The 57210-nt window shown below is 68.9% G+C and carries 51 protein-coding genes and 1 pseudogene (1 of these 52 cut by a window edge); 20 read left to right on the forward strand and 32 right to left on the reverse strand.

Going from position 1 to position 57210, the window contains the following annotated elements; all coding sequences use genetic code 11:
• The 4 genes in view from ABZX61_RS31190 to ABZX61_RS31205 are tightly spaced (at most 11 nt apart) and all read right to left on the reverse strand, a layout consistent with a single transcriptional unit that may run on beyond the window.
• Window positions 1-1101 carry the 5' portion of a glycosyltransferase 87 family protein gene (locus ABZX61_RS31190; protein ID WP_355199714.1) on the reverse strand. Its footprint begins 351 nt before the window's first position, so the window shows 1101 of its 1452 coding nt (coding positions 1-1101); the start codon lies at window positions 1099-1101; its stop codon lies beyond the left edge, outside the window.
• Window positions 1102-1112: 11 nt separating this feature from the next.
• Window positions 1113-2126: an NAD-dependent epimerase/dehydratase family protein gene (locus ABZX61_RS31195; RefSeq protein ID WP_355199715.1), complete on the reverse strand. Its 1014-nt coding sequence runs from the start codon at window positions 2124-2126 to the stop codon at window positions 1113-1115.
• Window positions 2126-2776: a TIGR04282 family arsenosugar biosynthesis glycosyltransferase gene (locus ABZX61_RS31200; protein WP_355199716.1), complete on the reverse strand. Its 651-nt coding sequence runs from the start codon at window positions 2774-2776 to the stop codon at window positions 2126-2128. The genes ABZX61_RS31195 and ABZX61_RS31200 overlap by 1 nt, the downstream gene beginning before the upstream one ends.
• Window position 2777: 1 nt before the next feature.
• Complete coding sequence (locus ABZX61_RS31205) at window positions 2778-3437, reverse strand: glycosyltransferase family 2 protein (protein ID WP_355199717.1); 660 nt, start codon at window positions 3435-3437, stop codon at window positions 2778-2780.
• Window positions 3438-3861: 424 nt separating this feature from the next.
• On the opposite strand from ABZX61_RS31205, the gene ABZX61_RS31210 reads away from it, so the two are divergent.
• Together ABZX61_RS31210 and ABZX61_RS31215 are read left to right on the forward strand one after the other, a co-directional pair.
• A complete protein-coding gene (locus ABZX61_RS31210) occupies window positions 3862-4404 on the forward strand; it encodes a methyltransferase domain-containing protein (RefSeq protein ID WP_355199718.1) in 543 nt (180 codons plus the stop codon).
• Between the two features lie 700 nt (window positions 4405-5104).
• On the forward strand, window positions 5105-5575 hold the full coding sequence (locus ABZX61_RS31215; protein WP_355199719.1) for a signal peptidase II: 471 nt from the start codon (window positions 5105-5107) through the stop codon (window positions 5573-5575).
• Window positions 5576-5670: 95 nt separating this feature from the next.
• Here the strand turns inward: ABZX61_RS31215 and ABZX61_RS31220 are convergent, their stop codons facing one another.
• Both ABZX61_RS31220 and ABZX61_RS31225 read right to left on the reverse strand, forming a co-directional pair.
• The gene (locus ABZX61_RS31220; RefSeq protein ID WP_355199720.1) at window positions 5671-6243 is read right to left on the reverse strand and encodes a hypothetical protein; all 573 of its coding nucleotides are present in this window, start codon (window positions 6241-6243) and stop codon (window positions 5671-5673) included.
• Window positions 6244-6449: 206 nt separating this feature from the next.
• Window positions 6450-7580: a mandelate racemase/muconate lactonizing enzyme family protein gene (locus ABZX61_RS31225; RefSeq protein WP_355199721.1), complete on the reverse strand. Its 1131-nt coding sequence runs from the start codon at window positions 7578-7580 to the stop codon at window positions 6450-6452.
• A 122-nt stretch (window positions 7581-7702) separates the two neighbouring features.
• Here ABZX61_RS31225 and ABZX61_RS31230 point away from each other — a divergent pair, with 122 nt between their 5' ends.
• The 7 genes from ABZX61_RS31230 (at window position 7703) to ABZX61_RS31260 (ending at window position 15966) form a co-directional block, all read left to right on the forward strand.
• Entirely contained in the window at window positions 7703-8719 is a 1017-nt protein-coding gene (locus tag ABZX61_RS31230; RefSeq protein WP_355199722.1) for a LacI family DNA-binding transcriptional regulator, read from the forward strand.
• Window positions 8720-8818: 99 nt separating this feature from the next.
• Window positions 8819-10486, forward strand: a complete 1668-nt coding sequence (locus ABZX61_RS31235; protein ID WP_355199723.1) for a hypothetical protein — start codon at window positions 8819-8821, stop codon at window positions 10484-10486.
• Window positions 10483-11766, forward strand: a complete 1284-nt coding sequence (locus ABZX61_RS31240) for an ABC transporter substrate-binding protein (protein ID WP_355199724.1) — start codon at window positions 10483-10485, stop codon at window positions 11764-11766. The genes ABZX61_RS31235 and ABZX61_RS31240 overlap by 4 nt, the downstream gene beginning before the upstream one ends.
• 240 nt (window positions 11767-12006) lie before the next feature.
• Window positions 12007-12975 carry a sugar ABC transporter permease gene (locus ABZX61_RS31245; protein WP_355199725.1) on the forward strand — a complete coding sequence of 323 codons (969 nt, stop codon included), beginning with the start codon at window positions 12007-12009 and terminating at the stop codon, window positions 12973-12975.
• 31 nt (window positions 12976-13006) lie between these two features.
• Window positions 13007-13828, forward strand: coding sequence for a carbohydrate ABC transporter permease (locus ABZX61_RS31250; RefSeq protein ID WP_355199726.1), 822 nt, complete (start codon window positions 13007-13009; stop codon window positions 13826-13828).
• Window positions 13825-14502 carry a PIG-L deacetylase family protein gene (locus ABZX61_RS31255; RefSeq protein ID WP_355199727.1) on the forward strand — a complete coding sequence of 226 codons (678 nt, stop codon included), beginning with the start codon at window positions 13825-13827 and terminating at the stop codon, window positions 14500-14502. Before ABZX61_RS31250 ends, ABZX61_RS31255 begins: the two co-directional genes overlap by 4 nt.
• 150 nt (window positions 14503-14652) lie before the next feature.
• Window positions 14653-15966 (forward strand): serine/threonine-protein kinase, encoded by a 1314-nt coding sequence (locus ABZX61_RS31260; RefSeq protein ID WP_355199728.1) that lies wholly within the window; start codon window positions 14653-14655, stop codon window positions 15964-15966.
• Between the two features lie 27 nt (window positions 15967-15993).
• Here the strand turns inward: ABZX61_RS31260 and ABZX61_RS31265 are convergent, their stop codons facing one another.
• Window positions 15994-17211 carry a glycoside hydrolase family 16 protein gene (locus tag ABZX61_RS31265; RefSeq protein WP_355199729.1) on the reverse strand — a complete coding sequence of 406 codons (1218 nt, stop codon included), beginning with the start codon at window positions 17209-17211 and terminating at the stop codon, window positions 15994-15996.
• 175 nt (window positions 17212-17386) lie between these two features.
• On the opposite strand from ABZX61_RS31265, the gene ABZX61_RS31270 reads away from it, so the two are divergent.
• Genes ABZX61_RS31270 through ABZX61_RS31280 form a run of 3 tightly spaced genes read left to right on the forward strand, consistent with a single transcriptional unit; the run spans window position 17387 to window position 20636 of the window.
• Window positions 17387-18085: an NAD(P)-dependent oxidoreductase gene (locus ABZX61_RS31270; protein WP_355199730.1), complete on the forward strand. Its 699-nt coding sequence runs from the start codon at window positions 17387-17389 to the stop codon at window positions 18083-18085.
• Window positions 18082-18597, forward strand: coding sequence for a GNAT family N-acetyltransferase (locus ABZX61_RS31275; protein ID WP_355199731.1), 516 nt, complete (start codon window positions 18082-18084; stop codon window positions 18595-18597). The genes ABZX61_RS31270 and ABZX61_RS31275 overlap by 4 nt, the downstream gene beginning before the upstream one ends.
• A complete protein-coding gene (locus ABZX61_RS31280; protein ID WP_355199732.1) occupies window positions 18594-20636 on the forward strand; it encodes an alpha-N-acetylglucosaminidase in 2043 nt (680 codons plus the stop codon). Before ABZX61_RS31275 ends, ABZX61_RS31280 begins: the two co-directional genes overlap by 4 nt.
• Before the next feature lie 138 nt (window positions 20637-20774).
• On the opposite strand, the gene ABZX61_RS31285 is transcribed toward ABZX61_RS31280, so the two are convergent.
• Window positions 20775-21788, reverse strand: coding sequence for a MerR family transcriptional regulator (locus tag ABZX61_RS31285; RefSeq protein WP_355199733.1), 1014 nt, complete (start codon window positions 21786-21788; stop codon window positions 20775-20777).
• Between the two features lie 373 nt (window positions 21789-22161).
• On the opposite strand from ABZX61_RS31285, the gene ABZX61_RS31290 reads away from it, so the two are divergent.
• On the forward strand, window positions 22162-23292 hold the full coding sequence (locus ABZX61_RS31290) for an alpha/beta fold hydrolase (RefSeq protein ID WP_355199734.1): 1131 nt from the start codon (window positions 22162-22164) through the stop codon (window positions 23290-23292).
• 5 nt (window positions 23293-23297) lie between these two features.
• Entirely contained in the window at window positions 23298-23666 is a 369-nt protein-coding gene (locus ABZX61_RS31295; protein WP_355199937.1) for an alpha/beta hydrolase, read from the forward strand.
• Between the two features lie 10 nt (window positions 23667-23676).
• Here ABZX61_RS31295 and ABZX61_RS31300 read toward each other — a convergent pair whose 3' ends face one another.
• The gene (locus tag ABZX61_RS31300; RefSeq protein ID WP_355199735.1) at window positions 23677-23874 is read right to left on the reverse strand and encodes a hypothetical protein; all 198 of its coding nucleotides are present in this window, start codon (window positions 23872-23874) and stop codon (window positions 23677-23679) included.
• A 53-nt stretch (window positions 23875-23927) separates the two neighbouring features.
• Here ABZX61_RS31300 and ABZX61_RS31305 point away from each other — a divergent pair, with 53 nt between their 5' ends.
• Window positions 23928-24278 carry a hypothetical protein gene (locus ABZX61_RS31305; protein WP_355199736.1) on the forward strand — a complete coding sequence of 117 codons (351 nt, stop codon included), beginning with the start codon at window positions 23928-23930 and terminating at the stop codon, window positions 24276-24278.
• An 82-nt stretch (window positions 24279-24360) separates the two neighbouring features.
• Here the strand turns inward: ABZX61_RS31305 and ABZX61_RS31310 are convergent, their stop codons facing one another.
• The 12 genes and pseudogenes from ABZX61_RS31310 to ABZX61_RS31365 all read right to left on the reverse strand — a co-directional run bounded on the left by ABZX61_RS31310 (window position 24361) and on the right by ABZX61_RS31365 (window position 36655).
• Window positions 24361-25200, reverse strand: coding sequence for a PhzF family phenazine biosynthesis isomerase (locus tag ABZX61_RS31310; RefSeq protein ID WP_355199938.1), 840 nt, complete (start codon window positions 25198-25200; stop codon window positions 24361-24363).
• A 92-nt stretch (window positions 25201-25292) separates the two neighbouring features.
• Window positions 25293-25587 (reverse strand): annotated as a pseudogene (locus ABZX61_RS31315) (hypothetical protein); the annotation flags it as partial.
• A 154-nt stretch (window positions 25588-25741) separates the two neighbouring features.
• Window positions 25742-26917 (reverse strand): hypothetical protein, encoded by a 1176-nt coding sequence (locus tag ABZX61_RS31320; protein ID WP_355199737.1) that lies wholly within the window; start codon window positions 26915-26917, stop codon window positions 25742-25744.
• Window positions 26914-27759: an acetylxylan esterase gene (locus ABZX61_RS31325; RefSeq protein WP_355199738.1), complete on the reverse strand. Its 846-nt coding sequence runs from the start codon at window positions 27757-27759 to the stop codon at window positions 26914-26916. Before ABZX61_RS31325 ends, ABZX61_RS31320 begins: the two co-directional genes overlap by 4 nt.
• 4 nt (window positions 27760-27763) lie before the next feature.
• Window positions 27764-28690: an acetylxylan esterase gene (locus ABZX61_RS31330; RefSeq protein WP_355199739.1), complete on the reverse strand. Its 927-nt coding sequence runs from the start codon at window positions 28688-28690 to the stop codon at window positions 27764-27766.
• 27 nt (window positions 28691-28717) lie between these two features.
• Complete coding sequence (locus ABZX61_RS31335) at window positions 28718-29809, reverse strand: ABC transporter ATP-binding protein (protein ID WP_350736136.1); 1092 nt, start codon at window positions 29807-29809, stop codon at window positions 28718-28720.
• Between the two features lie 3 nt (window positions 29810-29812).
• Window positions 29813-30706 (reverse strand): carbohydrate ABC transporter permease, encoded by an 894-nt coding sequence (locus ABZX61_RS31340; protein WP_355199740.1) that lies wholly within the window; start codon window positions 30704-30706, stop codon window positions 29813-29815.
• Window positions 30703-31608 (reverse strand): sugar ABC transporter permease, encoded by a 906-nt coding sequence (locus tag ABZX61_RS31345; RefSeq protein ID WP_355199741.1) that lies wholly within the window; start codon window positions 31606-31608, stop codon window positions 30703-30705. The genes ABZX61_RS31340 and ABZX61_RS31345 overlap by 4 nt, the downstream gene beginning before the upstream one ends.
• A 2-nt stretch (window positions 31609-31610) precedes the next feature.
• Window positions 31611-32939, reverse strand: coding sequence for an extracellular solute-binding protein (locus tag ABZX61_RS31350; RefSeq protein WP_355199742.1), 1329 nt, complete (start codon window positions 32937-32939; stop codon window positions 31611-31613).
• Window positions 32940-32949: 10 nt separating this feature from the next.
• Window positions 32950-34233, reverse strand: coding sequence for a helix-turn-helix domain-containing protein (locus ABZX61_RS31355; RefSeq protein WP_355199743.1), 1284 nt, complete (start codon window positions 34231-34233; stop codon window positions 32950-32952).
• An 872-nt stretch (window positions 34234-35105) separates the two neighbouring features.
• Window positions 35106-35795 carry an alpha/beta hydrolase gene (locus tag ABZX61_RS31360; protein WP_355199744.1) on the reverse strand — a complete coding sequence of 230 codons (690 nt, stop codon included), beginning with the start codon at window positions 35793-35795 and terminating at the stop codon, window positions 35106-35108.
• 236 nt (window positions 35796-36031) lie between these two features.
• Entirely contained in the window at window positions 36032-36655 is a 624-nt protein-coding gene (locus ABZX61_RS31365; protein ID WP_355199745.1) for a LysE family translocator, read from the reverse strand.
• 110 nt (window positions 36656-36765) lie between these two features.
• Between ABZX61_RS31365 and ABZX61_RS31370 the strand changes: the two genes are divergently transcribed.
• Complete coding sequence (locus tag ABZX61_RS31370) at window positions 36766-37740, forward strand: LysR family transcriptional regulator (RefSeq protein ID WP_355199746.1); 975 nt, start codon at window positions 36766-36768, stop codon at window positions 37738-37740.
• 103 nt (window positions 37741-37843) lie between these two features.
• Here the strand turns inward: ABZX61_RS31370 and ABZX61_RS31375 are convergent, their stop codons facing one another.
• The 3 genes from ABZX61_RS31375 to ABZX61_RS31385 form a co-directional block, all read right to left on the reverse strand.
• Window positions 37844-38839 (reverse strand): RNA polymerase subunit sigma-70, encoded by a 996-nt coding sequence (locus tag ABZX61_RS31375; protein ID WP_355199747.1) that lies wholly within the window; start codon window positions 38837-38839, stop codon window positions 37844-37846.
• 125 nt (window positions 38840-38964) lie between these two features.
• On the reverse strand, window positions 38965-39306 hold the full coding sequence (locus tag ABZX61_RS31380; protein WP_355199748.1) for an EthD family reductase: 342 nt from the start codon (window positions 39304-39306) through the stop codon (window positions 38965-38967).
• 45 nt (window positions 39307-39351) lie between these two features.
• Entirely contained in the window at window positions 39352-40344 is a 993-nt protein-coding gene (locus tag ABZX61_RS31385) for an NADPH:quinone oxidoreductase family protein (RefSeq protein WP_355199749.1), read from the reverse strand.
• Window positions 40345-40509: 165 nt separating this feature from the next.
• Between ABZX61_RS31385 and ABZX61_RS31390 the strand changes: the two genes are divergently transcribed.
• Window positions 40510-42906 (forward strand): hypothetical protein, encoded by a 2397-nt coding sequence (locus ABZX61_RS31390; protein ID WP_355199750.1) that lies wholly within the window; start codon window positions 40510-40512, stop codon window positions 42904-42906.
• A gap of 84 nt (window positions 42907-42990) precedes the next feature.
• On the opposite strand, the gene ABZX61_RS31395 is transcribed toward ABZX61_RS31390, so the two are convergent.
• Together ABZX61_RS31395 and ABZX61_RS31400 are read right to left on the reverse strand one after the other, a co-directional pair.
• Window positions 42991-43494: a hypothetical protein gene (locus tag ABZX61_RS31395; protein ID WP_355199751.1), complete on the reverse strand. Its 504-nt coding sequence runs from the start codon at window positions 43492-43494 to the stop codon at window positions 42991-42993.
• A 367-nt stretch (window positions 43495-43861) separates the two neighbouring features.
• Window positions 43862-44839: a LysR family transcriptional regulator gene (locus ABZX61_RS31400; RefSeq protein ID WP_355199752.1), complete on the reverse strand. Its 978-nt coding sequence runs from the start codon at window positions 44837-44839 to the stop codon at window positions 43862-43864.
• Between the two features lie 84 nt (window positions 44840-44923).
• Between ABZX61_RS31400 and ABZX61_RS31405 the strand changes: the two genes are divergently transcribed.
• Entirely contained in the window at window positions 44924-48250 is a 3327-nt protein-coding gene (locus ABZX61_RS31405) for a S8 family serine peptidase (RefSeq protein WP_355199753.1), read from the forward strand.
• 39 nt (window positions 48251-48289) lie between these two features.
• A complete protein-coding gene (locus ABZX61_RS31410; protein ID WP_355199754.1) occupies window positions 48290-49174 on the forward strand; it encodes an MFS transporter in 885 nt (294 codons plus the stop codon).
• 581 nt (window positions 49175-49755) lie between these two features.
• Here ABZX61_RS31410 and ABZX61_RS31415 read toward each other — a convergent pair.
• The 6 genes from ABZX61_RS31415 to ABZX61_RS31440 form a co-directional block, all read right to left on the reverse strand.
• Window positions 49756-51405, reverse strand: a complete 1650-nt coding sequence (locus tag ABZX61_RS31415) for a CotH kinase family protein (RefSeq protein ID WP_355199755.1) — start codon at window positions 51403-51405, stop codon at window positions 49756-49758.
• Window positions 51406-51415: 10 nt separating this feature from the next.
• A complete protein-coding gene (locus ABZX61_RS31420) occupies window positions 51416-52093 on the reverse strand; it encodes a DUF4956 domain-containing protein (protein WP_355199756.1) in 678 nt (225 codons plus the stop codon).
• Window positions 52094-52099: 6 nt separating this feature from the next.
• Window positions 52100-53023, reverse strand: coding sequence for a polyphosphate polymerase domain-containing protein (locus tag ABZX61_RS31425; RefSeq protein WP_355199757.1), 924 nt, complete (start codon window positions 53021-53023; stop codon window positions 52100-52102).
• Between the two features lie 86 nt (window positions 53024-53109).
• Entirely contained in the window at window positions 53110-54567 is a 1458-nt protein-coding gene (locus ABZX61_RS31430; protein ID WP_355199758.1) for an ATP-binding protein, read from the reverse strand.
• On the reverse strand, window positions 54564-55265 hold the full coding sequence (locus ABZX61_RS31435) for a response regulator transcription factor (RefSeq protein ID WP_355199759.1): 702 nt from the start codon (window positions 55263-55265) through the stop codon (window positions 54564-54566). Before ABZX61_RS31435 ends, ABZX61_RS31430 begins: the two co-directional genes overlap by 4 nt.
• 54 nt (window positions 55266-55319) lie before the next feature.
• Window positions 55320-55565: a hypothetical protein gene (locus ABZX61_RS31440; RefSeq protein WP_355199760.1), complete on the reverse strand. Its 246-nt coding sequence runs from the start codon at window positions 55563-55565 to the stop codon at window positions 55320-55322.
• Between the two features lie 688 nt (window positions 55566-56253).
• Here ABZX61_RS31440 and ABZX61_RS31445 point away from each other — a divergent pair.
• Window positions 56254-57186, forward strand: a complete 933-nt coding sequence (locus ABZX61_RS31445) for a hypothetical protein (protein ID WP_355199761.1) — start codon at window positions 56254-56256, stop codon at window positions 57184-57186.
• Window positions 57187-57210: the final 24 nt, after the last annotated feature.

A 57210-nucleotide genomic window follows, 5' to 3' on the forward strand; every position in this document is an offset into this window, starting at 1 on the left:
GCGGAGCACGTGGAAGACCGCGATCCCGAGGATGACGAGGGCCGCGGGGAACGCCCACGAGTCGGGGAGGACCAGTCTCAGCAACGCGTACCGGTCCCTGCTGCCGGCGTCGTCGTAACCCTCCTCGGTCAAGTAACCGAAGAAGTATCCGAGGACCGAGCCGCGCGAGGCGAGCGCGTACGGCAGGTAGGCGAGCGCCACGACGAGAGCGGCGGGGCCGAGGACTGCCAGGGTGTCGAGCATCCGGCGCGCCGGAGTCTTTCCGCCTGTCGCGAGGACCCCGGAGAGCGCTCCGGGGACGGTGACGGCGGGCAGCAGCTTGGCGGCGGTCGCCGCGCCGAGCAGCGTGCCGCCGAGGACCCTGTGCCTGTTCACCGTGGTCAGGGCGGTGACGGCGAGCAGGACGCCGAGCGCGTCGACGTGGGCGTTGTTCACCAGTTCGAGCGGGACGGCGGGACACCATGCGAAGCAGGCGGTGTGCGCCGGAGCGTTGGCCCGGGTGCCGGCTCGGCGGCTGAGCGTGATCAGCAGCACTGCCGAGGTCGCGAACGCCAGGAGCGCACCGCCGATCTGCAGCGGCTTGTGCCGTGCCCCTTCGGGCGAGAGTCCGTGTACCAGGAGGAAGTACGCCTCCGCGAGGGGCGGATAGATCGTGTGCACGCCGGGGCGGTTGATCCGCGTGCACGACGTGACCGGGTCGCCGGAGTGGATCAGGTAACGATCGGGCCCTTCGCAGTCGGCGCCGCGAGGGAAGAGCCAGAGGTCGCGCAGCGGCGCCAGCGCCGCCTCTGCCGGGGCGTGATCGTAGGGCGAGACGCCCGCGGCCTGCACCCGTCCGTCCCAGGCGTAGCGGTAGGAGTCGGTGCTGGTGGCGGGCGGAGCGAGGAGGCCGGTGGCGGTCACGGCGATCCCTCCGACGATCACCAGGCACATCGCCTGGCGCGTCGGCAGCCCGCGCACAGCCCACGTCGCCGCGCAGAAGAACGCCCACGCGAGCGCGTACGGCCAGAACAGGTCGTGGCGATCGGCGGGAACGACGTCCCCGCCGATCGCCAGCGCGAGCGTGCCGACAAGGGCGGCCAGCAGGACGGCCGTTCCCACCGCGCGGCAGGTCACGCCGGGCAAGCCAGGGGTGCGGTGGCGAACTCTTTCATCCCCTCGTCGAACCCGATCCGGGAGTGGAAGCCGAGCTCCGCACCCGCCTTGTGCGGAGCGGCCACGATGTGGCGGACGTCGCCCAGCCGGTACTCCCCCGTCGTCACCGGCTCCGGCCCGCCATGGTGCGTGGCCAGTGCCACGGCCATGTCACCGACACTGTGCGGCTCCCCGCTGGCGATGTTGTACGCGGCCAGCAGGCCCGGTCGGCCGCCGGAGAGCGCGGCGACGTTCGCACGAGCGACGTCGCGAACGTGGACGAAATCCCGCAGCTGCCCGCCGTCCTCGAACACCCTGGGTGCTCGACCGGCCTCCAGCGCGGACCGGAAGATCGCCGCTACCCCGGAGTACGGCGTGTCCCGGGGCATCCTGGGCCCGTACACGTTGTGGTACCGCAACGCGACGGCCGTGCCGCCGGTCTCGCGCGCCCAGTTGGCGGCCAGGTGCTCCTGCGCCAGCTTGCTGGTGGCGTACGCGTTGCGGGGATCCGCCGGCGCGTCCTCATCGATGGTGGCGTAGACCACCTCCGAGTCGCACCGAGGGCAACGAGGTTCGAAGAGCCCGCGTGCCAAGGCGGCGGCGGAACGCGGCGCGGGCCGTACCCGGCCGTGCCTCGGACAGTCGTAGGCGCCCTCGCCGTAGACCACCATCGAGGAGGCCAGCACCAGCCGCCCGACCTCTTGCCGGGCCATCGCGGCGAGCAGCACGGCCGTGCCGTACACGTTGACCGAGGCGTAGTCCGGCAGGTCGGCCACATTCACGCCGAGCCCGACCTTGGCCGCCTGGTGCACGACGACGTCGACCCCTGCCATCAACCGGTCGAGCGTGGCGGCGTCGCGCACGTCGTCGCCGGTCCTGAGGTCGAGGCGAACCACCTCGTGTCCGGCCGCTTCCATCGCCTCCGTCACATGGCTCCCGATGAACCCGGCCGCGCCGGTGACCAGCACCTTCGCCTCGCGAGAAGGGGTCATCACAACACCGCCGTTCCGGCGAGCGCGGCGGCGAATCGGGAGTGGGGAGCCAGCGCCGCCACCTCCACCGCGTCCTCCATGGTGTCCACATCGGTCAGGCAAGGCAGGCAGGCGACGCTCATTCCGGCCTCAATCAGTCTGTTCAGCTGGATCTCTCCTGTGGTCGGCTCGGACATCGGCACGCCGAGCAGCAGATCGGGGTCGGGGGCGCGCAGCCCGAGAAGCCAGAACCCACCGTCCGTCGCGGGGCCGAACACCGCGTCGTGGGCGCCGAGCAACGACACGGCTTCAGCCAGCAGGCCGACGGACACCTGCGGGGTATCCATGCCGATGAGCACGATCGGGGCGGGCGACAGCCGGTGGGCGTCGTCGAAGGCGGCGGCGAGCCGTTCGTCCAGGCCGTCGCCGCGCTGCGGAACGACCGTGAACCCGGCGGGCAGCCACGCCCCGGGAGCCCCGTCGAGAGCGATCACGCGGCGGGCCACCGGAACCCGGGCGACCGTCCGCAACGTGTCCTCCAGCGCGGCGCCGGCCAGTGCCGCGGCCTCGCGCGGAGTGCAGGGCGGGGTCAGGCGGGTCTTCACCTTTCCCGGTACGGGCTCCTTGGCGATCACCAGAAGTTGCGCGCCGTCGATATGGTGCGAACTCACGTCATACCGCCCCCTCGGCCATGACCCGGCGCATGTCACCGATTGTCCGGAGCGTGCCGCGTACCGTACCGGTCACCTTCGACCTCCCCGTACGGGCCAGATAGTCCACCTCGACCTCGGCGATCCGCCAGCCGGCCGCACCGGCGCGCAGCACCATCTCCAGGGGGTAGCCGAACCGCCGGTCCGCCAGCTCCAAGGCCAGCAGGGCGGCACGTCCGCACGCCCGCATCGGCCCCAGGTCGTGCAGGTCGGCACCGGTACGGCGGCGCAGCTCGCGAGCCAGCACGGCGTTGCCGAGCCGGGCGTGCACCGGCCAGGAGGCGCCCGGTCCAAGGACGCGGCGACCGAGGACCAGATCGGCCTCACCCGCCCGGACCGGCCCCGCGACGCGCGGCAACTGCCCGGGATCGAGGGACGCGTCAGCGTCCATGAAGCACACCACGTCCGCCGTCGCGGCCGTCAGCCCCGCGTGGCACGCGGCCCCGAATCCGGGCCGGGGCTCAGCCACCACCATCGCGCCGAACTCCGCCGCGACCCTCGCGGACCCGTCGGTCGACCCGTTGTCGACCACGATCGGGCGGAAGCCGGGCGGCATCCGCCCGAGCACCCAGGGCAGAGCCGCCTCCTCATTCAGGCAGGGCAGAACCACGTCGATCTCCATGGGCCGACGCTAACGCGGCAACAGCGCCCCTTCTCTTACGAAAGGATGACGTCGTTCCGAGAAATGACCAGTTCGAGTCCGCGGAAATACGGCTTCATGGCCGAACCCGTGGTTTGGGCCACCGGCCCCCGCGCCCCCGGCAGAGCATGCGACTTGTCCTGATTTGCCGTATTTTGACAGTTCGCCGAGGGCGTGATGGACGCGGTTTTGCCAGTCGGTCGCGGCTCCCCGTCCTTAACAGCTTCGTAAGGATCGTCACCGACCTGCCGGGGTAATGTGCCTGCATGATCACAAGTAGTCGCGTGAACATTCCGGCAGTCCTCTTTCCCAGCTTCCGCCACAATGGAAGAGTCGCGTGATCGGCGCTTTCTACGAAGAAGGTCTCAAAGGCAGAAACGTATACGTTGAATATGCCGACGGCCGAATGCGGTCGCTCTCCGCCGAGCGCTGGCTCCGGTACAACGAGGGCGACGAACACATTCTGGCCCGATGCTGCGGGCCCACTCTCGATGTCGGTTCGGGACCCGGAAGACTGACCGTGGCGCTTACCCGGATGGGGGTTCCCGCCCTGGGCATCGACATCACCCCCCTGGCCGTGGAGCTGACCCGCCGCGCTGGCGGCCTGGCGCTGCGCAGGTGCGTCTTCGAACCCCTTCCAGGAACCGGGCGGTGGGCCGAGGCGCTCCTGGCCGACGGCAACATCGGCATCGGCGGCGACCCCGCAGCCCTCCTCCGGCGCCTGCGCGAACTGGTCAGGTCAGGAGGAACGGTGATCGCCGAACTCTCGCCGCCGGGCGTACAGAGCGAGGTCCACACCGTACGGCTGCGCCAGGACGGGCGCACGGGCGACTGGTTCGCCTGGGCGACCGTCTCGATCGACGATATCGCCCCCCTTGCCGGGCGATCCGGGTTCCCCACCGTCGAGCACTGGAACGCGGCGGGGCGATGGTTCGCATCCCTCTCATGACTCACCCGGCCGCGACCATAACCCGTAGGTTCGATCTGACGGGAAACCCGAGCCTCATCGCGCGCGGTACGGCGCAGCATCCACCATCACTTCCCGACACGACGGCGGGGAGAATAAGCAGCACCCCGCGGCACTGAGCGACACCAATCGAACCGACTCATAATCAGACGGGACGCCTGACATTCTCAACTACGGGAAAGGCTGCCGGTTCAGCACTCGATCACCACCACATATCGCGGACCGCGTTCGAGCACGTCTATTTCGGCCCCCCAAACAAAGGTGCCGCCGGGGGGCAGCTCGTGTCGCTCTCATGTGAACTGGGCACGTGCCGACTCCACCGCCCGCTAGGCACCGGGCCAGGCTGCGGCGGGACTCGCCGACGTTCAGCTGCGCGCCGATCACCCTGCGGTAGCACAGTCCCAGGCTGTTCAAGGCGCCCCAGCCGTTGGTGGCGAACATGCCGTAGACCAGGTCGCTGTTCATATGGACGCTGTCAAGGGCTGTCGCCTGCTCACGCCGACCGATCGCCATCACTTCGGTGCTGCTCGGTCTCATTCGACCCGAGGCATGCCTCACCGATCATGAAGCATTCGCATGGGTGCCTCATAGGGTGCCCTAGTAGTCTCAGGGAAATAGTGGTTGAACAGCACGGAGGCCATGAATGATGCGGTTAGAGCGGGGTTCGAGTCGGCTGTACGGCATGATGCTCATGCTGGCCGCGGTGGTCCTTGTCGTGGACCAGCTCACCAAGCTCTGGGCGGTCTCCACGCTGTCCGACAGTGAGCGCGTCGCCGTGATCCCCCCTCTGATTCACTTCCGGCTGCTTTACAACGCCGGCGCCGCGTTCTCCGTAGGCACCGGCGCGACATGGGTGTTCGCCCTGGCAGCGGCAGCCGCAATGGTCGGCATTCTCTACACCGCGCGTCGGCTGGCCTCCCCCGGCTGGGCGCTCGCGCTGGGCATGCTGCTCGGCGGGGCGGTGTCTCACCTGGGCGATCGGCTCTTCCGCGAGCCCGGCTTCGCCCGCGGGCACGTCGTGGACTTCATCGACTACGGCCCGTTCGTGGGTAACGTCGCCGACATCGCACTCACCTGCGGGTGCGTTGCGATGGTACTGATCAGCCTGCGCGGTGTGCCGCTCGCCAGGGTGCCGGGCGAAGAGTCCGCCTAGCTTCTGGCCCAGGGCCGTGTGCAGCTTGGCGCCGCGTTCGGCGAGCTGGGTGCCGACCGTGTGCCGAAATCCGGTTGAGCGACTGTCGAAGGACGTCAGGCCGGGCCCGCCATGAAGCCCTCGTCGCGGATGCCCAGGTAGATGGCCGGGCGGTACTGGCGCATGGCCTGCTCGATGACCGGGATGTACTTGGGGTTCGAGCCCAGCGGGAGCCGGTAGCCGTTAGAGACCGTGTGGAACTCCCAAAGGTGCTCCATGTCCGGGTGGCGCGCGCGGAACCGCGGGTCGGCGGGGAAGAGGTCGATGCGGACCTTCGTCCTGCGGATCAGGTAGTCGGTCGGCCTGACCCGGCGCGGCTGCGTACGCGAGATGCTCACCCCGGACAGTTCGTTCCATGGGGCCGCCCACGGCGTGCCCTGGGGGTCGTCCCAGCGCACGCCGAAGCCGTCGAAGACGAGCCGGCGCGGCCGGCTGATCTTGCGCCAGGCGAGGACCGGCAGCAGCCCGATGAACAGGAAGATCAGCCCGAAGATCAGCTCCATGACCGCGGTGCGCGAGCCCGGCGTGTGCCCGGTGAACGAGGCGAAGATCGAGACGAGCCCGATGAGCCCCGCGACGGAGCCGCCGATCAACGCCTTCACCTTGGCGTCACCGCCCACGTCGATCACCACGGAAGGCGGTGCGAAGGCGGAGGGCCGCTGCTGGCGGCGGCCCCGGCGCGAGCTTGCGCCGCGTCGAACTCCTCGGCCCTTCTCCCCAGTGGACGGCCGTCATGCCCGTGAGGGTGTCCGCGCCCGCTGGATCCAGCGGGTCACGCTGGTCGGGCAGGCCTTGACGGCCCGGACTCCGTTCTCCGCCGAACATGCGGCTGACCTCACCAGTTCGTGAAGGCTCCGTCGAGCCGGTTCACTCGGGGGGTACGTCCGGTGGCCGGCGCCTGCCCCGCCAGCAGCGTCGGATCGACGTCCAGGCCCAGTCCGGACCGCTCGTCGGCGACGAGCACGCCGTCCACGGGTACGGGGGCGAAGCCGAAACCGGCCGGAACCGGCCCCGGCGGCATCTCCTGCACGCCGAAGTTCGGGCAGGTCAGGTTGAAGTGCAGGGCAGCGGCCGAGGAGACGGGCCCCAGCGGGTTGTGCGTGGCGATCTTGATGTGGTGCGTCTCGGCCAGCCCGGCGATCTTGCGTGCTTCCGTGATGCCGCCGACGATGCCCAGGTCGAGGCGGGCGTAGTCGATGAGCTCGTCCTCGATCAGCGCGCGGAACTCCCACTTGGAGCTGAGCTGCTCGCCCGCCGCGAGCGGCACTCCGGTGCGCAGCCGCAGCATGCGATAGGCGTCCAGGTTCTCGCAGCGCAGCGGATCTTCCACGAAGTACGGCCGGGCCGGTTCGATCTCCCGGCACAGAGTGACCGCCTCGGGCAGATCGAGCCGGGTGTGGGCGTCGATGATGAGCTCGATGTCGTCGCCGACCGCCTCCCGTACGGCATGGAACTGGGCGATCGCCACCCGCATGGCCTCGCGCGGCTCCAGGACATCTCCCGAGGTCGGCACCACGAGCCGCAGGTAGCGCCAGCCCTCCTCGACCAGCCGGTGGCAGCTGTCGATCACCGCCTGGGTGTCGAAACCCTCCGGGTGCACATGGGTGTAACACGTCACGTGATCGCGCACCCGTCCGCCGATGAGCCGGTAGAGCGGAGCGTCGTGCGCCTTGCCCAGCAGGTCCCACAGCGCGATGTCGATCGCGGAGATCACGCACGTGGTCGACCGGTCAGCCGGGAAGAAGTCGCCGCGCGCCATCGTCTGCCACAGGTGCTCGATGCGGTCGGCGTCCTGGCCCACCAGCACCCCGCGCAGGCGATCGAGTACGGCCCCGCTGACCTCGGGCGAGACGCGCACCCCCACCTCGCCCACGCCGGAGATGCCCGCATCGGTGTCCACCACGACGAGGAGCATGTTCTGCCCGCGGTCGGGGACGGCGTACAGCGCAACGTCAACGATCTTCAAAAGGCCTCCTCCGTTTGAGGTGATTCTGTCGTGTTGCAGCAACTTTGCCAAGAGTTTCCGAGATGTATTGACTTGTCACCGTGGCGGGTGCAGTCTCTAGCGCAAACGTTGTGGGAGGCAGCATGGCGGTGACCCTCGCGGACGTGGCGGCAGAGGCCGGCGTGTCCAAGGCGACCGTGTCGCGTGTGTTCGGCACCCCGGACCGGGTCAACGCGGTGACGCGGGCCCGTGTCCTGGAGGTGGCCGAGCGCCTCGGCTATGCGCCGGATCCGACGCCGCGCTCCAGCAGGACCGGCTCGATCGGCCTGATCGTGCCCGACATCGTCAACCCCTTCTTCCCGCCCATGATCAAGGCGGTGCAGCGACGGGCGAGATCTCGCAATTACGGCGTCTACCTGGCCGACAGCGACGCGCACCCCGGCGAGGAAGCCGAGGCCGTGGCGATGATGTCCAAACAGGTAGACGGGCTCATCTTCTGGTCATCGCGGCTGCCGGCCGAGACGCTGGCCGACGTGGCCACCCGCGTGCCGACCGTGCTGGTCAACCGGGGCGCGCCCGGCGTGCCGACGGTCGTCGCCTCGAGCGAGGACGGCATGCGGCAGGCCGTCGAGCACCTGTACGCCCTCGGGCACACCAGGTGCGCCTACGTCAACGCGCCGCGTACGGTCTGGTCGAACCAGCACCGCCGCGCCGCGGTGCAGCGGGCCTGCAAGGCGCTCAGCATGGAGCTGGTCGAGCTGGGCCCGTTCGCGCAGTCCATCGAGGGCGGCGTGCAGGCCGCCGACATGGTCGTCGCGCACGGCGTCACCGCGGCCATCGCCAACAACGACATGACCGCGGTCGGGCTGCTGCTCCAGCTCGCCAACCGCGGGCTGTCCGTGCCCGGCGACATCAGCGTGGTCGGCGTGGACGACACCTACCTGGCCATGGTGGCCAGGCCGGCGCTGACCACCGTACGGATACCGGTCGAGGAGATCGGGTCGATCGCGGTCGACCTGCTCATCGGCATGCTCCACTCCGGCGACCAGGGCGAGGGCGGCCCTGTCGAGGTGGACACCCAGCTCATGGTCCGTGACTCGACGGGCCCCGCCACGGAAAGGATCACCTGGCCGACCAGGCCACTGCCCACCCTGGAGTAACCACCACCCAAATCTCCGGCATCCGCTCGTCTGCGACCTGCGGCCATGCCGGCGTGCAGAAAAACGCTCGGGGGCCTTGTAAGAGGAAGGAGCTGGCAGGTGCGAAAAAGAGCACTTCTGCCGATCGCGCTCACCGCAGCCGCCGTGCTTGGACAAGCCGTACCGGCCCAGGCAGTCGATTTGCCCTACCAGAACAGAACCGGGGTCGGCATGCCCGTGCCGGCCCGTGACCAGGCAGTTTCGCCGCAGCGGATGCGGGAGCTGGCCGTCGCTTTCGTCCAGCCCTCGGCGGACAACCTGGATGCCTCGCTCGACAAGATGGCCGAGGCCGGGGTGCGCCGGGCCCAGATCGTCGCGTCGTGGACCGGGATTTGCCAGAAGCGCGATGAATGCGACTGGTCGAAGCTGGACGCGTACTTCGCCAAGGCGGCCAAACGCGGCATCTCCACCGCTGTGCACATCAACTCCACGCCCGACTGGGTGCACCCGGACCTGGTGGACACGGTGGAGAACTACGGAGAGCGGATCTGGTACCCGCCGACCAGGACGCCGGAGGAGTTAGCCGAGTTCGAGAAGTTCGTGACCACGCTGGCGAGTCGCTATCGCGGCAAGGTCGAGAGCTACGAGATCTGGAACGAGGAGAACTGGCGCGACTTCTACAAGCCCGTCGAGGACCCGGCGGACTACGCCAAGCTGCTGCGCTCCGGCTATCTGTCGGTCAAGGCCGCCGACCCGCGAGCCAAGGTGATCTTCGGTGGGACCACGCGGACGGACCCCGGGTTCGTGCGCGAGGTGTACGCCGCAGTCCGGAAATATCCGGACGCGGTGCAGAGCCGCCACTTCTTCGACCTCATGGGCGCTCACCCGTACACCGACGACCGTCACCCCGACGACCACGACCCGGGCAAGGTGCGCGAGAACGCCGCCGGTGGCGAGTTCGACGACAACTTCCTCGGCATCGACCGGCTGTATTCGGAGATGGTGCGGCAGGGCGACGCCGACAAGCAGATCTACCTGGGCGAGTTCTCCTACTCCTCGGTGCGGACGTGGATGGGCCTGGTGCCGGACGATCGGCGCGCGTTCTACCTGCGGCGGGTGATGGAGCTGACGGCCCAGCGTCCCTACGTTTCGGGCCTGTCATGGTTCGTCTGGTCCGAGACGCGCCCGGAGGACGAATGGCGCGGCTGGACGCTCCTGGAATATCCCGACAAACCCACCCGCACCTACCTTGAGCTGGCCGAGCTCACCGGTGCCTCACCCACGGAGCGCGCACCGCGGCTGATGCTCGGCGACGGGACGGCTTCCGTGGACCGGCTTCCCTCGAATGTCGAGCGGGTCGAGCTCTACCTCGAAGGCGTCCGAGCCGCCTCCGGCACCTCTTTCCCGCTGACCTTCACCCCGCCCGCGCGGGGGACGACCCAGCTCGCACAGGCCGTCCTCTACACCGGCGACGGGCGCACGATCCAGACCACGACCGCCTGGCTCAGCGCCGGCAGGCCGGCCGTCCAGGTTTCCCACCCCAAGGTCAAGGCCACGCGCAACGTGGACGTGACCGCCGGGCTCAAGGTCACCGGCCCGGTCCTGCTCCGCGTGATCGACGCCTCGGGTGACGTGGTCATGACCATGCCGCTCGGCGTGGGCACCGGCAGGCAGACCCGTTTCGACGCCCTGGTCGCGCTCGACGACCCCGGCACCTACCAGCTCTCCGTTCACGATCCACGCGGCCGTCGGCTGGCCGATCCCGCCCTCCTGGAGGTAGTGCAGTGAAACTCCGTTGCGCGGCGGTCCTTGCTGCCGCAACGATCATCGTAAGCGCCTGTGGTTCCGCTGATCCTTCACAGGCGGCCAAGCCCGCCGCCGACGAAGGCCGCGGCCCGATCACCTTCGCCAACGGCAAGGACTCCAGCGGCGTGCTGCAGGGTCTGATCGACAGGTGGAACGCCTCGCACCCCACCGAGAAGGCCACGCTCGTCGAGCTGCCTCCGCAGGCCGACCAGCAGCGCCAGCAGCTCATCCAGAACGCCCAGACCAAGTCGGATGCCTTCACCGTCGTCTCCCTCGACGTCGTGTGGACCGCGGAGTTCGCCGCCAACGGCTGGGTCGACGAGCTGCCCCTTGGGGACTTCCCGACCGACAAGATCATCCCGTCGCTGGTGGAAGGCGCCAAGTACTTCGGCAAGCTGTACACAGCCCCGTGGGGCGGCGGCACCGGCCTGCTCTACTCGCGTACCGACCTGCTGAAGAAGGCGGGGCTCGAGCAGCCCAAGACCTGGGCCGAGCTCATGGCCGCCTGCGACAAGGTGCTGAAAATGCCCGAGGCCAAGGGCATGGACTGCTACGGCGGCCAGTTCAACAAGTACGAAGGGCTGACCGTCAACCTCTCCGAGGCCGTCAACTCGGCAGGCGGCTCGGTCGTCGGCGCCGACGGCAAGCCGACCCTGACCACCCCGCAGGCCAAGCAGGGCCTGGACTTCCTCGTCGAGGGCTTCAGGAAGGGCTACCTGCCCAAGGAGTCCATCACCTGGGACGAGGAGGCGGGCCGCCGCGCCTTCCAGGCGGGCAAGCTGCTGTTCCACCGCAACTGGTCCTACCAGTACACGCTGGCCAACAAAGAGGACGGCTCCAGCAAGGTCGCCGGCAAGTTCGACGTCTCCCCCATCCCCGGACTCAACGGGCTCGGCAAGGGCACGATCGGCGCCAACAACCTGGCCATCAGCAAGTTCGCCAAGAACAAGAAGTCCGCGCTGGACTTCATCAAGTTCATGACGAGCGAGGAGACCGCCAGACACCTGATGCTCGAGTCGTCGCAGTCGCCCGCCTACGCGGCGATGTACGACGACCCGGCGCTGGTGGAGAAGTTCGGGTTCCTGCCGATGCTCAAGGAGGGGCTGCTCAACGCGGCGCCACGACCGGCGGTCGTCCGGTACGGCGACGCCACGGCGGCCATCCAGGAGGAGATCACCGCCGCCCTCAGCGGCCAGAAGCCCTCCGACCAGGCACTGACCGCCCTCCAGGACAGACTCGCCAAGATCATCGCTAACCAGTAGCGGCTCCGGCGGGGCCGGGTTCACCTGCCCGGCTCCGCCTGCGGTTCGCTCCCCACTCCCACCAAGCCGGAACGCGGACGGCTCCCCCGCTCGCGTCGATCAAGGCTCTCCCGGGGTTGAACCCCCGCCGACACCTCGATCGACGCGCCCCGCCCTACCCGATTGAGCAGATACGCCGGGACCCATAACCGGAAAGTCTCCGGAGTTCCTCAGGCTTCGCCGTACGTGAAGGGACGAAACGTGACGATCAGCATTGCCGCCCCCGTCAAGCGGGCGGCGCGGCTCCGCCCCCGAGGCGGTGACCCATGGACGGCCGCGCTCATGCTCGGGCCCACGCTGCTCACGCTCGCCCTGGTCGCCGGGTATCCCGTGGTCGCGGCGCTGCGGCTGTCCTTCGTCGAGGTCGCCAACCGCGTCAACCAGCAGACCGGCATGATCGAGGCGACCGAGTCGTTCGGGCTTGGCAACTATGCCGGTCTGTTCACGGGGGCGTCCGGCGAGGCGTTCCGCAACGCGTTCTGGAACACCACGCTGTTCACCATCGTCGGGGTGGCCGCAGAGGTCGTGCTGGGTGTGGCCATGGCGCTGGTGATGCAGCGGGCGTTCCGCGGGCGGGCGCTGGTGCGGGCCAGCGTGCTGGTGCCGTGGGCGATTCCGACAGCTATTTCGGGACTTCTGTGGAAATGGATCTTTGAAACGGACGGCGTGGCCAACGCGGTGCTCAACACGGACATCGTGTGGACCGCCGACCACGCCACCGTCTGGGGCTTCATGTCGGCGCCGTTCACCGCGGTGCTCATCGCCGACATCTGGAAGACCGCGCCGTTCATCGGTCTGCTCGTGCTGGCCGGGCTGCAGATCATCCCCAAGGACGTCTACGAGGCCGCGCGCGTCGACGGCGCCTCGGCCATGCGGACGTTCTGGCAGATCACCCTGCCGCTGGTGCGGCCGGCGCTGGTGGTCGCCGTGCTGTTCCGCCTCCTGGACGCGCTCAAGATGTTCGACCTGCCGTTCGTGCTCGTCGGCGCGAACAAGCACTCGGTCGAAACCCTGTCCACGCTGGCGCAGTACGAGCTTTCGAACGTCAGGTACGGCCCGGCCGCCGCCTACTCCACCGTGCTCTTCATATACGTCGCGGTGATCGCCTTCATTTTCGTCAAGGTGCTCGGCGCCGACCTCATCGGGCGCGGCCTCAAGGGCCGCGGGTAATGGCCGTTCCAAGCTCGCTGAAGGGACCCGCATGATGTCCGGGCGCACGATCTACAACATCGGCATCGGGCTGATCGTCGTTTACTGCCTGGCACCGTTCTATTGGATGATCGCCACGGCGCTGCGCCGGCCGGCCGACTCCTTCGACCTGTCCCCGCTCCCTTTCCCTTTGTCGTTCGACAATTTCACGGCCGCGTTCTCCGTGCAGAACGGCTTCGGCCGGGCGCTGGTCAACAGCCTCGTGGTGGCGGGAACGACGACACTGCTCACGCTGATGATCGGCATCACCGCCGCCTACGCGATCGCGCGACTGGAATTCCCCTTCAAGAACGTCATCCTGGCCGTCATCATCGCCACCTCGATGTTCCCCGGCATCTCGCTGCTGATCCCGCTGCTGAAACTCTTCGTCGGACTGGAGTGGATCAACACCTACCAGGCGTTGATCGTCCCGAGCATCAGCTTCGCGCTGCCGCTGACCGTGTTCAACCTGACCGCGTTCTTCAAGCAGATGCCGCACGAGCTGGAAGGCGCCGCCCAGGTGGACGGCTGCAGCCGCTGGCAGGCATTCCGCAAGGTGATTCTGCCGCTCGCCATGCCAGGCGTGTTCACCAGTGCGATCATCACGTTCGTCGCGGCGTGGAACGAATTCATCATCGCGCTGTCGGTGACCAACGAGAAGGAGATGCGCACCGCCCCCGTCATCACCGCGCTGTTCACCGGCCAGTACAAGTTCGACCAGCCGTTCGGCACCCAGATGGCCGCCGGCGTCGCCGTCACCGTTCCCCTCGTCATCGGCGCCCTCGTTTTCCAGCGTCGCATCGTCGAGGGCCTGACCGCAGGAGCACTCAAATGACCCGCGCACTCGCCGTATTCGCCCACCCGGACGACGTCGACTTCAACGCCGCAGGCACCGTCGCCCAATGGGTGGACTCCGGAATGGAGGTTTCCTACCTGGTCGTCACCCGCGGGGAGGCGGGCGACGGCGAACCACGCGAACGCATCCAGGAATTGCGCATGGCGGAACAACGAGCGGCAGCCGAAGCGGTGGGCGCGCGGAAGGTGTACTTCCTTTCCGGGTACGCGGACGGCCGGGTCGAGGTCTCGCTCGACCTGCGGCGGGACATCGCCCGCGCCATCCGCCAGGTGCGGCCGCACCGCCTGCTGACCAGCTCTCCGACGCGGACCTGGGGCCTGCGCGACGCGGACCATCCCGACCACGCGGCCGTGGGCCAGGCGGCCTCTTGCGCGGTCTACCCCGATGCCATGAACCGCTACGTCCATCCCGACCTGTCGGACCTCGAGCCGTGGCAGGTGTCGGAGGTCTGGTTCAGCGAGAGCCCCACGCCGGACCTGTACGTCGACATCACCGACACCTTCGACCGCAAACTCGCGGCACTCGCCGCCCACAAGACCCAGCCGGGGACGGGTGAAGTCGAGAACCGCGAACGCTTCGCCGCCATCGCCGCCCGCGGCGGCCTCCCGCCGGGCCGTCTGGCGGAGGCCTTCACCGTCATCAAACGCCGCTAGTACGACCGCCTGCCGCACGCCGGCGCCGCAGGCCGGGCTGCGCCCGATCACGTTATGGGGTTACGGTGCTCCTGCCGGTGATCTACTCTGATCAACTGTCATACGGGGCAAGACGGGCGAGGTGGCATGACATCGGCGCAGCCTGGTTACATGGTCGGCGGACGTTACCGGTTGATCGAGGTACTGGGGGCCGGCGGCTTCGGACGCGTCTGGCGTGCCCATGACGAGGTCCTGGACGCCGAAGTGGCGATCAAAGAGCTGCAGCTGCTGCCGGGGATGTCCGAGGCGGAGCAGGACAAGCGGCTGGAGCGCAGCACGCGTGAGGCCCGCAACGCCGTCCGGCTGCGGGCGCACGAGAATGTCGTGGCCATCCACGACATCGTCTCGGACGGCCTGCCCTGGATCGTGATGGAGCTGATCGACGGCCAGTCGCTGCACGAGCACCTCGAGACGCGCGGACCGCTGCCGGTGGACACGGCCGCACAGCTGGCCATGGCGCTGCTGAAGGCGCTCGGCGCGGCCCACCAGACGGGCATCGTGCACCGCGACATCAAACCGGCCAACGTCATGCTCGCCGAGGACGGGAAGGTCCTGCTCACCGACTTCGGGATCGCCGTCCACACCACCGACACCACCCTGACGACCGCCGGGATGACCATCGGCTCGCCCGAGTACATGGCCCCCGAACGGTTGCGCGGGATCGACGGGCTCCCCGCCAGCGACCTGTTCTCCCTGGGCGTCACCCTCTACCAGGCCGTCGAGGGCGTCTCGCCGTTCCGCCGCAACACCCAACCGGCGGCACTGACCGCGGTCCTGCTGGAGGAGCCCCCGGCGCCGCGACGAGCGGGCCGGCTCGCGCCGCTCATCACGCGGCTGCTCGACAAGGACCCCGGCAACAGGCCGACCGTCGAGGGCGCGCTGGCCATGCTCGGTGAGCGGCAGCCGAGCCGGGACCACGGACGGGACGGCACCAGGATCCTCCCGCCCGGGCAGGTCCCCCAGCAGGGGTGGCAGCACAAAGGTGTCGCGGTGATGATGGCGATCATCTTCGCCCTCGCTCTCCTCGGCCTCACTCACCTCGGCATCACCTGGGACGAACTCGAGGATGAGTTCGACCGTGAAGACATGATCCCCCTGGTGGTCGCCGTCCTCGCCGACATCGGTCTGGCCGGCTTACTGTGCGCGCAGATCGCCCGCTTCGTGCCGCCGATCGCCGGGAAGACCGTTGCCGTCGTCGTGGGTGTCGTCGGGTTCCTCGCCGGCAGCGGCGCCGCGTTTCTCGCCTTCGACGGCATGGGCCTGATTCTCCTGCGCCTCATCCCGTCTTTGGGCGACGACGAGGTCATAGTGATCGCGCCGCTCGTGATCACCGTCGTCATGCTCATCGCGGCGGGCTGGACCTGGGAGTCGAGGAAGCTCTGGCGCTCCAGGCCCGGTGGCAACAGCCCATCGGCGACACACTGACCGGCGACTTGGCCCGTGGCCTCCGGGTCACCTCTGCCAGACGCGGACGTAGTCGACGGCCTTCTGGGCCGAGACCGTGGCAGCCACCGGCTGGTAGCCGGAGCGGGAGTAGACGTACAGGTCCTCGATGAGGTTGGTGTTCTCCGAGGCGGTGCCCGCCACGCTGCAGACCTGCCTGCCGTCGATGAAGAACTTCGTGCCCGACGCTGAGATGTCGGCGCCGTAGGTGTGGAAGTCGGCGCCCGGGTCGAAGTCGAGGTCGACCTGGCAGCCGCCGCCGGCGTTGGCGTGCGAGGTCAGGTAGAGCCTGCGCGGGTTGTCGCTGTACTGCTCGTAGACGTCGGTCTCCTGCCAGGTGTTCACGCCGTCGGCCTGCCAGGTCCAGAAGGCCGGCCAGAAGCCGCGCTTGTCGGCGACGGGGTTGTTGCCCGCGTCGACGACGTTGAAGGTCAGCTTGGCGCGGGACTCGATGAAGCCGTGCTTGAGGGCGAAGCCGCTGGTGCCGATGGAGGTGAGCAGGCACGAGGTCCAGTCGTAGACCTGGCCGGAGGGTGCGGTGTAGCGCTCGCGCTTGGCGGTCATGGTGATGACGCCGTTGGCCTCACTGCAGTTGCGGTCGAGGTTGTACTCGAGCTGCTGGTTGTTCTTGTTGCCGCGGCCGGCGTCGGCGAGGGCGCTGGAGTGGCCGCGCCACTTGGTGCCCCAGTCGACGGAGGTGCCGGAGAACTCGTCCCACCACCGGAGGTTCCAGCCGGATCCGCCGCCGTTGGGTTGCGCGCCGGAGGGCGGGTTCTCGTCGCCGGGGTTGGTGCTGCCGCCGGAGGAGCCGACCGCGAAGGTCTGGGCGGGGTTGGGGGTCAGGTTGGTCCAGGTCGCGCCGATCCTGTAGGCCACCCACACGCGGTAGGCGCCGGCGGGCAGCGTACGGGAGGCCGTCAAGGTCTGCTGGGAAGTGCCGAGCTGGTAGCCGTCTCGGTCGCCGACGTCGAAGTTGGCGTCGCCGGCGTCGCGGATGACGAAGACCAGCTCGTCTAAGTTCCTCGCCGAGTCGGCCACGAGCTTGGCGCCGAAGGTGATGGTCTGGTCGGCGGTCGGGGACCGGATGTCACGGCCTGACGCCTGAAGGGTCACCGCGTTCGTCACCGTGTAGTCGACCACGCCCGCGGGTGTCGCGGCCGCGGTCCCCTGGATGGCGAGCACCGCGACTGCCGCGGGCGCGATGGCTGCTCGCAAGATCTGGCGCATGTACGGCCCTCCTTGTGAGGCGGATGAGGTTGCCGCCCACATTGATCCGGACTGCACCAAGCGTCAAGATATTTCCGGAAACTTCATGAAACTAGATGGAAACTCTCCTGCAACCGTTGCCGTATGAATCGGGCTATGCCAGCATGTGGGACGACCTTTCAGGAGGTAGAGGACGATGCGGGTACTTGTCACAGGTGCCAGTGGTTTGGTGGCCGGCCAGGTCATCCCCGCCCTGGAAAAGCACCACGAGCTGCGTCTCACCGATCTCGCGGACGGCGATCTGGCCGACGCGGACTTCGCCCGCCAGGCGACCGACGGCGTCGACGCGATCCTGCATCTGGCCGCCAACCCCGACCCCGATGCCTCCTGGGACGACCTCGCCGGGCCCAACATGCGCGCCGTGACCAACGTCCTGGACGCGGCCGGTGCCAGGCGGGTGGTGCTGGCGAGCTCGGTCCACGTGATGGGGCAGTACCGGGCCGGCCCCGTCGAACCCGACTGGCCGCCCAGCCCGTGCTGCAGGTACGGCGCGGCCAAGGCCTTCGCCGAGGCCGCGGGGCGCATGCACAGTCATCGGTACGGCGGACCCGTCATCTGCCTGCGTCTCGGTGCGACCGTCCCCAAGCCGCCGGCCAAGCAAGCGCTGCCCGCCTGGCTCGCCCCCGACGACCTGCGCCGGCTCGTGCTCCTGGCGCTGGAGGCCCCCGTCCGCTTCGAGGTCTGCCACGGCGTCTCGGCCAACACCAGCAGCGTCTGGTCGACGCGCAACAACCTCGGCTACACGCCGGCCTGCGACTCCGAGCCCTACCGTGACCAGACCCCCGACGTGGACGGATGGGGTCCGTGCCCCAGCTACGAGGAGGCCACCCGTTGATCGCCACCTTCGTCACCGAGACCCACCTCACCGAGGAGCAGGACGCCGCGTTGCGGCCGCTGCTCGCCGCCGCGTTCCCCGACAGGGCCGGCCACTTCGCGCTCCAGTCCTGGTGGCTCGCCCGCCCGCAGTGGCGGCTGTGGTTGAGCGACGGCGATCGCCCGATTGCCCATCTTGGTGTGGAACGCCGCCGCATCGGCGTCGGTGACCAGGATGTCTACGTCGCCGGGATCGGCCACGTCTGCACCGACCCGGCGATGCGCGGCAAAGGTCTCGGCGTCGCGCTGATGGACGAGCTGCGCGAGGTTCTCACCGAACGCTTCGGCTTCCTCACCTGCCTCCCACACGTGCAGGGCTTCTACGAGGCCGCCGGATGGGTTCAGGTGCACGCGCCGGTCGTGATGAGCAACGTCTACACGGGAGAGCGCATGACCTCCTCGATCCCCGCCATGGTGCTGGGCGAAGGTTTCCCCGAGGGCGGCCCGATCGACCTGCGCGGGCTGCCCTGGTGAGCGCCGTCGTGAGCGCCGTGGCGGGAGCCGTACGCCGCCTGCTTCCCGATCATCACGATCAGCTGACGCTCGTCGAGCAGCGGGGGGAGGGCGACCGGTTCCGCGTCGAGGGTACGACCATCACCGGAACATCGGCGTCCGCCCTGCTCACAGGCGTGCACTGGTATCTGACACGGGTCGCGGGCGTCAGCGCCGGGTGGCCGGGAGACAGCCTGTCACGCCTTCCCGGCAAGCTGCCCCAAGCGCCATATATCGCGAAAGAGGCCGTCGTTCAGCACCGGTTCGCGTTGAACGACACCGACGACGGCTATTCGGGGCCGTATCGGGACTGGGCCACCTGGGAGCGGCAGATCGACCTGATGGCCCTGCACGGCATCAACGAGGTGCTCGTCACGGTCGGCATGGAAGAGGTCTATCACCGGACATTCGCCGAATTCGGGTACACCGATGAGCAGCTCCGCGCCTGGATCCCCTCGCCGGGCCACCAGCCCTGGTGGCTGCTGCAGAACATGGCCGCCTTCACCGGGCCGGTCTCGGAGCAGCTCTTCGACCAGCGGGTACGGCTGGCCCAGCAGATCGTCACCCGGTTGCGCGAGCTCGACCTCACCCCCGTCATGCCCGGATATTTCGGGACAGTGCCGCCCGGCTTCCCCGGGCGCGTGATCCCGCAGGGCGGCTGGGTCGGCTTCGAGCGTCCCGACTGGCTCGACCCGCGGGACCCGATGTTCGCCCAGGTCGCGGAGGCGTTCTATCGCCACCAGGCCGAGCTGTACGGCGAGACCTCCATGGTCAAGATGGACCTCCTGCACGAGGGCGGCACGCCCGGCGACGTCCCGGTCGCGGAAGCGGTCAAAGCGGTCCAGGAGGCGCTGCGCAAGGCCAGGCCGGGAGCCACCTGGGTGGTGGTCGGCTGGCTGGACAACCCCGTGCGCGAGCTGATCGAAGCCGCCGACGGCCTGCTCATCCTCGACGGCGTCGCCGACCGCCACCCCGATCTCGACCGCGAAACCGGGTGGCTCGGCACGCCGTACTGCTTCGGAACCATCCCCAACTTCGGCGGCCACACCACGATCGGGGCGAACACCGGCGTTTGGGTCAGCCGCTTCGCGGAGTGGCGTCGCGGGCCGTCGCTGCGCGGCATCGCGTACCTGCCCGAAGGCACCGGCACGAACCCCGCGTCCTTCACCCTGTTCGCCGAGCTCGCCTGGCACGACGAGCCCATCGATCACGCGGGGTGGTTCACGGACTTCTCTCACCGGCGGTACGGCGGAGCCGACCTGCACGCGGCGCGCGCCTGGGAGATCCTGCGCGCGACGGCCTATTCGCTGCCGGCCGACGGGTGGAGCGAACCGCAGGACAGCCCGTTCCTCGCGCGGCCGTCGCTGACCGCGGCCAACGCGGCCACCTGGTCACCGCGTGCGCCGCGCTACGACCTCGAGCGCTTCGCCGCGGCGCTCGAACAGCTCCTCCAAGTGGATCCGGCGTTGCGCGGCACCTCGGCATACCAGTTCGACCTGGTCGACGTCGCCCGCCAGGCGCTCACCAACCGGTCGTGGGTGCTGCTGCCCGCGTTGCGAGCCGCGTTCGAGTCCGGGGCCTTGGAGCGGTTCCGCCGGCTGACCGTGACCTGGCTGGAGGACATGGAGCTGCTGGACCGGGTGGTGTCCGCTTCGCCGTACTTCCTCCTCGGACCCTGGCTGGCGGCCGCCCGCGCCGCGGCGGCGGACGAGGAGGAGGCGGCGCGGCTGGAGTACGACGCCAGGTGCCTGCTCACGACCTGGGGTCCCCGTGGCGCGGACGTGCACCTGAAGGATTACGCCAACCGGGAGTGGGCCGGGCTGGTCCGCGACTTCCACGCCATGCGCTGGCGCCTGTTCTTCGACACGCTGCTCGGCGGCGGCGACCCCGAGGGGATCGACTGGTTCGCGGTGGAGGACGCCTGGTCACGTGACCGTACTCCGTACCCGGAATATCCAACAGCAGACCCCTACCGGGTGGCCCTCGACCTTTACGCCCGCTTGTGTCAAGCGATTGAGTAGCGCCTGCGGCACGGCAGGCTGTCCGGCATGCACGTGCAGCCCATCTCCTGGGCGGACAGCCCCGCGAACACCACACCCGTAAGATCGTCGATCTTCAGCACGGCCGTTGACCAACATGGCACCGGCCGCCATCGGTCGTTAGGGAGTCGGCGGGTCCACGGCGCGCATGGCGTCGGCGATCCAGGCATAGGGCATGGAGTCATGGTCCTCCTCGGTCGCAGTCCCGTTGATCAGCGCCACCAGGGACAGGTACCGGCCGTGAGCGTCGTCGTAGACAGGGCTCTCGGAAGTGGCTTCCTCTTCGGCGATCTGGCGCATGATGTCGGGCAACTGCCGGTATCCGTCGGCCATCCGGTTTCGGACTTCGGGGGTGAGCGGCGTGCCGGACAGCGCGTTGGCCGCTTCCATGAAGCGTGTGACGGCCTGCTGCGCCCAGGGGGACCGGGGAGGCTCTCCGGCGCGGTACGCGGCGAGGAGTTCCTCTACGAGCCGGGCCCCACTCACGTGCATGAAGTCCTGAAACGGCTCGGTCGCCAGGACTCGGGTCTCCGGTGTGGACCAGGTGTCTTGCAGGTAGGTGCGGACCGCGTCGCGAAACGCCGGGTCCCGCACCAGGTCGGCCAGGCCGATCCACGCCTCGAGCTGGGCGGCCGTGGGGTCCGCGGGCAGTACCGGGCGCATCGTCCGCAACCGGTCGACGAAGCCCTCGGGGACGTCCAGGTCCTCGCCGACGTCGTTCCAGAAATCGTCGATGGTCTGTTCGCGTTCCTCGTCGGTCATCCAGACGAGCTTGTGCATCAGGTCGGCCTGAGCGGTGCCACCCTGTTTGATCAGGGTCCTGAGCACCGCCCGCCTGGCTCGCAGGGCGCGCTCCTGGCGCTCGACGAACTCCAGGTGCGTGGTGAGCAGGTCGTGCAGGGTCGTGCCGCCTTCGAGCAGGCGGCGAATCTCCTCCAGGTCGGTGTCCAGCTCGCGCAGGGTGCGGACGAGTTCCAACCGGGCGATAGCGTGGATGTCGTACATCCGGTGGCCGGCCTCGTTCAGGTCCGTGGGCTCGATCAGCCCTTTGTCGGCGTAGAACCGGACGGCGCTCACGCTCAGGCCGCTGCGGCGCGCGGCGTCTCCGATGGGGTACAGCTCGTAGTCGTTCATGGGGCCACTGTGGTACCTCAAGCTGCTTGAGGCGCAAGCCGATTACCATCGATGTCCTGAGACCAGATCACCGAGATGGCCAACCACATCCGCACCTGCGAGGTGTGCGACGCAGGCGATCCGGACATCGTCGCCGACACCTACGCCGAGGACCTGCCGTCTGAGGGGCACGGGTGAGTCAGCCGCTGACGTCCAGCCTCCGGCAGCCGCCAGAGAGCCCCCGGTCCCCTCGGTTCCCTCCCTTCCAGCGGTCGTCGCAACACCCCAGCTGATGATGCGGTGGCTGGTGGACGAGCCGACGGTTATGGCGGGGTTACGTGGGCGGTCGCATGATCTTGAAGTCACCGGCCCCGTCTCGACCACGAAGGATCGTATGACGAAGCACATCTTGCTCGCAGCCGTTTCGTCCCTGGTCATCAGCCTGCCTCCAGGAGGCGCCGCCAGTGCCGCCGCTTCCTCGCAGGCGATCATCTGGGCACCCTGCCCCGAGGACACGACCGCCGAATGCGGCACGCTGAAGGTGCCCGTCGACTGGGACACCCCGGGCGGCGCCACTGTCGACGTGGCGGTGGCCCGGCGCAAGGCCGCCATCCCGGACGCCCGGGTCGGCTCCTTGGTCGTCAACCCCGGCGGGCCGGGCGGCTCCGGTGTCGACTTCGTGGTGCACGGCAGCAGTTACTTCAGCGCCGAGCTTCGCGGCCGCTTCGACATTGTCGGGCTCGACCCGCGCGGGGTGGGACGCAGCCACCCGGTGATCTGCTCGGCGGCGCTGGTGCGTGAACGTCCACACCCGCTTATCAAGAACCAGAGGGACATGGACGCCTGGGTGTCGTTCAACCAGCGACTGCGGGAGGACTGCCGGGCGCGCACCGGGCCGCTGTACGACCGCGTGAGCTCGCTGGACGTCGCGCGTGATGTGGAGGCTCTTCGGGCGGCGCTGGGCGACGACAAGCTCACCTACTACGGCGTCTCGCACGGCACTCTGATCGGCCAGGCATACGCCGAGCGCTTCCCCGGCAAGGTCAGGGCGCTCGCGCTCGACTCGAACTTCGACCACAGCGTGAACACCGCGAGCTACCTGAACACCACGGCCACCCAGACGGCAGGGGCGTTCGACCAGTTCGTCACCTGGTGTGAGGCAACGGCGTCGTGCGCGCTGAACGGCAAGGACATCCGGGCGTTCTGGAAGAGGCTTCTTGGGCGGGCCGACCGCGGGGAGCTTCACGAGCCGGGTACGCCGGACGTACCCATGGACGCCTTCACGCTGGTGGACACAGCGTTCGCCGGACTTTACACCCCCAACTGGGCGGAACTCGCCCTGATGCTGGCCGCCATCGACAGCGACAGCCTGGCGATGAGCGCCGCGAAGGACGAGGTGGTGGAGGTCAGTACGCCGGTGTTCTGCCAGGATTTCCACCTGCCGGTCGCCGACTATACGGAGTACTCCTCGCTCCTGCGCCGGCAGGCGCCGCGGGCCAGGGATGGTACAGCCCGCCCGCGCTGAGCCGGATCGCCGGTTGCCTGGGCCAGCCCACGCCCATTCCCAACCCGCAGCACCGGCTGCGTGTGGACGCCACCCCGCCCATCCTGCTGGCCTCCTCGCTGAACGACCCCGCCACCGGCTACCTGTGGACGCTCAGCACGGCCAAGCAGATCGGTGCCGAGGCCCGCGTGCTCACGTACGAGGGCTCGGGGCACAGCGTGTACGGCCGGAGCGAGTGCACTATGGGCGCGATCGACCGCTACCTGATCTCGCAGTCGGTCCCGGCCGACGGGGTCCGCTGCCCGCAGGCGCGGCCCTCGATCATGCCCCGAATCCCCTACCGCCTTCTCGACGCGATCAAGCTCTCCGCGAGCACGCGCGCCGCCGGATGGTGAGCGGACGTGATCACTCGGCCTTGAGCCCGGCCACCGGCTGGTCGCCGCCGCAGGAGCGCAGGGCGAGCTTGTCGGGCTTGCCACCGGGTGTACGGGGCAACTCGTCGATGGTCCACAGGTGACGCGGCTCGAAACGCTCGCCGAGCCTGCCTCTGACCAGCGCACGTAGCGCCTGCAGATCCAGCTCCCGGCCCTTGCGCCCGACCACGACCGCTCACCCGCGTGCGGCACCATGAACACCGCGGCCTCCACGACGGCCGGGTGCTCGGTCAGCACGTGCTCGATCGGATCGGAGTACAGGCCGGGCGCCGGTTGGTCCTCGACCCGGTCGAGCAGGTAGAGGTATCCGTCTCGGTCCAGGCGGCCGACATCTCCGGTGCGCAGCCAACCGTCACGCGGTACGACCACGCGATCCTCGTTGTCGAGACGCTCGCGCACCTGTTGCGCCGAGCGCGCCCACACCTCGCCGGCGCCGTCGGTGGGCACCTCGCGGCCGTCGCCGTCACGGATGCCGACTGCTGGAACGAGCTCACCACTCGCGGTATCAAGACCGAGCGCCGAGCTCGACGCCGACAAGATCAGGTGCCCGGCGCGAGGTCCGGCAGCGCGTAGCGAGGGCGGCGGAAGCCGGTGCCGGTCCGACGCTCCGCCCACGCGTCCGCGTCGCCGGGCCCGTCGTCGGTCCGGACTGCTGTTACTGGATGGGCACCGCGGTGCCCGAGACCTTGACACGAGAGTCGTCGGAAATGGTGGTACACGTCAAAAGGCTGGGCCGTCCCATGTCGACGCCCTGGTGAATGGTGAGAATGGTGTCATCTTTGAGGCGTCCCAGCGTACGTAGGTACCCGGTGAAGGCGGCGGCCGCAGCGCCGGTGGCCGGGTCCTCGACGACGCCGCCAGGAGGGAACGGGTTGCGGGCGTGGAAGACGGTGGAGGATTCGGGCCAGAAGAGGTGGACGGTGGTCCATCCCATGTCGGTCATGTGCCTGCCGAGGGCATCGAAGTCGTAGTCGAGATCAGCCAGGCGGCGCCGGCTGGCCGCGGCCAGGACGAGATGGTGGTTGCCGGCGTAGGCGACGTGCGGCGGGTATTCGGGGTCCAGGTCGTCTGCCGGCCAGCCCAGCGCGTCCAGCGCGGCCCGTACCTCTTGCTCGGAGGCTTGGCGGCTGGAGGTGGGCGGACTGGTCAAAGTAGCGGTGAACCCACCGGTCGAATCTGCGGCGATTTCCACCGGGACGGGGCCTGCCTGGGTGGCGAGGTCCACGGTTCCTGGACCGATTTGTTCGCCAAGCGCGACCGAGGCGGCGATCGTCGCGTGGCCGCAGAAGGCGACCTCGGCCAGCGGGCTGAAGTACTGAATCCGGTAATGGCGCTCGTCCGTGGGATGCAGAAAGGCCGTCTCGGAGTAGCCGAGTTCGGCGGCGATGGCGAGCATCTCCGCGTCTGACAACTCTCGGGCATCCAGGACCACTCCGGCGGGGTTACCGCCAGTGGGAGTGGTGGTGAAAGCGGCATACCTCATTACGTCCGTCATACGGTCATCATTACGTATGCGAGCCCGAATCGAATCGGCGGCTGCCCCTCGGCGATGCACCGGTCGAGTCGATCAATGAAGCCTTTTCATCCTCACGCGCCCTGCCCGAGGTGATGGTTTTGAAGGACGGCAATGGCCTTGCACAGGTGGCCGGCTTTGGAAGGGCTACAGCGTAGCTTACGGAGGATCTTCCAGCTCTTCAGCTGGGCGTTCGCACGTTCGCCAGGTCCGCGAAGGCGAGCGTGCGCGATCGGCCCGCTTCTGCCCGGAGAAGTACGGCCGGTCGGCCTTGATCCGGTCGGTGCGGATCAGCATGCCGTCCAGCACCAGCCAGTGCAGTCCGGCCTTCCGCACCTTGCGCAGTGCCTGCGCGAGCCTGGGCGAACGCGAAGGCATCACCGTGGCCAAGATCCCCCGCGTCTCCCCCACTGCAACCCGCACGCCGAGCGCTTCATACGTTCGGTACGCGAGGAGTGCGCCGACAGGTGGTGAAGTCATCAAGAAGCGGTATGGGCTGATCCAGGTTGGTCAGCGCTACTCGTCACGCGTCTCGTCCGGCTCTTTCGCCATCTCCAGGGCTCAGGTGCCGAACCAGTGCATCGAGAACCACCAGGTCTTCCCCCGGCTCGATCGTCTGCGGGTTCAGCGCGATCGCGTCGTCGGGTACGCCGGACACGCCGACCGCGATCCGCGGGTCCCCGTCCCACAAAGCCTGCACCAACCCGTCCCGGGTCCAGCCGCTGGTTGTCAGCAATCGGACAACGGCTCGCCCGTGCGGCTGGCCGGCCTCACTCGGGTACCCGCGCTCGGCGACGACACCCGGCACTTCGCGCAGGCCGGCAATCCACCGGTCGACCATCTGCTCATAGCCCGCGAGCAGTGCCTCCTCGTCCTGCTCCAGCGTCCACTCGACCGCGGCGTACAGCCCGAGCAGCTCCTCCTTCCCGACCTTCATCCCGCGCCCGATCTGCTGATTCGGCGACGCATGCGCCCGGCACCTGTCGACAATCCACCGCCTCCCCAGCACCAGCCCACTGGACTGCGGTCCGCGCAGCCCTTTCCCACCGCTGAAGATCACGGCGTCCGCACCGAGCTCCGTGGTGAATCGCCACAGCGAGGAGACCGGTGGAATCTGGGCCGCCGCATCCACGATCACCGGCACAGCCGGTGGACCGGCGGGGCCAGGGGATCCGGTGAGGTCCGGGGTGCCGGCGGGGGTCGGGCCGGCCGAGGGGAGCTCCCGGGCGGCTCGGATCACGTCCCCGATCGGCAAGGCATCCGCCGCGTAGTGGGCGCCGGCGAACCACAGTACGCAGGCGGGGCGTCGTACCAGGGCGGCTCGGAGCTCCTCGATCGACGGGCCGACTTCTACGATGCGGGCGCCGGTCAGGCGGGCCGCGTAGTCGTAGCCGTTGCGTTGGCCGGCGAACATGACGACCTCGGCATCGGCCGGGAACGCCTGCGCGGGCTCACCGACACACGACGCGACCGTGAGGGTGATCGCCGCCGCGGCACCGGACGTCACGCAGGCCGCCTCGTTGCGGGTGAGCGCGGCCAGGCGCTCGCCGACGTGGTCGTGGAGTTCGGGCAGGTCGACGAAGTGGGCCGCCCCTTCCGTCATCGCCTTCAGCACCGAAGGCGGCATCAGCGAGCCGCCCAGTGCGGTGAGTGTCGCGGAGGCGTTGATGACGGGCCGGACCCCGAACGGATTGGTCATAGGAGGAACTTCGACATCGGTGGCACGCCGGAGAGTTCGGCCAGCCAGGCATCCAGGAAGTCGTTGTCGGTGCCATCGAGGTGGGTCAGCTTGTAGACACTCGCGGCAGGCAGGGCCTCGATCAGTGCGGCACACCAGTCGGGATCGTCGACGGCAAGCAACGTCCGAGCGGTCACCGCGGACGCATGCCGGACCGGATCGAAGTAGGCAAGAGTGTTGTCGACAGTCTGCGCCGACGAGCCGGCACGCAGGTGGTCGTTGAGCTCCTCGAGCGGATAGCGGCTCGACTTCAGCCGTGCCTGTGCCGCCCGGTAGAACAGCAACTCCGAGACCCGGACCGCGCTGAACCCGGGCCGCCGCGCAGCCGTCAGCACCGCCAGGTCGTTCCCACGCACGGCCACCCGCGCCGGATCGACCTCGTCCAGGCTCATCAGGAACTCGGCGGCCCGCAGGCAGTCCGCCGCGATCCCGCGATAGATGTACGACGCCGGGTCGTCGATGCCCATCGTCAACAATCCCGGGTACGCCGCCGAGAACCCTTCGTCGGCCAGCCGCTGACCACGGTGCACCAGGCCGAACACGACGTACCGGCTCCGATCGTTCGGGTGCGGCGTCTCGTTGACGCTCCCGTGGCGCGGCGTCTGCAGGAGCGCGGGGAACGGCCCGTCACCGGCCGGGATGCTGAGATGACCGAAGACGCGGTACGGCCCGGTGCTGGTGAGCCGCACGGTGTAGCTGGTCGCCTCGTCCGTCGTCCGCGCCGGCACCAGGTCGAGCACGGGCCGAGCAGGGATCGCGGCCAGCTCTTCGTCGACGGCGGACCAGTAGCTGTCGAAGTTCATCGGTTCACGACCCCGGGGTGAGGTGTTCGGCAAGGAAGTCCTCCACGATCCGCATCACGCCCGGCAGCCCGGCGTGATGCGCGCAGTGCGGGTAGGTGTGCAAAGTGGTCTCACACGTCAGCACCCGCCGCAGCGCGAACCCGGTCTCCGGCGGGCACACGTCGTCCTCGAGCCCGAGGTACAGCAGCGTCGGCGCCCGCACCTTCGGCGCGAAGTTGAGCCCGTCGTAGTACGCGACCGTCTCCCGCACCCGGTCGACGTCCTTCGGGTGCATCCGCAAGTACTCGTTGATCTCCTCGTACGGATACGACCGGGTCAGTGTCGGCGCGGTCATGATCCCGCACAGGTACGGCGCTCCCGCCGCGACGCACCGGATCACGTCCGGCATGAGCGCGGCTGTCGAGATCCCGAGGCCACCGCCCTGACTCGACCCCTGCAGTCCGATCCGCAGACTGTCGACTTCCGGACGATCGAGCAGTACCTCGACCGCCCGCACCACGTCGAGATAGAACCCGCGATACCCGTACGTGTTGTGATCGACGATGTTGTGCGTCAGCAATCCCGGGTAGCCCGGGTTGAACACGTCGTTCGACCGCAGCTTTCCGCGCGGCGCCACCGCGAGCGCGGCGTACCCGAGCTCGGACCATTCCTTCGGGATCGTCGGCTCGGAGATGTAGCCGGGGATCGTCACCATCGCCGGATGCGGGGCCGGCCGATCGCGCGGGACGGTGTACCAGCCGGCGATCCGCAGGCCGCCATAGCTGGTGTAGCGCAGATCGTAGACAATCACCTTGTCCGTGGACAGCGATGGCATTTCGGTGAGGACCGGGTCCAGCGGGTACGACGCGCAGTCCGCCAGGCCGGCCGCCCAGAAGTCGTCGAAGTCGTCCGGCAGCTCGACCTCGACGATCGCGTTCTCGGGGTCTCTCAAAAGCGTTCTCCTCGATGGGGGCGGTGTCTAGACTCGCTGCGGCGCGTGCAGCGCGGTGCCGTCGGAGGCCTTGAACAAGTGCAGGCGGTCCTGGTTGAAGCCGACGTACACCGTGCTGTCATGACCCAGCCGGAACGGCACCGGGACGCGGGCCTTCAGCAGCTCGCCGCCGATCCGGACCGTGACGAGCACATCCGGACCGAGCGGCTCGGACACGAAGACCTTCCCGGGCTGGTAGCCCGCGACCGGGGTCGGCGACAACGTCACGTCCTCCGGCCGGACGCCCAGGACGACGGCCGGGTCGTCCGGCGAAACGTCGTACCGGCCCAGCTCCTGGCTCAACGCGCCGCTGCGGAAGGTCCGGACGCCGTCGACGTCGGCCAGCTCACCGGTGACGAAGTTCATCGGCGGCGAGCCCATGAACGACGCGACGAAACGGTTCGCCGGGCGTTCGTAGATCTCCGCCGGCGTCGCGCACTGCTGGACCACGCCGTCGCGCATCACCGCGATCCGGTCCGACATCGTCATCGCCTCGACCTGGTCGTGGGTGACGTAGATGAACGTCCGCGCGACGTCCACGTGCAGCCGCTTGATCTCCGCGCGCATCAGCACCCGGAGCTGCGCGTCCAGGTTGGACAACGGCTCGTCGAGCAGATACGCACCGGCGTCCCGCACGATCGCGCGACCGAGCGCGACTCGTTGCCGTTGGCCACCGGACAGCTCGCGCGGCTTGCGATCCAGCAGGTCCTCGATGTCCAGCGTCCGGGCCGCCTGCAGCACCTGCTCGGCGATGGTCGCCTTGGGCACCCGCATCATCTTCAGCGCGAACCCGATGTTCTGCCGGACCGTCTTGTGCGGGTAGAGCGCGTAGCTCTGGAACACCATCGCGACGTCGCGCTTGTTGGCCGGCAGCCAGCTGACCGGCTTGCCGTCGAAGAAGATGTTGCCCTCGGAGGCCCGTTCCAGGCCGCAGATCATTCGCAGGGTTGTCGACTTTCCACAACCGGACGGGCCGACCAGGGTGAGGAACTCCCGATCCTCGATGGTCAGATTCAGGTCCTTCACCGCGATCTTGCCGCCGAACGACTTGGTGACGCCTTCGAGTCGAACCTCTGCCATCTGTCAGCCCTTCACGGATCCGGCGGCCATGCCCTGGACCAGCTTGCGCTGGAAGAGCAGGGCCAGCACCAGGGGTGGGACGACCGCGAGCACGCCGGCCGCGGCCATCACGGTGAACTGGGTGTTGAAGTCGGTGGCGAAGTTCGCCGCCACCACCGGGATCGTCTTCGCCGCCTTCGTGCTGGTCAGGAACAACGCGAACATGAACTCGTTCCACGCGGTCATGAACGCGAACACCGCGGCCGCGACCAGCCCCGGCGCCGCGACCGGCAGGAATACCGACCACATGGCCCGGAACCAGCCGCACCGATCCACCCGGGCCGCCTCCTCGAGCTCACGCGGCACCGAGCGGAAGAAGTCCTTCAGGATCCAGATCGTGATCGGCAGTGCGAACGTCGTGTACGAAAGGATCAGCGCCAGGTAGGTGTCCAGCAGCCCGAGCGTCCGCATCAGCAGGTAGAACGGGATGATGATCGCGATCCCCGGCACCATCCGGGTGAGCAGGTAGAGCACCAGCAGCACCTGACTGCCGCGGAACTTCAGCCGCGAGAACGAGTACGCCGCGAACGTGGCCAGCACGAGATTCAGGATCGCCGTCGAGGTGGCGACGATCAGACTGTTCCGCAAGGAGTACGGCGTCTCGTCGATCGCCCGGCCGCCGACGAGTTGCTGGGCCTCACTCGGATGAAGGAAACCGAGATAGTTCTCCAATGTCGGGTTGACCGGAATCCAGTGCGGCGGAACGGAGATCGCATCCACCTCGTGCATGAAGCTCATCGCGACGATCCAGTAGAACGGCAACACCAGATACAGCGCGAACGCGACCGCCAGCACGTACAGGACGATCTTCTTCCAGGGGATCCGGTAGCGCAGGGGAACCTTCACCACGGTGCTCATACCTCGAAGTTCCCCTTTCGGTAGAGCAGGCCGATGTAGCCGACCGAGATCAAGAGGGTGATCGCGGTGATCACCCAGGCGTAGGCGCTGCCCAGGCCGAAGTCGGTGAAGGTCAGGACGGTCTGCACGTCGAGCAGGGCGATGGTGGTGGTCGCGTCACCCGGTCCGCCACCGGTCAGTACGTAGATGGTGTCGAAGGCGCGGAACGCGTTCATCGTCTCGAGAATCAGCACGATCAGCAGCGGGTGCAGCAACCACGGCAACGTCACCTGGATGAACCGCTGCACCGCACCCGCTCGGTCGACGGTGGCGGCGTCGTACAACTCCGAGGGGATTGTTGACAATCCGGCGAGCAGAATGATGACCGAGAACGGGAGCGTGTTCCACACCTGGGCCAGTGCGGTGAACAGGAACGCGCCGGTCCCGGACGTCAGCCAGGCGTGATAGCCGTCGATCAGCCCGAGCTGCGTCAGCAGACCGTTCAGCGCTCCGGTCTTCGCGTCGAAGATGGTCCGCCACATCAGGCCGTTCACCACCCCCGGCATCGCCCAGGGCAGCAAAGCCAGGCTGAGCAACAGACCGCGGCCGCGGAACCGCTCGTTCAGCACCAGCGCCAGGATCAGCGCGAGTACGACGGTCAGCCCGAGCACCACGAGGACGAACAGGGCCGACACCTTCAGCGCGGACAGGAAGGCCTGATCGCTGAGCAGGGCCTCGTAGTTGTCGAAGCCGATGAACTGCTTCGCCCGCGGGCGCTTCAGGTTGTTCCGTTGCAGGCTGACCCAGAACGAGTACGCGATCGGGTAGGCGACCAGCAGGGCGATCACGATCATGGCCGGCGCGTTCAGCGCCCAGGCCTTGGCGTTGTCGCCCAGCGGCCGGCGTTCGGCGAGGCCGGCCATCCTCAGTTGTACTTCTTCTTCAGCGTCTCAACGGTCTGCGCCAAGCTCGCCACCGCCGCGGACGGCTGCGTCTGGTTGCTCAGCACGCCCTGCACGACCTTGTGCAGCTCGATCTCGAACTCGGTGTACCACGGCACGCCAAGCACGTTGCGCGGCTTGGCGATCTCGCCCAGGTGGGCGTAGATCGCCGGGTCGGCGAACTTCTTCAGCGATGCGGTGACCTCCGGGTCGGTCGCCATCGACTTGTAGGCGAACCCGAGACCACGCTGCAGGAACCAGAACTTCGCGGTGTAAGGCTTCTTGTCCGCGTCGAGTCCACCCAGGTAGGTGAGCAGCTTGAACGCGTTGTCCTTCACCTCGGTGTCCTTGGCCAGCGCATAGAGCCGGGTGTTGCTGACCGTCCCGTGCACCTGACCATCGAGGCTCGGTACCAGCGCCATCCGGATCTTGCCCGCGGCCTTGGACTTGGTCGCGTCGTTGTAGTCGCGGCTCGCGTACCGCGCGCCGATCGTGTACGCGTACCGGTTCGCCTTCATCGCGTTGTCGATCGGGACCGCCAGCAGCTGCAGGCACGCCGGGTCGATCACCTTCGACTTGTTCGCCGCCTGCTGCAGCCAGGCGAAGACGTCCTTCACCACGGTGTCGGTGGTGTTCATGATCGGCGCCTGCTGGTCGTCGAACATGTTGCCGCCGCTGCCGAAGACCAGCGCCCACACCCAGGACCACCAGGTGTCGGACAGTTGCGCCGGTACACCGATGGGGTACTGCAGGAGGCCGGCGTTCTTGATCTTGATCGCCTGCGCCTCCAGTTCCTCCAAGCCGGCAGGGGGTTTCGTGATTCCGGCCTTGGCGAGGATGTCGGTGTTGTAGGTCAGGCAGTTGGAGTCCGTGTAGTACGGCAGGCCGTAGCGCTTGCCCTGGTACGTCATCGCGGCCGCGTTGCCCGGGTAGATCGCGTCGTACACCTCGTCGACGCCGGCCATGCCGTCGAGCGGCTGCAGATAGTCCCCCTCGACCCAGGCCGCGAGGGAATCGTCGTACACGTAAAGGGCGTCGGGGCCGCCGCCGCCGGTGAACTCGGCGACTACCTTCTGCACGTACTGCGCACTCGTGATCGGGGTGTAGTTGACCTTGATGTTGCTGGTCTTGGTGAAGTTGTCGAGGTTCTGCTGGACGAGTGCGGCCTCGTAGTCCCAGCCCTCGAACTTCACGCTGCCGTCGCCGGCGCCTGCGGACTTGTCGTTGGAGCAGGCGGACAGCAGGGGCGATGCGGCGGGCAGGGCCAGGCCGAGGCCTGCGTACTTCAGGATCTGGCGGCGATTGAGCTCCATGACTGTCCCTTCAACGCGGGGGGCGCAGTAGTGCTTGGGCGATGCGTAGGCGGTACAGACGCGTCGGGCGTCCTTTCGGATGGTGCTGAGCAGTGCCTTCGACGCTCACCAGGCCCCCGGCGTCGAGTGTCCGGATCAGTCGGCGCCCGCTCTGATCCGTGATGCCGAGATGGACGGCGAGCTCACCGGGCGAGATCGCGCGACCTTCCAGTTCGTGGTCCAGTGCCGCCAACCGGGAGACGGTCGCGGCACTGAGGCCGACGGACTTCGCGAGCTGTTCGATGTCGTCACCGTGCTCGCGGTACGAGTAGCTGAGCGCCGCCCGGACCGGACCCATCGGGCCGATGATCACGCCGCTGTCCTCGATCAGGTAGCCGCATGGCCCGCTCTCCCGCTCGGCCCGGGCGGCCGCTTCTTCGGCCAGGGCCACACAGTTGCGGGCGGACGCGCCGACGCCAAACCCGGCCGAGACCTGCGCACCGAGCGCCGCGGCCGCCTCGGCAAGCGCGGGCACGGCGACCCAGTTGCGGGTGATGCGCTCGAACAGGGACTTGTGGGCGAAGACGATGACACCGCGCCGGCCGCGGTCCTCGATCCACGCGCCGGCGAACTCGGGGGTGTTGAGCAACAGATTCATCAGGCCGATCCGGGCCCGTTCCTCGTCCTGCGAATGCGAGATCAGGAAAACTCCGGCGGCGAAGCGTTGTGCGCTGGCTCGCTCGGACTCGATCCGGAGCGCGAGCTCGTGCAGCTCGGTCCGGATCGTCGCCGGCACCGGCATGCCGCTCATGATCGGGATCTCGCCGGACAGTCGCTCGCGCACGTCGGCGCGGACGCTGATCACGTAGCTGCGGTCGCCGAACCGGTGGTACGCGGAACGGTGGAACTCGACGATGTCCTCCACGGATTGCGTGGGGGCATACGGCAGGCAGTCGATGGCGTCGGCGTCGAGTTCGAGCGCGGTGGCGACCGCCTCGACCGCCTCGGCGGGAAAGGTGTCGATGCTGACCGGGGTGCGACCCCAGCCACGATCCTGGGCGCGATAGAGCGCGAGGGTCAGGTCGAGCGCCGACGAGCGGATCACACCGACCGGGAGGCCGGGTGGGAGGAGTTCGCGGCTGGCCGTGTACGGGACCGGGCCGGCCAGGAAGCCGTCGAGCCGGGTCGTGCTCAGGAACTCGGCGACCTTGGCGCGGATTTCGTCCTCGTGGTCGTAGCTGACCCACTCCAGGTCGACCCCACCGAGCGTGTTCGCGGCTTCCCAGAACAACTCCCTGTGCGTCGAGTGGGTCACCACTCCGATCACAATCGCCACGACGCCCCTTTGCGAACTAGGTTCGAAAATGACTCGTAAGTCCGATGCCGACCAAACTCCCCCGTCCCGGGGTCCAGGTCAAGGGATCAGCCCAAAGAAATTCCCCGGTAACAAGCTGGCCGCCGAGGGCCAGTGGTGTACCGAAGGACGGGTGGTGGTCGGGTCAACAGGGACCGATGGGAGATTTCAGGCGGCGGCGCGGTGGTTCAGCCGGTGGTCGTCGGCTTGGGCGCCGCGGTAGGGCAGGCGGCGGTTGCCGCGGGCGACCAGCCAGGCCACGGCGCGTTCGACCATGGGCCGCCGGCGTCGGTAGTCCTCCCGCCAGGCGGGGTCGGTGGCGGCGTAGGCGGCATCGGCCAGGATCCGCAGCGGCCCGCGCTCGTGGTCGAGCAGGTCGGAGGCGACGGCGGCGTGGCGGGCCTCGGGATCGACGGCGGAGATGATCCGATCGGGTGGGGTGCGGCGGGCGATCCGCCACCGTCCACCGGTGCCATCGGAGCCGTCGGCCGCTTCGACGTCCTGGCCGGCGATCAGGGGCCGGCAGGCCGACCGCGTGCTCGGCCGGCTCGTCCGGGTCCTGGCCGGTCAGGCGGTCCAGCAGGGTGAGCGTCGGCGACCAGCCCGCTCACCAGGGTGGCCTTGGCCTCCTCATCGTCCCAGGCGGTCTTCGGCTTGCCGGGGTCGGTGTAGTCGTGGGCATGCCAGTGCGCCGCGACGCGCGCGGCGGCCCCAGGTACGGAACGGTGGCGATCGATCGCAACAATGGGGCACGGCTGCGATTCAGGTGAGCACGGGAATCCCGACAGCCGGTGGACACGGCGGGGTGTCCACCGAGGCTGCGGGCCATTCGCTCAGTCGCCGGCGGCCGCCTTCTTGATCAGTTCGGCGACGGCCTCCGGCTGGGAGATGTAGATGGCGTGGCTGCCGTCGACTTCGATCACCGTGGCACCCGCACGCTCGGCCATCGCCCGCTGAGCCGGCGGCGGGATCGTCTGGTCACCGGTGGCCACCAGGTACCAGCTGGGCTTGGAGCGCCAGGCAGGTTCGGTGACGGCGCCGCCGACTGCGCCGACGCCCCACGGCACCTGTGAGTCGGCCATGAACGCGGCCTGCTCCGCGGGCAGGTCACCCGCGAAGGCGCCGTGGAACTTGTCCCGGTCGAGAACGAGGAACCCGTCGCCCAGGGGCACGATCGGCGGCGCCGGCGCGCCCGGCGGCGGGTCGGCGATGAGCGTCTGCACGGATTCCCCCTTGTCGGGCGCGAACGCGGCGACATAGACAAGTGCCGCAACTCGCGAGTGGGTGCCGGCCTCACTGATGACCGAGCCGCCGTAGGAATGCCCGACGAGCACGGTCGGGCCGTCCTGACGGTCCAAGATCTGCCGGACGGCCTCGGCGTCGCCCTCCAGCGTCAGCGTGGGGTTCTGGACAACGCTGACCCGGTAGCCGTCCCGCTTGAGCAGGTCGTACACCGCCTGCCAGCCCGATCCATCGACGAAAGCGCCGTGCACGAGCACGACGTTGACCGCGGTGGGCCTCATGACGCATCCTCCTTGCTTACCTGTGCGCTCTGACGGGTGCATCGCCTCGTCACTCACGTCCGAAGCGTATGAGTGCGTACTGCATAGGCACTGACCAGAAACTGACCCCAGCGCACGGCCCCTTTCCTTTGACCGCGGTGGAAGGTGTCCATCGGCTGCCTCGCTCCCGTGCCGTCGGGCAGAGTACCCGCGTGGCCTCGGGCGGTCGGGCGCCGGAAGAAGTACCGGCCCGGCCCTCAGACACCTGCTACCACCGCGGCGCCCAGCCCCAGCAGGACGACGCCAGTGGTCACGCTGAGTCCCCGCAGGACGGTCGGCTGCGATACCAGGGCGCGCCCTCGGCTGACGACCCAGGTGAGCACCATGTACCAGGAGGCGCTGACGAGCGCCCACAGGGCTCCCAGGGCGACGGTCGACAGGAACACCGGGCCTTCCGCGGTCACGAACTGGGGCAGCACCGAGACGGCGAACACTCCCGCCTTGGGGTTGCCGAGGTTGGTGATCAGGCCGGTGAGATATCCGCCCGCGAAGCCGGTGCGGCGCCCGCCCTCGCGGGGCGGGCGGGTGGAGACGGTGGTGAGCGCGGTCAGCAGCGTCTTCACCCCGAGGATCATCAGCACGATGCCGCCTGCGATCCGGAGCACCGCGTACGCGGTGGGGCTGGCCAGCAGGACGGCGGACAGCCCGGCCGCGGCGGCCGTGGACCACAGCAGGAAGCCGCTGGCATTGCCCGCGAGCGTGCCTCGGAGCGTACGTTGGCCGCCTTCCAGAACCTGCCGGATCATCAGGGCTTGACTCGCGCCTGGCAGCATCGCCAGCAGCAAGGTGGTGACGATGAAAACGGGCACATGCGTGGGCATGGGAAAAGAACCCCTTCCGGGGATTGCGACCGATGGGTGTACCACCAGGCTTCCTGTCTCACGCCCCTAAGAGAAGTTAAAAGAGAAGGGTGCAGCGTTAGGATTAGTGAATGCTGGTGGATCCGGGACAGCTGCGGCTTCTCGCGTTGATCGAGCGGCACGGCTCCCTGACGGCGGCGGCTCACGCACTCCGACTCACGCCCGCGGCGGTCACCCAGCAGGTGGCCAAGGCCGAGCGCGACTGGCAGGTGCCCCTGGTCATCCGTGGTCCTCGCGGAGCAACGCTCACCGCGGCCGGTGCGCTGCTCGCCTCCCACGGTCGAACCGTGGAGGAGGCATCGGACAGGGCCGAGGCGGAACTGGCCGCACTGCTCGGCCACCTCTCGCTCCGTCTGCGGATCGGGACGTTCCAGGCGGCTGCCCTGCACCTGCTGCCACCCGCCCTGACGGCCCTGCGGCACCGCCATCCGGACGCCGACGTCTCGGTCGTAGACGTGGTGTCCGGACGCGGAGCGGACGAGATCAGCGCGGGGCGCCTGGACCTCGCCATCGTCGCGTCCTGGGGCACACCGCTCGCGCCACCCCCACACCTACGGGCCCACTCGCTCCTGTTGGACCCGATGGTGGTGGTTCTTCCCGATGACCACCCACTGGCCACCGGGCAGCCCGCGGACACCGAACTTCACCTGGCACAACTGCGCGACGAATCGTGGGTTTCCATCCTGGCCGGCCATGCCGCCCGCGAACAGTTCCACGACGCTGCCCGCGAGGCCGGCTTCACTCCCACCGTGCGGTTCGAGACCGAGTCCTACGACGTCGCCCAGGCCCTCGTCGGCACAGGCATCGCAGTGGCCCTGGTCTCGCGCCTGGCCCTGACCCATGCGCCTGGCACCACCCATCGCGAACTGGCCCACCCCAGGCCCTACCGCCGGCTCTACGCCGTGACCAAAACCGACGCCAGCCTCACGCCACTCGCAGACATGCTCATCGACCTCCTACGTGATGTCGCCCGCGACATCACCGCCACCTGGGAGGCCCCCCTGCAAGAAAGGCAACGCTCATCGAACTCACCGCACGGAGCCTGAAAAGCCCCCGGTTCTGAATCGACACCGCCTGGTCCGGAGCGGCCGGCCCCGCTCCGACCGACCATCGACGCCGGCAGCCGGCTCGGCTGTACTCGTTGGCGGGTCAGTGCGCGAGCACGTCCGGGAAGCCGAACGTCGCGGCCAGCGCGGGATCGTGGAACTTGATCACGCGGGAGACACCGGTGGCGGTGGGGGCCAGCACCACGACGCCGTCGGCTCGGAGAACGCCGTCCGCATCCCGGTGGTACACGACGGCGGCGGGTTGGCCGTTGGCGGTGGTCGCGATCATCCGCCAGTCGCCCGGTGTGCCCAGCACGTACGCGTCGAGCATGTGGATGCACCTCGCCCGGCCCGCCTGCCATTCGCGGAATGGCGTCGCCTCCAGCGTGGCGTCCGTGCGCAGCACCTGTTCCAGCAGGCCGGCATCGGAGCGCTCGAAGGCCGCGATGTAGCCGTCGAGCAACGCGCGTGCCCGTGGGTCGGTCGGTTCGAGCAGTTCCGCGGGCTCCGGCTTCAATTCGTCCAGCCGGGCACGGGCGCGCTGGAGCCCGCTCTTGACCGCCGCCGTGGTGGTGTCGAGGATCTCCGCGGTCTCGGCCGCCGAGAACGCCAGCACCTCGCGTAGGATGAGGATCGCACGTTGGCGGGCGGGCAGGTACTGCAGGCTCACGATGAGCGCCAGCCGCAGCGACTCGCGTTCGACCACCACCGCAGCCGGATCGTCGGCGGGCGGGGCGATCCATGCGTCCGGCAGCGGTTCCAGCCACGAGACCTCGCCCGGCGCAATGGGACTCGGCGGGCGATCGGGGCCGTCGTACGAGCCTGTCAGGCCTGAGGGCAGCACCCGGATCGGGCGCGGCTTCAACGCTGTCAGGCAGACGTTGGTGGCGATCTTGTAGAGCCAGGACCGAATCGACGCCCGGCCCTCGAATCCGGAGTAGGACCGCCACGCCCGCAGATAGCTCTCCTGCACCAAGTCCTCGGCGTCGTGTGCCGAGCCGACCATGCGGTAGCAGTGCGCCAACAGCTCCCGGCGGAACCGCTCGGTCTCGGTGGTGAACCGGTCTCGATTCGGTGCCACCCGCAGATGCGATGTCACGCCGCGAGCCTAGTGCTGCCACACGTCTGAGCGTGGTCCACGTGGCGATGCCTCCGACAACGCCAGGCCCCGCCTCGGCCACCATCGACGACGCGGGTACTCTCCCGGAAAGGCGGCATCGGCGATCAGACCTCGTCGAGCTGCAGGATCATGCCGTGGAAGGTCGCGTGTCGGGCCAGGTTCGCCACGGCATCCTCGGCGGTGCGCCGGCCGATCTCGGACGTGAGCGCGGCTTCCAGCGCAGCCATGTCGTCCCAGTCCAGCATCACGACCATGTAGCACGCCTCTCCGATCACGGCTGCCGGCTCATGACTGCGCGTGTAACGGCGCAGGCCCGGATACTGTTTCGCCAAGGGGATGTGGACATCGGTGTAGTGACGTTCGAATGCTTCGACGTCGGACGGGGTGTCGTACATCACGACAAATCGCGCCAGCTGCTTGGCGGCCGGGTCCACGGTTGCAGTCATCTGTTCAACTCCTGTCATGGGAACCTCCGGTGTAAGGGGGCTTTCTCAGGGCAACAGGGCCAGTTTGCCGACGGTGGCCCTGGCTTCCAGTTCCGTCAGCGCCTTCGGGCCGTCGGCCAGTTCGTACCCGGTGGGCAGGCCGGGGGCGAGCACGCCGGCCGCGATCAGCGCGGACAGCTCACCCATGAGCTCGCCGAAGATCTGCGGCGCGGCCTGGATCAGCACGCCGATATTGAGGCCGATGACGTGGACCTGGTGCCTGTACACCAGCTCCCAGTTGGTGATCGGGGCTTCGCCGCCTGCCACGCCGTAGACGACGACCCGGCCGGTGACCCGCTTGGCCGCGGCCAGGCTGGCGGCGAAGGTGACGCCGCCGGCCGACTCCAGGACCACATCGACGCCGGAACCGCCGGTCAGCCCCGTCACCTCGGCGGCGAGGTCGCCGCCGAGAGAGTCCAGAACGTGGTCGGCTCCCAGCGCCAGCACTGTCTCGTGCTTGCCCGGCGAGGCGGTGGCGATGACCGTCGCACCGTAGTGCTTGGCCATTCTCACCACAGCCTGGCCGGTCCCGCCCGCCGCGGCGTGGATCAGCACAACGTGCCCGGCGGCGATGCCGCCCAGAGGCTTGAGCGCGGCCAGCGCGGTGGGCCAGTTCACGACCAGACCCAACGCCTGCTGCTCCGTCCAGCCCGAAGGCACCGGCACCGCCGCAGCCGCGGGCAGGACCATGTACTCGGCGAAAGCGCCGTCTCCGACGCCGACGACACGGGCCCCCGGTTGCGGGCCGGTCACCGCCTCACCCACCGCGACGACCTCACCGGCCGCCTCGAAACCCGCCAGGTACGGTGGCCGCGGACCGTCCAGGAACGTGCCGTGGGCCTTCGAGATGTCGGCGAAGTTGACCCCGGCGGCGGTGACGCGGATCAGGACCTCGCCCTGGCCGGGGCTCGGCACCGGCGCGTCGGTGATCAGACGCATGTCCTGCGGGCCGTTGAGGGACGTCTGCTGCAGCGCGCGCATGGTCGCGGGAATGCTCATTGGCGATCAGGCCTTCTGTCTCGGCGTACAGGAGAGAGACCGACCGGCCCGTTGCGCGGGCCGCGCCTCTCACCATGTAGACCCTGGCCACCACAAAAAGGAATCGACCATGGCTGAGGGTGAACCGCTGGTCCGGCCGACGCGTGATCATTAACATCGTCGGGCGTGGCACCAGAGATTCTCCCGGGCGGGACGGCGGCCGCCGACGGGGACCAGGCTGACGCCTCCGAGCACGGTCGTATCGCCGACGAGATGCTGGACCGGTGGGGTGGGTTGGCCTCCGGGCTGCCGCTGCTGGGCGCCGCCTCGGACGAGGAGGACGAGTACGGTTTGCGGCATCTGGTTCGGCATTTGGCCGCGGCGGGCCGTGACGAGGACGTGCACCGCCTGCTGGCCTGCGAGCGTCCCGCTCCGGAACGGGCCGGCGGGGTGAACACGTGGTTCGACGCCCGCGACCGCATCGGCCAGGCCGACGGCTACCTCGCCGACCTGGAGCTCGCGCGGCGTCTGGCCCGCAAAGCCACCGACGTCGCCATCGCCGCCGGTCGGACGGCCCCCTCGCTCGGGTTGGAGATGCGTTACGCATTGATGGCGGTCTGCGCGCGGTTCACGGGGACCCGAACCTACGACGAGCTGCCCCCGATGCTGGTCGAAGCCGGGATCTGGGACGTCACGCGGGCGCTGACCGCCGCGCGGCGCGAAGACGGTCACGAGCGGCGCGCCGGGTACCTGTCCGCGCTGCTGCCTCACCTGCCGGCCAAGGAGCGGCAGCAGGTGCTGCACGAACTGCTCCACCCGGGATTCCCGAACGTGCTCCGCGAGGTGTGGCCGCAACTGAAGGCGGATGAGTTCGCCCACGTACTGACCGTCCTGGAAAACGACGACCCGTGGTACGTGAGTCATCAGCTGGCGGAGCTCGCCCCGCACCTGCCGCCCGAGCTGCTGGGACGGGCGGTCGCGCTGGCCGTGGCGCTGCCCCTGGACCATCGCCGTGACCAGGCCCTGGCGGCGCTGGCTCCGCACCTTCCGCCCGCGCTGGCGCGTGCGGCCCTGCCCGCCGCGGTAGAGCTGGCGGACGGACGCGACCGGGCCCGCGTGCTGTCCGAGCTGATCCCGCGGCTCCCGGACCAGGACCGGCCGGAGACGCTGACCGCGCTGCGCGCCGCCGTCGCCGCGATCGATCCTCAGGCCGAGGTGAGGCTGTGGCGCTGGGGCGAACTGCTGGCCCTGCTGCCCGCGGCGAAACGCCCGGCGGCGCTGGCCGACCTCCCGACCGACTCGTGGGACCGCGCCGAGCTCCTGATGCACGCGGCCGAGCGCGTACCCATGCGGGAACGCGCCCCACTGTCGGCCGCCGCTCTGACGGCGGCGCGCGACATCGCCGATCCGCTGGTCCGGGCCCGCGTCCTGATCCAGCTCGCCGAACTGCTTCCCCTCGAAGAGCAGGCCGCCGCGCTCGCCGAGGCACGCACGGCGTCGCGCGAGATCACCGAACCGCCCTACGGCGCGTGGGTGCTCACCGAAATGCTCGAACCGCTGCCCGCCCACCAACGGCACGCCGTGCTGGCCGAGGCGCTGACGATCACACGGTCGCTGCCCGCCTACGACGTCGACGACGGCCGAAGAGACTGGGACGACCGCGCGCGGCTTCTCATGGAGATCTCCACCTGGCTGTCCCCCGACGAGGCCGAGGAGGTGCTCGCCGAGGCTCTCGACCTGATTCGCGCGGTCGACGACGAGGACCAGAGATTCCACGGCCTCCTCGCCATCGCCGAACTCCTGACCGGACGACGGCGCCACGCGGCCATGACCGAGGCGCTGGACATCCGGCTCGAGGACATCGACTACGAGAACTACTTCCACGGTCAGCTTGCGCGAATGGCACCACTCCTGCCTGAGGACCTCATGGTCAGAGCGCTGAACGAGCTCCATGAACTGAACCGCCCGGGATACCTGGGCCGCACCCTGCTCGGTGTCGCCGAGCACCTGTCCGGCCTCGCGGTCGACCGCGGCCTGGACATCGCCCGAAAGCTCACCGAACGCCCCCATTACCAGGCTGCCGCGCTCGCCGCCCTCGCCGACCGGCTGCCCTCCGCCGAACGCCGCGCGGTCCTGCGTGAGGCCGAGGCCATGGCCCGCAAGAATCGGCAGGGCATGATCCACGTCGCGCGCCGCGTCCCGATCGGACGCCGTACCGCGCTGCTCGCCGAGGAATTGTCTTTCCGCCAACGCGGCTTCCGGGCTGACCAGGACGAGGCACTGGCCTCCCTCCCCGATGGGGCGGCCCGTCCGGTCCCGTTCGCGTATGTCCCGGTGCCGGTTCTGGACCGCAGATGGGACGAGGACGGGCAGATCCTGCTGCGCCGGGCTCAGCGCGCATGGCGGCGCGGCGCGGGCCGCACCGTGGTGATCGGGATCGTCCGTACGGCGCTCGAGAAGTACGGCCATCAGGATCCCCCGGGCTCGGCCGCCCTGACGAGCGCCGCCCGGGACCTCGGCGGCCCCCTGGCCGGATGCGAGTATCGAAGAGCCGTGCACGACATCTATCGCTGGTGGCCTTAGGGTCCGTGGCGGCTTCAGCGAGAACCGGCCCCCGCGCCACGGACAGTCTCGAGGCGACCGTAACTTGGAGCGACGCCCCAGGCGTTACGGGAGTTGCCAAGGCCATTGGCGCTCGCCGTCGGGGTGAACAAGCTTCCCGGAAGCGAACACCGCATACTGCGCCCTCCATCCGTAACGGTAGTCCGGGTCATCGGCAAACGGCAGCGCCAGGGACCTGACCTGCAGGCACGGCCATGCTTCGACGCTGATGTCGTGGTAGCTGCCCCATGTGTGGAGCTGGTGTGTACGGCCGTGCCGCTTCTCGTACGGCGCTGCGGCCTCCCTGTAGGCCGCCAGATCGATCGCCTTCCACAGCAGGCATTCGACGCCGGTCACCGAATCGACTACGACGCGAGAGGGAATCTGTGAGCACGTCGCGCAGGCCGTGAATCCTGATCCTCTCGTCTCGCAACGGCCGCCCCCGCTCTCGATGTATGCGGCATACATGCGCCTTGGCTCATGGGCGACAAGCTGCGCAAAGCCTGTCTCGTCAAGCCGCATCAGCAGGAAGTCGAGCAGCTCCTCCACGAAACGCTCATAGCGTGCCACTTCGCGATCGTCCGATGGTCTTGTGGTGAGTCGGGGTAATCTGATCGCCGCGCAACGGGCGGCGCCGGAGCCGTTGCTGCCGGTGTGCGGAGTGTTCCGCCGCCGGCCCACCGGCGTCGGACCAGGCGGCGGTGCCAGGCCGGCAGGGTGCCCGGCGTCACCAGCCGATGAGCCGCAAGCCGGGCGGCAGGAGTCGCGCCGGCGCGGCGAGGGCCGCTCGATCGGCCCGGTCCTGCTTCGGCCGGACGATCTGACGCCGCAGCACCGCCACCTCCTGCCGTCCGCGTGTCCAAGCTGGTCTGCGGGGCGGGCGTGGAGACGCGGGAGGAGCATCGGCGGCGTCTGATTCACCCTGTTCAAACGCTTGCTAGGCGAAGGGCTCCACTTCGCCCTCCGACCAGGACCGGCGGCGGCTGCGCTGCCACGCCTGGTAGACCGGCATCGCCTCCGCCTGCTCCCGGTACGCCGCGGCGAGCACGTCACGGATACCCGGTACGTGCTCGGCGACCGGCGAACCCACCGACCACAGGAGCCGCTCCCGTACCCACATCGGGTCGCCGGCCAGTGGCCTGACCACCACGTTCTCGCGCTCGGCCGTGATCGCCCTGCACAGGGACACTCCGTGCCCCTGGCTGATCAGGGAGAACACCAGGCTGGCGTCGGTGCGCTGGATGCGCCGCGGCACGAACCCCGCGCGGCGGCAGGTGTCCCGGAACATCGCCCGCATCCTGACGTCCTTGCCGACACCCGGCAGCCAGCGCTCGCCGGCCAGCGCGGCCAGCGGCACCTCGGGCTCGTCCGCGAGCGGGTGGTCCTTCGACAGGACGACGAAGACGGGCTCGACGCCCAGTACCGCTTCGCTCAGCCCTTCGGGCACCGGCAGCTCGTAGCCCGGATAGTCGACGCTCAGCCCGATCTCCAGCCGGGATTCGGCGAGCAGTTCGACCAGTTCCTCGTCCGCGTCGCTCACGTGCAGGGACACCTCGGCCTCCGGCAGCAACCGGCGGCTGACCGTCATCAGGCCGGCGGCCATCGGCCCGGCCGTGGCGCCGAGCCTGAGCGTCGCCAGGTCGCCCTCGGCGTCACGGCGTTGCACGTCGCGCACCAGATCGTCGTGCAACGCGATGATGCCCTGGGCATGGGACAGGACCATGGCACCCAACGCCGTGGGCTTGGCGCCGGTTCCGTCGCGGGCGAAGAGCCTCCCGCCGAGCGCGCGCTCGATCCGCTGCAGCTGCGCGGTGACGGCCGGCTGGCTGTGGCCGAGCACGGCCGAGGCCCGGCTGATGCTGCCGCACTCGGCGATCGCCGCGACAACCCGGAGGTGGCGGATCTCCAACTGCATAACGCGATGTTATGCCCGATTAGGAGTACCTACGCTCGATGTCCTGATCACAAAATCTTTCCTGCACCATCAGGAAGGAATTTGATGTCCAGGACGTCTCTGCGCCGGCGCCTGCCCGGTCTCTTGCTCACCACCGCCCTGTTAACCGCGAGTCTGACCTCCACCGCGAGCGCGGAGCCCACGCCGAGCGCCGATCCGGCACCCTCCCGGTGGACCTCCGGCACCCAGTCCACGGCGCCCCGCGGCTCGTGGGTCACCCTGCTGACGGGCGACCGCGTCTATGTCGAGGGGAACCGGGTCTCGATCGACCCCGCTCCCGGCCGCGAAAAGGTCGGTTTCAGCCAGTACGAACGCGACGGGCACCAGTTCGTCGTGCCGAACGACGCCCAGAAGCTGGTGTCGGCCGCCCGGCTCGACCGGCGGCTGTTCGACGTGACCGGGCTCGTCCAGGCCGGATACGACGACGCGCACGTCGACGACGTGCCCACCATCGTGTCGTACGAGGCCAAGGCCGCTGCCCGGGTCAGGTCGGCCGGGAAGGTCACCCGCACGCTGCCCAGTATCGGCGCCGCCGCGGTGAAGGTCGGCAAAGCGAGAGCACACGAGTTCTGGACCGAGATGACCACCGGCCCGGCGACCCAGCGCACCGCGGCGTCCGGCATCGGGCGGATCTGGCTCGACGGCAAGCGCGAGGTCTCGCTGGACCAGAGCGTGAAGCAGATCGGCGCGCCGACCGCCTGGGCGGCCGGATACGACGGCAGCGGGATTACCGTCGCCGTCCTGGACACCGGGATCGACAACTCCCACCCGGACCTGGCCGGGAAGATCGTCGAGGAGAAGAACTTCACCGACGCCGCCGACACCGTGGACACCGTCGGTCACGGCACGCACGTCGCCTCCACCATCGCCGGCAGCGGTTCGGCATCGGGCGGAAAGTACCGTGGCGTGGCGCCCGGGGCGAACCTGCTGATCGGCAAGGTGTGCAGCACCCGCAACTGCACCGAGTCGGCGATTCTGGCCGGGATGGAGTGGGCCGCCGAGCGGGTGAAAGTGGTCAACATGAGCCTCGGCGGCACCGACTTCCCGGGCGTCGACGTCCTGGAGGAGGCGGTGAACCGCCTGACCGCGACCACCGGCACGCTGTTCGTCGTGGCCGCGGGCAACGAGGGCCGCAACGGCGGTGTGTCCTCGCCGGCCACCGCGGACGCCGCGCTCGCCGTCGGCGCGGTCGACAAGCAGGATGCCCTGGCGTCATTCTCCAACCGCGGGCCGCGCGTCGACGGCGCGATCAAGCCGGACATCACCGGGCCGGGCGTGGGCATCGTCGCGGCGCTGGCGAAGGGATCCGACTATCCGGAGTACTCGCCCGGGTACACCCAGCTGAACGGGACGTCGATGGCCACGCCGCACGTCGCGGGAGCCGCGGCGCTGCTGGCGCAGCAGCACCCGAAGTGGAGCGGCCCCGACCTCAAAGCCGCGCTGGTCGCCACGGCCAAGCCGAACCCGGGCCTGAACGCCTTCCAGCAGGGCGCCGGCAGGGTCGACGTCGGCCGCGCCGTCCAGCAGGCCATCCTGCCCGACGTCACCGGCCTCGCGCTCGGGTCGCAACCGTGGCCGGCCGAAGACGACGTTCCCGTGACGAAGACGATCACCTACCGGAACGACGGCACAGCGCCCGTCACCCTCGACCTCACGACCACGGCGACCGGCCCGGACGGGGTCGTCGCGCCGGCCGGGCTGTTCACGGCCAGTCCGGCGCGGGCCGTCGTGCCGGCCGGTGGGACCGCGGCGGTCACGCTAACCGCCGACACCCGGGTGCCGTCGGCGACAGGCACCTTCACCGGAATGCTGCTGGCCTCGAACGCCGACGGCGTGTCGGTGCGGACCCCACTGACGATCACGAAGGGACACGAGACCCGCACCGTCACCTTCAAGCTCACCGACCGCGCGGGCACGCCGGCGAGTGACTACGACCTGTCGGTGGTCGGTCTCGATCTGGACGTCTTCCAAGTGCCCTACGACGCGTCGGGCACCGTGAAGGCCAAGCTCCGGCCCGGCCGCTACCACGTTCAGGCCACGGTGATCACACCCGACGGGACCTCGACTCTGCTGGTGCAGCCGAACCTCATCGTCGGGCACACCGACGACGGCGTCCTCACGCTCGACGCGCGCCAGGGCACACCGGTGTCGGTGACCGTACCGAAGTCCTCGGCGCGGACCCGGCTGGCCGCGGCCGGTTTCTTCCGCGTCCTGCCGCGCGGATACGGCCTGGCGGCGCGGATCGTCGGCGCCGACTTCGGCAAGCTGTTCACCGCGGACCTCGGTGAGGAGGTGACCGCCGATCAGGGCACGCTGATGTCGGAGGTGCGCAGCTTCTGGGCCGAACCGGGCGCCGACGGCACTTTCTACGGCTCGCCGTACGAGTACGACCTCGTGCAGTTCGTCCGCGGGCGGTTCCTCACCGGCTACCGCCACACCGTGCGCCCCAGCGAGCTGGCGACCGTGGTCAACCGCAACCACGGCGTGACCCCGGACAAGCAGCAGGGCTACATGCACAACTTCGGTTTCCCGCCCGAGGGCGGCAGCGCGATGTCGGGACCGATCAGGTATGACGTGCCCAGCACCCGGACCATCTACTACAGCGCGAAGGGCGTGGTCTGGGACAACCGGTGGGAGACGAGCGGAGCGCGCCAGACGCAGTTCTGGTACGACGACACCACCTGGCAGCCGGGCGGGAAATTCGTGGTCGACTGGCAACGCGGACCTGCCGGGCCGAAGTTCAACCCGCGCACGTACGTCGCCCGGGCGGGCAACACGATCATGTTGAACGTCCCGCCGTTCGGCGACGACTCCGGGCACACCGGCTACTCGCTGCTCGACGGCGGCCGGGTCGGGTTCTACCGCGACGGCGTCCAGCTGGCCGAGATACCGAAGTACTTCTACGACGCCAGCGGGCCGGTGCCGTCGGCCGAGAGCACCTATCGGCTGGAGTACGACGTCGACCGTACGACCGGCTTCAACGCCTCCACCAAGATCAGCGGTGCGTGGACGTTCAAGTCCGGTGAGGTGAGCGCGGACAAGTGGACGTACCTGCCCCTGTCGTCGTTCTCCTTCACGCCGCAGGTCGACCTGGCCAACAGCGCACCGGCCGGCCGGCCGTTCATGCTGCCGGTGAGCTTGAAGACCCAGCCGGACTCGGCCGCCTCGCGAACGCGGCGGGTCAGTGTCGAGGCCTCCTACGACGAGGGCGCGACGTGGCGGAAGGCGGTCCTGATCCCGACGGGAACGGACACGTGGCTGGCCACGCTGATCCACCCGGACAAGGGGTCGGTGTCCGTGCGCGCGCACGCGGAGCGGGCCGACGGCGGCACCGTCGACTACACCGTCATCCGCGCCTACAACCTGCGATGACGCCCGGCGGGCCGCGGGCACGTCGCCCGAGGCCCGCCGTTGTCACGCGCTGTCTGTCTCTGCACCCAGGCCATCCTCGCCGACCTGGTGCCGGTGCGCCGGCGGGCCAAGTACATGGGCGCCATCGGCGCGGTCTTCGGCCTGTCCTCAGTGGCCGGTCCGCTCCTGGGCGGCTGGATCACCGACAACGCCTCGTGGCGGTGGGCCTTCTGGATCAACGTCCCCCTCGGCGTCGCCGCGCTCGCCATCAGCTACTTCGGCATCCGGCTCCCCAAGCCCGACCGGACGGTCCGACTCGACTACCTCGGGACCATCCTCATGGCCATCACGGTCACCAGCCTGGTGCTGGTCGCCGACTGGGGCGGCAACGATCTCGCCTGGGACTCGCCGCTGATCCTGTCGCTCATCGCAGTGACCATCGCCGGCTCGACCGCCTTCGTCCTGGTCGAGCGGCGCGCCGCCGAACCGCTCATCGCCAAGATCGGCCGTTACAAGGGCTTCGTCGTCTCCGGTCTGGTCATCGTCCCGGCGGGCGTGTACCTGCTCTCGACCCTCAACGCGGACTCGCCGGTCCAGCTGGTGTGCGCCTATCTGGCGCTGCTCGGCACCGGCATGGGCCTGCTCATGCAGAACCTGGTCCTGGCCGTGCAGAACGCCTTCCCGCGCAGCGAGGTCGGCACCGCCACCTCCGCCAACAACTTCTTCCGTGAGATCGCGGCGACCATCGCCACAGCAGCGGTCGGCGCGCTGTTCGCCGAGCGGCTCACCGGCTCCCTGTCCGGCCTCGCGCCGAGCCTGGGCGGGACGGGCACCGACTCGCTCACCCCCGCGCTCGTCCGCTCGCTGCCCGAGTCCGTCCACGATGACGAACCCGAAACGGGAACCGCTGACGCCGAGGCCCCCCAGCCCTTCGCCGCCGGCTGACGCGACGGCACCGTACCGGTTCAGAGGGAGTACTGGGCGATCCAGCGGGTCCTCGGTGAGCGCTTCGATGTCGGCCTCGGCGCTGCCGTAGCGCGATCCGGTGTCGTAGGTCCGCACGCCGCCGAACGGGGCGTTGGCCTCGTCGTTCACGATCTGATCGTGGATGTGCACGATGCCGCTCGGAATGCACTGCGCCGGTTCCAGCCCGGCGAGCACGTCGGCGGGGACGCGATCCATTGAAGGTGGTCACGCCGGGGACGATCGGCAAGCGCACGTCGGCACCCGTTCCCGGATCACGCACGGTGAGCGTGGTGGCGTCGCGCAGGAAGGGCAGGTCCAGCCGCGTCAGTGCAGTCGCCACCTGGAGCAGGTCGTCGTCGTGCTCCATGCCGACGCCCAGCTCCAGCAGGCGGCGGAGAGGAGCGGTGGCCAAGGTGAGCTGCTCGTCTCCGTCGGCGGTGGCGAAAGTCCCGCGTCCGACGGAGGTCAGGCCGAAGTCGGCGTAGAAACGGGCTGTCGCCGCAGGTGATGATGGGGCCGCCGGGGCTCTGAGGCGCGGCGGACCCATCGCTGCGGAGGTGTTACGTGCCGCTGATCGCCTTGTTCGAGCCCAAGGTCTTGGTCCGGGTCTGCAGGAAGGTGCGCAGGGTCTTCGCCTCTTCCTCGATCTTGGCGGGGTCGGCCTTCTCGTTCAGCTTGTAGGCCGCGACAAGCTCGTCGAGCAGGCCGGAGGCGGTGCCGCCGGCCAGCAGTTTGGTGTACAGGGCCCGGTACTGATCCTCATAGAGCTTCTTGAAGGTGGCGTTCGCAAGGAACTTCTCCTTCAAGGGATGGCCCATGCGCATCATGCCGCCGCCACCTTCCGGGCGCGTCTGCTCGCCGCCGTCGGACGGAGTGAAGCCCGGAGCCTGCTGGGATTGCTGACCTTGCTGCTGGGTCTGCTGGGGGCGTCCCCGGCCGAAGCCCATGCTGATCGTGTCGTTCACGCCGCTCTCCGCGTTTCCGCTGAACGCGAGGTTGAGGTCCCAGGTGACGACCTTGAACTTCTTGGTGTCCAGGTCGTACCACAGGTAGTAGTTGCGCCCGGGCCCCGCCATGTCGTCGAAGTTCACCATGAGGTTCTGCAGGACCAGGTACCGGGCGAACGACTCCACATCCAGGCGCCCGTCGAGACCCTCGGCGAACTCGGCGTCGGAGGCTTCGTTCACCCACCTGACCAGGTCGATGACCGGCTGCAGGTCCTTGCCGCCGACCTTGTTGATCTGCTTGAAGTCCTCGGTGTACTCGGTCTGGTCCTCGCCCTTGTAGTCGAAGGACCCCGAGGCCAGCGACTTGTACAGCACGCCGTTGCCGAGACCTTCGGCGTATCCCCCGTCCAGGTACTCCACCAGCAGCCGCGGCGCGGCAGCGCGGCCGTTGACCGTGAAGGAGGCGTAGGTGGAGCTCTGGGTCGGCTCGCCGGCGGCGCCGACCACCGAGATGCCCAGCGCCTCGTTCAGCATCGCCGTCGAGCTCGTCGAGGCCGGGCGCACGGCCAGCTGGCTGTGGCCCTGGTAGCGGCGGCCGTCCACGAACTCGTCGAAGCTGATCAGCCACGGCAGGTTCTCCGGCTCCTCGCCCTTGAGTTGGGCGCCGAAGCCCCCCGGCCCGCCACCACCGCCGAACCCGCCATCGCGGCCGGTCTGTGGCTGCCCGGCCGGGGATCGCGTGGCCTGGGGTTGCCCGGCCGCGGGCTGTCCATCGCCAGGCGGTTGAAAGCCCTCGGGAGGCTGGAAGCCCTCCGGCAGCCCTTCGGGCCGCCGGCCGCCCCCGGGCATGCCGCGCTGCTTGGACTGCCCCTTCCAGGTCAGCCCCATCAGGGTGGAGTTGCCTTTGAGGCGGACGCCCACGCTGGGGATGCGGGTGCCGTCGATGGTCAGGTCCGCCTCGACGTACTCCTTCTCGCCGTCCTTGAAGTACTCCGTCAGCATGTCCTCGTACGCCGCGTCGGTGAAGGTGAGCTTCACGTCGTGCGCCACGGAGGCGTCGAACAGGTCCTTGGTGCCGGTCAGGTTCGTGACGACGGTCTCGGTCTCGGCGGCCTGGGCGCTGGTGACGTACGGGCGGATGGTCCCGCTGCCGAACACGCCCCAGCACGCCGCCAGGAACGCCGTGCACAGCGCGACCAGTTTCCAGTTGTGCCGGAGCTTGACGGGGATGCGGTGCTTGAGCCGTTTGGGCTGTGCTGTCATGCGCGTGCCCCTACAGGTCGGTCTGGTCGTACCCGGTCAGGACGGTGACCGACTGGCCGTGGTTACGCTCGCGCAGGGCGGCGATGACGTCCGACGGCTCGCTGCCCTTCTTGATCTTGACGGTGTACATCAGCTCCGTGAGCGCGCCGGCCCTGATGGACTCCATGCTGACCAGCTCGAACTCGTCGGTGTGGCGCACCAGGACGTCCTGGATGGCGTGGGTGTAGTCGTCGTCGGAGGGCACCTGCACCTTGACGACCTGGCGGCGCACGTTGAGCTGGAACCAGTTGAACCGGTGCATGACCATGATGATCAGCGAGATCGCCACGGCGGCCACGATGGCCAGCAGGTAGAAGCGGGTGCCGACGGCCATGCCGACGCCCATCACCAGGAAGATGAACCCGACGTCGCGGGTCTCTTTGATGGCGTTGCGGAAGCGGACCACCGACAGGGCGCCGACCAGGGCGAAGGCGCGGGCGATGTTCGAGCCGACGACCAGCATGATGAGCGAGATCAGCATGCCGAGGATGACCAGCGTCTGCACGTACGACTGGCTGTAGGAGACGTTGCGGTGCGTCGCCCGGTACACCCAGCCGATCATCGCGCTGAGCACGAACGAGAGGGACATCGCGATCGCGATGTCAGCCACGCTGAACGTGCCGGACAGGTCCTGGAAGGAGAAGTCCATGGGGGGTCATGCCTCCGAGAGAACGGTCGACCGGCGGCGGTCGAGGTCAAGGTCGTAGCCGGCGTCCTGGTGGGCGTCGTGGTCGGGGATGTGGAAGATGGAGCGCGGGGCCAGCCCGTGGGCCTCGACGCTCTGGCAGTACTTGGAGACCCGCACCACCTGCAGGTTCCGCTTGGCGGTGAGGTCGGTCAGCCAGTACGGCACGCGCTCGTTCGCCTTGACCTCCACGATCGCCTTGCGGGCGGGCACGATGAGCCGGTTCCCGGCGTCGGCGCCGAGGTGGAAGTCCCGGTCACGGCCGCGGATGCGGCGGTCGAAGGTGACGCGCAGGCCCACGTCGGCGTCGCGGCCCACGTACGCGTGCCGCTGGTAACCGGTCATCGCGACGGCCCGCAGGTCCAGGCGCAGCACCAGGTCGAGCACCTCCTCCAGGAAGGCCCGCTGGGATGGGTCGTGCTCGACCATCTGCCGCCCGTCGCACAGGCGCAGCGCGTCGGTGTACGGCAGCTGTACCCGCCGCTTCTGAGTGACCCGATTCACCCGCTGCTTGATCTCGATGAACACCGGGGTGTCCAGGTTCACCGAGAACCGGTCACCGTAGTGGCGTATGCGCAGCTTTCTGCGGAACTTCAACCCCTCGATCTTCTCCCAGTAGAAGCGGAGCTGTCGGGTGTCGTAGTAGACGCTCCAGATGCCGTAGCCCGCGTCGCCGCTGTGCCGGTCGCGATCCAGCCGCTGCCCGATCTCCTCCTGCAGCTCGACCGCCTCTGCCGCGTCCACGAGGTACTTGATCTCGTACCGGTTGAAGGCGTGCAGCTTGCTCGGCGCCCGCAGCCGGTGACCCAGCTCATCGTCCACCTCGGCACCGGACACCGGCCGATCAGCGCCGTCAGCGGCGGAAACCGCTCGTTTGCGGAACCTTTCCAGCATGTCCCTCCTTTCGTCAGCACACATCCGACAGCATGAAGCTGGGAATAATGTGTGAACCGAATCTGACGTGAAGGTGAACGGAGGGTTCAGCCGTCTTCGGGCTGCTTGAGTGGCAGGAGCACGCGGAAGGTGGTGCCGCGGCGCGGGGTGCTCGTCACCTCGATCCGGCCGTGGTGCGCCTGCACGAGCGCCGCGGCGATGGCCAGGCCCAGCCCGGTTCCACCGCTGTCGCGGGAGCGGCCCGCATCGGCGCGGTAGAAGCGGTCGAACAAGTACGGCAGGTGCTCGGGATCGATGCCCTGACCTTCGTCGCGCACCTCGATCAGCGCGGCCCTGGCGTGGGGGGCGGGTCCGGAGCCGACGTGCACCACCCCGGGAGCGGGCACCCCGGCGACCGCGCGCGGGCCGACTTCGACCCGGGCCTCCGCTCCCGGGGCCGTGTGCTGGATGGCGTTGCCGACCAGGTTGGCGATGACCTGGTGCAGCCGGTGTTCGTCACCGAGCACGAACACCGGTTCGTCGGAGACGGCCAGCCGGATGGGCCGATCGCGGTCTCGGGCCCGGGCGGCGTGCACCACGTCCCCGGCCAGCACGTGCAGGTCCACGACGGCAGGCTCCAGCGTGGGCTCCTGGTCCATGCGGGCCAGCAGCAGCATGTCCTCGACCAGGACGCCCATGCGGGCGGCTTCGGCCTCGATCCTGCGCAGCAGCCGCTCGGCCGCCGGGTCCCGGGGGCCTTGGCCGTGGTGGTAGAGCTCGGCGAAGCCCCGGATCGAGGTGAGCGGCGTGCGCAGTTCATGGGAGGCGTCGGCGACGAAGTGCCGCAGTCGCCGTTCGGAGCGTTCGGACTCGCGCAGCGCCATCGCCAGGCGCTCCAGCATGATGTTGAGCGCTCTGCCGAGCCGCCCGCTCTCGGTTGTCGGGTCGGTGTCACCGACTCTGCGGTCGAGGTCTCCGCCGGCGATGGCCTCGGCCGTACGTTCCATGCGGGTGAGCGGGCGCAGCCCCAGGCGCACCACCGCGAGGGCGAGCGTGCCGAGCAGCAGCAGCACCAGGCTGCCCACCGCCACCTCGATGATCAGGATCTGGTGCACGGTCGCCTGGTTGGGCTCCAGCGACATCGACACCGCCAGTCTGGTGCCGTCGGGCAGGTCCTTCACCAGCACGCGCCACTGCTCCGACCCCGTCCTGGCGGGCACGGTGACGGGACCTCGCGCGACCGTGAAGATCACGGCAGGGGGGATGGCCGGGCCATTCGTGTTCTCCGTGGGCAGGTTGCGCAGCAGAGCCCCGGAAGGACTGTAGAAGGCAATCCTGAACTGCGTCGGAAGCTCGACGGCCCGGCCCATGCCGACCGGCGGCGGAGGGGGTACCGGGCGCCGGCCGAACGTGGTGGCCACCTCGGTCAGCTGGGCGTCCACCCTCGCCAGCAGCGAACGGTCCAGGAGCAGCACGCTCGCCGTGGCGAAGGCCGCCAGTCCGGCAGCGCACAGCCCCAGCAGCGCGATCAGCAGCCGATGCCGCAGGGGCAGGGCCGGTTTCACGAGGGTCCCTGCAGCCGGTAGCCGACCCCACGCAACGTGTGGATCAGCGGCGGGCCATCGGCGTCGATCTTGCGCCGCAGGTAGCTGATGTAGGACTCGACGATCCTGCTCTCGCCCTCGAAGTCGAAGTCCCACACGCGGTCGAGGATCTGCGCCTTGCTGACCACCCGCTCGGCGTTGATCATAAGGTAGCGCAGCAGGCTGAATTCCGTCGGTGACAGATGAATCGGCCGCCCGGACCGCCGCACACTATGGGCCTGCTCGTCGAGCTCCAGATCCGCGTACCGCAGCACGCCGTCGTCGGCCTGCTCCTCCACGGGCCGCGTCCTGCGCATGATGGCCCGTAGCCGCAGCACCACCTCTTCCAGGCTGAACGGCTTGGTCACGTAGTCGTCGCCACCGGCGGTCAGCCCCGCGATCCGGTCGGACACCGTGTCCCTGGCGGTCAGGAACAGCATCATGGGGCTGTCCCCGGCTTCGCGCAGCTTGCGGGCGACCGCGAACCCGTCCACGCCGGGCATCATCACGTCCAGCACGATGATGTCAGGCCGCTCGCGGGCCACCTCCGCCAGCGCCTGGCGTCCGTCGGAGGCCGTCCGCACGGCGAAGCCGTTCAGCTCCAGAGCTTCGGACAGCAGCTCGCGAATGTTCGGCTCGTCATCGACGACCAGGACTTTCGCGGCAGGTTGTTCGTTCACGACCTCGTTCTACACGCTCATGGTGAGAGCAACGTGTGAAGCGTCGCCGCCGCATCAGTAGAGGGTCTGGCCACCGCCGAACGGCCACCTGCCCGAGGTGTCGCTCTGCTGCTCCGTGCCGCCGTACTCCGATGCGGGCACGGCCTCGCAGGTGCTGGTGATCCAGGTCGTACGGGACGCCCCGCTTCCCCGCCCGCCCACCATACGTTCCTGGCCGGAGCCGCTCAGGACGTAGCGCAGCTCGCCTGCCTTGACCCAGCGGTCGAGCTGCTCGGCGTTCGGCGCAGGGTCGGACCCCATGAATCCGCCTGAGCCGCCCCGCCGGTCGGCTCCGGGCAAGCCACCCGAACCGCCTCGCACCCGAGCGGGCGTCTGCCACCTGGGCCGACTTCCTGCACTCCCAGACCGAAGCTCTACTGGCGTGCGACTTCATTGAGACCGTCACCCTCGATGGATGGCGTCAGCACATCCTGGCCGTCATCGAGCACGGCACCAGACGCGTCCGCGTACTCGGCACTACCACGCATCCGACCGCGAGCTGGGTGGAACGAACGCCACCTGCGGCACGCCCTGCGCGAGTACGAACAGTTCTACAACCAGCACCGCGCCCATCAAGCCCTCGTCCAGGCGGCCCCGCTGCGTCCCGTCCCGGATCCGATCACTGACCCAGAGCGAATCGCTAGCTCGACCATCCGCCGACGAGACCGACCCGGCGGAGGCCTCCGCGAGTACTCATCCCGCTTGAACTGCACGGATGGAATTTTCGGCAGGCGCAATGACAAACATGCGCTTTGCCCTGGTGTTGATGCAGCCGCCGCGACGATCCTCGATATTCGAATCGTCGGCGCCGAAGGCCCTGTTGTCGCATCGGAAGTTCGGAATCCATCGCTCCCAGCCCGTGCGCTGTCCACTTCCCTTGCGGAAACACGCCGACCGTTTTGCCGTCCGCCGTCTAGGGCGATATGCCGGGAAGGCTAGGATTCCGCGCATGCAGCGCCCCCTCGCCCACAAGTCGGCCGTCGGCCTGCTTGCCGTCCTCTGGCCCGGCCTCATCGGTGGCGTCGTGCTCGTCTGGCGGAACGATGCCGCCCCCTTTGAGATCTTCGCGGGGGTGTTCTGGAGCTTGGTCTGGTACTTCTGGCTTGCCCGGATCTGGCTGGGCGGCCCGATGGCGATCGGGCTGATGCGCAAGGCGCTCTTCGCGATCTGCCCGATCATGATCGCCGCCACCGCCGTGGCCATCGGCATCACCGACGGCGAGGTGTACCCGTCGCAGATGATCGGGGTCGCGGCCGCGTTGTGCGGGATCGCCGGCGGGGTGCTGCTCCGCCGGGAGGATGTCAAGAGATGGAGCCTGTCCACCGTCGCGGCGAGGACGGTCCGTCAGCCGCCCGACGGAACCGCCTTCGACCTGCGGGCCGTCGCGCTCCGGCAGAACAGGGGCAGGTTCGGCTGCCTGATGATCGTCGTCACTGTGCTCATGCTGCTCGTGGTCGGCGTCATCGGCGCGATGTTGCCTGAGGGCCGGGGGATGAACGCCCCGGACTACATCGCCTTCATGGTCGGCGTGGTGCTGGTAGTGATCATCGGAATCACCGGATATATCCGTATAAATCTCCAGGCCGCAGCCATGGGCGTCCTGACCGTCACCGAGCGGCACCTCAACGAGCACCCCTGGCCCAGGCTCCGTTCGGTCACCCTGTCGTACAAGGGCGAAGCGGCGGTCGTGGACGGAGTCCGCAGGTACCCGTCGGCGCGGCTCGACCTGTCCCTCTACGACCAACCGGACGAGCACCACCTCAGGCTGCCCGACGACGCCACCCTGCACGGCTCGATCGCGGCGGCGCTGTCGACGCACAGCCCCGAGGGCGTCTTCGTCGGCTGGGTCCCGCGAACCGACGCGACACATCCGGTCCGGTGAGTGCCTGAACGAGTTGACCAGCAG

Origin of the sequence: Nonomuraea sp. NPDC003709 (assembly GCF_040610775.1) — a bacterium.
Taxonomy (GTDB): Bacteria; Actinomycetota; Actinomycetes; order Streptosporangiales; family Streptosporangiaceae; genus Nonomuraea; species Nonomuraea angiospora_A.

Excerpts from the sequence above, each read along its gene's own strand:
- ABZX61_RS31195 (WP_355199715.1), bottom strand. The coding sequence starts at position 2,126 with ATGACCCCTTCTCGCGAGGCGAAGGTGCTGGTCACCGGCGCGGCCGGG.
- ABZX61_RS31205 (WP_355199717.1), bottom strand. The coding sequence starts at position 3,437 with ATGGAGATCGACGTGGTTCTGCCCTGCCTGAATGAGGAGGCGGCTCTG.
- ABZX61_RS31210 (WP_355199718.1), top strand. The coding sequence starts at position 3,862 with ATGCGGTCGCTCTCCGCCGAGCGCTGGCTCCGGTACAACGAGGGCGAC.
- ABZX61_RS31215 (WP_355199719.1), top strand. The coding sequence starts at position 5,105 with ATGATGCTCATGCTGGCCGCGGTGGTCCTTGTCGTGGACCAGCTCACC.
- ABZX61_RS31230 (WP_355199722.1), top strand. The coding sequence starts at position 7,703 with ATGGCGGTGACCCTCGCGGACGTGGCGGCAGAGGCCGGCGTGTCCAAG.
- ABZX61_RS31250 (WP_355199726.1), top strand. The coding sequence starts at position 13,007 with ATGATGTCCGGGCGCACGATCTACAACATCGGCATCGGGCTGATCGTC.
- ABZX61_RS31255 (WP_355199727.1), top strand. The coding sequence starts at position 13,825 with ATGACCCGCGCACTCGCCGTATTCGCCCACCCGGACGACGTCGACTTC.
- ABZX61_RS31260 (WP_355199728.1), top strand. The coding sequence starts at position 14,653 with ATGGTCGGCGGACGTTACCGGTTGATCGAGGTACTGGGGGCCGGCGGC.
- ABZX61_RS31265 (WP_355199729.1), bottom strand. The coding sequence starts at position 17,211 with ATGCGCCAGATCTTGCGAGCAGCCATCGCGCCCGCGGCAGTCGCGGTG.
- ABZX61_RS31270 (WP_355199730.1), top strand. The coding sequence starts at position 17,387 with ATGCGGGTACTTGTCACAGGTGCCAGTGGTTTGGTGGCCGGCCAGGTC.
- ABZX61_RS31285 (WP_355199733.1), bottom strand. The coding sequence starts at position 21,788 with ATGAACGACTACGAGCTGTACCCCATCGGAGACGCCGCGCGCCGCAGC.
- ABZX61_RS31290 (WP_355199734.1), top strand. The coding sequence starts at position 22,162 with ATGACGAAGCACATCTTGCTCGCAGCCGTTTCGTCCCTGGTCATCAGC.
- ABZX61_RS31310 (WP_355199938.1), bottom strand. The coding sequence starts at position 25,200 with ATGACGGACGTAATGAGGTATGCCGCTTTCACCACCACTCCCACTGGC.
- ABZX61_RS31320 (WP_355199737.1), bottom strand. The coding sequence starts at position 26,917 with ATGACCAATCCGTTCGGGGTCCGGCCCGTCATCAACGCCTCCGCGACA.
- ABZX61_RS31325 (WP_355199738.1), bottom strand. The coding sequence starts at position 27,759 with ATGAACTTCGACAGCTACTGGTCCGCCGTCGACGAAGAGCTGGCCGCG.
- ABZX61_RS31335 (WP_350736136.1), bottom strand. The coding sequence starts at position 29,809 with ATGGCAGAGGTTCGACTCGAAGGCGTCACCAAGTCGTTCGGCGGCAAG.
- ABZX61_RS31340 (WP_355199740.1), bottom strand. The coding sequence starts at position 30,706 with ATGAGCACCGTGGTGAAGGTTCCCCTGCGCTACCGGATCCCCTGGAAG.
- ABZX61_RS31345 (WP_355199741.1), bottom strand. The coding sequence starts at position 31,608 with ATGGCCGGCCTCGCCGAACGCCGGCCGCTGGGCGACAACGCCAAGGCC.
- ABZX61_RS31350 (WP_355199742.1), bottom strand. The coding sequence starts at position 32,939 with ATGGAGCTCAATCGCCGCCAGATCCTGAAGTACGCAGGCCTCGGCCTG.
- ABZX61_RS31360 (WP_355199744.1), bottom strand. The coding sequence starts at position 35,795 with ATGAGGCCCACCGCGGTCAACGTCGTGCTCGTGCACGGCGCTTTCGTC.
- ABZX61_RS31365 (WP_355199745.1), bottom strand. The coding sequence starts at position 36,655 with ATGCCCACGCATGTGCCCGTTTTCATCGTCACCACCTTGCTGCTGGCG.
- ABZX61_RS31370 (WP_355199746.1), top strand. The coding sequence starts at position 36,766 with ATGCTGGTGGATCCGGGACAGCTGCGGCTTCTCGCGTTGATCGAGCGG.
- ABZX61_RS31380 (WP_355199748.1), bottom strand. The coding sequence starts at position 39,306 with ATGACTGCAACCGTGGACCCGGCCGCCAAGCAGCTGGCGCGATTTGTC.
- ABZX61_RS31385 (WP_355199749.1), bottom strand. The coding sequence starts at position 40,344 with ATGAGCATTCCCGCGACCATGCGCGCGCTGCAGCAGACGTCCCTCAAC.
- ABZX61_RS31400 (WP_355199752.1), bottom strand. The coding sequence starts at position 44,839 with ATGCAGTTGGAGATCCGCCACCTCCGGGTTGTCGCGGCGATCGCCGAG.
- ABZX61_RS31405 (WP_355199753.1), top strand. The coding sequence starts at position 44,924 with ATGTCCAGGACGTCTCTGCGCCGGCGCCTGCCCGGTCTCTTGCTCACC.
- ABZX61_RS31415 (WP_355199755.1), bottom strand. The coding sequence starts at position 51,405 with ATGACAGCACAGCCCAAACGGCTCAAGCACCGCATCCCCGTCAAGCTC.
- ABZX61_RS31420 (WP_355199756.1), bottom strand. The coding sequence starts at position 52,093 with ATGGACTTCTCCTTCCAGGACCTGTCCGGCACGTTCAGCGTGGCTGAC.
- ABZX61_RS31425 (WP_355199757.1), bottom strand. The coding sequence starts at position 53,023 with ATGCTGGAAAGGTTCCGCAAACGAGCGGTTTCCGCCGCTGACGGCGCT.
- ABZX61_RS31440 (WP_355199760.1), bottom strand. The coding sequence starts at position 55,565 with ATGGGGTCCGACCCTGCGCCGAACGCCGAGCAGCTCGACCGCTGGGTC.
- ABZX61_RS31445 (WP_355199761.1), top strand. The coding sequence starts at position 56,254 with ATGCAGCGCCCCCTCGCCCACAAGTCGGCCGTCGGCCTGCTTGCCGTC.